Origin of the sequence: Mycobacterium bulgaricum (genome assembly GCF_041287165.2) — a bacterium.
Lineage (GTDB): Bacteria > Actinomycetota > Actinomycetes > Mycobacteriales > Mycobacteriaceae > Mycobacterium > Mycobacterium bulgaricum.
In genome coordinates this window covers 1-53,859 of sequence record NZ_JBGGKV020000014.1, presented here as the reverse complement: position 1 = coordinate 53,859, position 53,859 = coordinate 1, and the positions used below count along the sequence as shown (strand labels likewise).

Here is a 53,859-nt window from a genome sequence, read left to right as displayed (position 1 = left end):
TGGACGGCGGGCAGTGGTCGAGGAACGCCAGCGAAAACAGACCGAAGAACGCGGTGGCCGCGACGAGGACGACCATGAGCAGCAGCGTGACGATCGAGATGGCGACGTCGGCGCCCGACCGTCGCGGCTGCGCGGAGGGAGCCGGGTAGCCCGGATATCCCCTGCCGTCAGTCGTCATATCCGAGGCGCCTCCTGGCCCTGCTCTCGGCGATCTCGGCGTCCTTGCGCACCACGGATTCGGTCATCTGCAACGCGATCAGGATGTCGGCGAAGGTGATGAACAAACCCCACCAGTACATCCAGCGCAGCTCCGGATCGGGCTGGGAGGCGAAGTATCCGATGAGGAAGATGGGCCCGACGATGCCGAAGACGAACATCATCACCTGAATCCGCGCATACACCCACAGAGTCGACATCGGGCCGAAGTGTCCCCCGCAGACACTCGCGCGTCAACGGCGGGACGACCTAACCTGAGGGGAGCCTCCGCAGAGAACAGGATCCACCGACATGCGTCGTATCGCGCGTACCGTCCTCGCCGCCGCCACCCTCACCGCCGCCTGGGGGCCTGCCCTGGCCGTCGGGACGTCCGCGACGGCGACCGCGGTGTCGGAACCCAAAGTCCTGCCGTTCACCCAGATTCTGCGGCGTTGCGACTTCAGCACGTTCCAGTACGTCCACGGCGCGTACTACGGACGTCCGTCCGGAGTCCTCCGCGCCGAGGGCGGTGATCTGGTCGCCGACATCCAGATCGCCACGGGCACGCCGAACAGCCGCTTCGACGTGAAGATGATCCAGGTGCCGCGTTCACCGGCCCTGAGCTGCAACGCCGGCGACCCGGGTGTCGCGGTGGCACCGCTGACCACCGACGGTGCGGGCGCGGGTGCGACCACCGTGCGCGGGCCGATCGCCTCCGACGCCACGGGGGTGTGGCTATCGATCACGAGGCCGGGCCCGTTCTCGCAGATGCCCGAGGAGTTCTACACCACCGACGTGGTCTTCGCGATCTGACCGTCCCGACGGTTCAGGCCGGCACGACGATCGTGAGGTGGTTTCCGCGCCGCTCGACCCGCATGCCGGCGCGTCGCGCGACGGCGGCCACCGCGGCGGCGTCGCCGGGATCCGACCGCGTTCCGGCCAGAGCGCGCGCCAGCCGGCCTTTGTGCGCCTTGTTGAAGTGACTGACGGTGGTGCGCCGCCCGTCAGCGTGCTCGGCCGCCACGTCGACCGTCACGGCACCCGGCACCTTGCCGAGCGCGGCATACGATCCCGACCGCAGATCGACGACCAGCTCCTGCTGGGCCACACCTGCCAGAACCGCCTCGAGGGCGGGTTTCCACCGCGCGGCGAGCGTGGGACGGCCGGGCAGCTTCGAGCCTGCCGAGAGCCGGTAGGCCGGGATCCGATCATCTGCACGGATGAGCCCGAACAATGCTGACACGACGGTCAGCCGCTCCTGCGCGCGTGACACGGCGGCGCCGCGCAGCGATTCGACGTCGAGGGCGTCGTACAGAACGCCGGTATAGCGGTGTATCGCAGGCAGGGTGGGCGCGGTACGCAGGACCGCATTCCGGTCGATCTCGGCATCCTGGGAGGCCGAGATGCCAAGCGCCTTGCGCGCCGCGGGCCGGTCGGCGGCGAGGCCGACAAGGTCGCTGACGAGTTCGTCCCGCGTCGCGTTCAAGGCGGGGGAGCTCATGGTGTCCAGCGACAGGGCCGGGCCGTCGCCGCCCGGGCGCTTCGTCTCCGAGGGCGGCAGCAGCACGATCACGGCACAGACGCTATCGCCCGGTCACCTCAGGCCGGCGGGGCGCCCGGAGGGGGAGGCGGCAGCGGCACACCCGGCGGAGGGGGCGGGATGGGAGCGCCGATCGGCGGCGGAGGCAGCGGGCCGCCCGGAGGCAGGGGGACGTCCTGGCCCGCGAGGACGACGGGAGCTCCCGGCGGCGGAGGAGGTGGCACCGGTCCGGGCGGCAGCGGAGGCGGCGGGAGCTGATTGATGGGCGGGGCAAGCAGCGGATCCGGCATCGGGGGAACGTTGGCCGGCATCGGGAGGAACATGTGGTTGGTGAACTGGTCCTGGTAGGCGCCACCGCCCCCGACCTTGACCCCGCCACCCTCGCCTGAGGACACCGGCGTGCCGTCGGGCAGGGTCACCGCCGTGTGGCCGCCGTTCCAGCCGACGACCAGGGCGCCCGGCGCGGTGCCGTACTGGAAGCCGCGGGCGAGAAGCGCGTTCTCGATGTTTCCGGTGTGGAACCTGTCGCCGTAGACCGGCCTGCCGGTCGCGGCGTTGGTCACCCACGACACGAGACCGGAGCAGTCGGTGCCGGCGGGAGAATCCCCGCCGGCCACGTACGGAGTGCCCGACACCTGGTTGACAAGCGTCAAGAGTGTTGCGATGGCAAACATGCGGCCGGACATTAACAGAGGGTCTCTAAATGGTCCAAAATCTGTGACGGCGGGCACAATTCATGTGTATCGATCAGATGAATCACGAAAACTGTTGCGTAGAGCACACATTGAAATGGCACGTCCACTGCGTGTACCAAATCGCCAAAGATGATGAACGACAAACACTTTGAACAACTTTCGGTGGCGATCGGCAGCATCGCGGGCTCGAAGAGGCCTCCACGAAACGGGTTTGCCCGCAGGAGCCGAGTGCGCCCGGGCAGCCGTTCAGCGGCGGGCGAGCAGGAGCGGGACGCGCTGTTCGGCCGATGTCAGGGAGCCGTGCTGGCCTACCAGCGAAGATTCGACCGGTTCGGCGGTGCGGCGGAGCATGCCCGCTGAGCCCGTCGCAGCGGCCACGACATCCCCGATTCGAAGACGGACATCGTCGGTCACATGTTCGCCGAACCACCCTGCCTGGACCGCTTCGTCGCCGGCCGCCACCCAGGCCCGTTCGCCGAGAATCGCGCGCCAGGCGGCCAGCACGTCCTCCTGCGCGCCGGGGCGAACATAGACATGGCGGGCTCTCACCTCGCCGCCGATGGCCTCCGTACCTGCTGTGAGCTCATCACTGGCGTCCAGGTCGACCACGTTCGCATCGAGGGCGACCATGCCGTGATCAGCGACCACGGCCAGCAGCCCGCCCGCAGGTAAGCCCTCGACGATCGATTCCACGAGCTTGTCGACTTGCCTCAGCTGCAGCCGCCACGCCTCGGAACCGGGGCCGTGCAGGTGCCCCACCAGGTCGAGGTCCGCGTGGTAGCCATAGCAGAACCCCCTGTCACCGACCACGGAGCGGATCGTGGCGGCCAGATCGCCCATCGTGTGCACGCCGACGAAGGTGCCGCCCCGCAGAGCGGCCCTCGTCAGCCCGGAGCCGGCGAACTGCGCGCCGGAAATGACGCTCACGGCGACGCCCGCCGACGCCGCCTTTTCGAACACCGTCGCCCGGGGCTGTACCGCCTCCGGTAGCGCACGGTCCCGCAGATCGTCACCCCACGGGTGGGGGCGCCACCGCAGCGCGTTGATCACCCCGACGTCGGGCAGCCGGAAGGTCATGCCGACCATGCCGTGTTCCCCGGATCGGCACCCGGTACCGACAGCGGCCAGTCCGGCCGCTGTCGTCGCCGGAAATCCGACCTGAAGAGTGGCGCCGCGCATGCCGGCGAGCACCGGGGCGTCGTCGGCGAAGCTGTCCAGCAGTTCCGCGCCCAGTCCGTCGATGAGGAGCACGCACGCGCCGGCGACGTCGTGGTGAAGGGGGATGCGCGTCTCGAAGCCGGCCACGCCCATCGCGGCGAGCACCGACGGCGCCACGTCGGCGAGGTGCGGGACGGCCGGATCGGGGCGGGGCAGCGGCTCCACGTCAGAACTGGGGGAGCCGGACCACCTGCACGAAGAACTCGTCGATCTGGCGCACCGCGTTCATGAACTGATCGAGGTCCACCGGCTTGGTGACGTAGGCGTTGGCGTGCAGCTTGTAGCTGCGCAGAATGTCTTCCTCTGCCGAGGACGTGGTCAGTACGACCACCGGGATGTGGCTGAGCTCAGGGTCGGATTTGATCTGTTCGAGCAGCTGCCGTCCGTCGTATTTCGGCAGATTGAGATCGAGCAGGATCAGATCCGGCCTCGGCGCGTCCTGGTACGGCTCGCGCCGGTAGAGGAAGTCCAGCCCTTCCTCGCCGTCGTGGGCGACATGCAGGGTGTTCTTGATCTTGTTGTGCTCGAACGCTTCGCGCGTGATCAGCTCGTCCCCGGGGTCATCTTCGATGAGCAGGACGTCGATGGCGCGTTCACCCGATGTCATGTAGCCGATCCTTCCAGGAGGGGATCCGCCGTGTCATCCGCCCCCACCGGCAGGGTGAACCGGAAGCGGGTGCCTTCGGTGTAGGTCGTGTCGATCCAGATGTTCCCGCCATGGTGCTCGACGATCTTCTTGCACAGCGCAAGGCCGATACCCGTTCCCGTGTACGCGTCGCGTCCGTGCAGACGCTGGAAGATGATGAAGACCTTCTCGGCGAACTCGGGGGCGATTCCGATCCCGTTGTCGGTCAACGTGAAAGACCATTCCCTGCCATCGCCGGTGCCGGTGCCGTCGACGCTCGGGGCGCACTCGATGACGATCCGTGGTGCGACGCCGTCGCGCCGGAACTTCACGGCGTTGCCGATCAGGTTCTGCCACAGCATCGCCAGCAGTGTCGGATCACCCTTGATTGTCGGCAGGCCGTCGGCGGGCCGCACGATCACCGCCTCCGACTCCTCCACGGCAGTGGACAGGTTGCCCAGCGCGCCGTCCAGTGTGGCGTCGAGATCGACCTCGGTTTCGGTTGCGTTGAGCCTGCCGACGCGGGAGAAGGTCAGCAGATCGTTGATGAGGACCTGCATACGTTTGGCTCCGTCGACGGCGAAACCGATGTATTCGGTGCCGCGCTCGTCGAGCTTTTCGCCGTAGCGCTTCTCCAGGAGCTGGCAGAACGACGCCACCTTCCGAAGCGGCTCCTGGAGATCGTGCGAGGCGACGTAGGCGAACTGCTCGAGCTCTGCGTTGGAGCGTCGCAACTCTTCGGCATGGATGTCGAGCGCCTCGGTGGCGGCTCGTGACGCATCGAGTTCGTCCACGATCCGTTGCCGCATGTACTCCACGTCGTTGGCGATAGCGCGAATGTCCCTGGGCCCCTGCGCGACGATGCGTTCGGCGAAGCTGCCCTCGGCGATACGCCGGCAGGCCGCGGCCAGCGCATCCAGCGGACGCACCAACGCGCGTCGCGTCAGTACGGCCAGGATCACGATCGTCACCGCGAAGGCGATCAGCATCGCGATGAGCACGCCGTTGCGCCAGCTGCGAATCTGGTCGAGCTCGACGATGCCGGCGTTTCGGGCATCCGCCAGATGCTGGTTCTGAGTGTCGAAAAGCGCTCGCAGGCGGTCGAATTCGCGCTTACCGAGGCCCTCGGTGTCGACCGCCTGGGGGGCGCCCTCCCGCACACTGGCGATGAGCGGTTCGGCGTAGTTCACGCGCCACGCCCCCGAGGCCGATTCGATCTGGTCGAGGTCGTCGAGCAGGTCGGGGCGATTCTGCTCCAGCAACCGGATGTCGGCCGAGGCCTGCTGTTCGGTCAGCCGCCCCTGGTCATACGGGTCAAGGAACTGCGGGTCGCCGGTGATGAGGTAGCCGCGCACCGCCGTCTCCTGGTCCCGCAGCGCCGCTTGCAACTGGTATGCCGCCACCCGCGACGGCTGGATGTTCTCGATCAGCTGCGACGAGACCTGGTCGGTGCGGTTCAGCAGGACGGCCACCGCGATCCCGCCGACGAGAACGACGAACCCCATCACCGACAGGACGACGTATTGCCAGCCCTGCACGGTCAGTGCGGCCGCCAGACCACGACGCCGCTGTTGCGGACGAGTCACGGGATCCGTTCTACCCGGACCACGGCGATGTCATCGCTGATGCCGCCGTTCGACGCTGCGCGCTCCTCGACCGCGTTGATGAGCGCGTCGACGAACGCACGGCCCGGCAGATGCGCCAGGGACCGGGCGAGCTCGAGCAGTCCGGCTTCGCCGAGGCGTTCGTTGCCCCTGCCGATGTGCCCTTCGAACAACCCGTCGGTGAGCAGGACCAGCCCACTGCCTTCGGGAAGTTCGACCTGCTGCGGCACCCAGTCGCGGCCGTGTAGTCCCAATGCCGGGCCGCCCGGCGGCTCGACCCACTCCACGGTGCCGCCGCCGTGCAGCAGCATTCCCGGATGCCCAGCGCGCACGGCGGTGATGGTCGAACCCGTCGGGGGGATCCTCAAACTCAGCACTGTCGCGAAGATTCCCCGGCCGGACCGTTCGGCCCTCAGAATTCGCTCCAGCTGATTCATCCGGTCGGAGCCGTGGAGGCCGGCGAAGGTCAGGGCACGCCATGCGATGCGCAGCGCCACTCCGAGCGCGGCCTCGTCGGCTCCATGGCCTGCGACGTCGCCGATCATCACGTGAACGGTGCGGTCCGGCGTCTGGACGACGTCGTAGAAGTCACCGCCCAGCAGCGCGTTCTCCCGGCTGGGACGGTACTGGCTGACGATCTCGACACCCGGATCCCCGAGCAGCAGCGGGGAGGGGAGCAGGCCGCGTTCGAGACGGGCGTTCTCGCGAGCGCGGAGCTGGCTTGCATGCAGATCCACTGCTGTCAGCTCGGCGCGCTTGCGCTCGATCGCGTACAGCACCGCGCGGCGCAGCACCTCGGGGTCGACACGGTCTTTGACGAGGTAGTCCTGCGCGCCGGCCGAGACCGCCAGCACGCCGAAGTGCTCGTCGTTGAGCCCGGTGAGAACGACTACCGGGATGGTCCCGTCCTGCTTGGCGATGCGATTGAGGCCGTCGATTCCGTCGGTGTCGTGCAGATGCAGGTCGAGCAGAATGCAGTCGGGGCGGGCGATCGCGATCTCCTGCTCCGCCCTGGCCATCGATTCGGCCCAGACGACATCGATGCTGACCCCGGCGTCGGCGATCAACTCTTCGACGAGGATCGCGTCGGCACGATCGTCCTCGACGAGGAGCAGCGACAGCGTCTCGGCGTCATTCGGGGCAATCATGTTCCCCGGCATCCTTGCAGGCGCGCGCACCGCGCGGGCCGATATGTTCGATTGACAATTCTGAGGAGAATACCTGGGCCCCATCCCACTTGGACAACACATCGGACGGCGTTGCGCGCCGTCCGCCGGTTGGGGTCGCTGGTAATCTGCGACCGGTCGCCGGTTCCGACAGGTCTCACGACGAGGAGACCGCTCTGACGTAGACGTCGTTTCATCGAGGGACCGGCCTGTCAACTGCCGATGACGATGCCGCCTGGAAGCCGATCGAAATCTTGACGAAATGAGTGGTGTGCGCACCGGGGAGATCCGAGCCCTGTCGGGCCTGCGCATCGTGGCCGCGTTGTGGGTCGTGCTCTTCCACTTCCGTCCGATCGTGGCAGAGGCGGCGCCCGGCTTCAGTGAGGCGCTCGCACCCGTACTCAACGCCGGGGCGCAGGGCGTCGACCTGTTCTTCATCCTGAGCGGCTTCGTCCTGACGTGGAATTACCTCGACCGGATGGGCGGCGCCTGGAACACGGGGGACACGCTGCGTTTCCTGTGGTTGCGGTTGGCGCGGGTGTGGCCGGTGTACCTCGTGACGATGCACCTGGCCGCGGCGTTCGCGATCTTCACCCTGTACGTCGGCGCCTACCCGCTGCCCCCGCCGGTCATCGAATCGCTCAACGCCCTGAACTGGCTGAAGCAGTTCTTCCTCGTGCAGCTGTGGTTCCAGCCGTACTTCGACGGGTCGAGCTGGAACGGGCCCGCGTGGTCGATCAGCGCGGAATGGCTGGCCTACCTGCTGTTCGGCGGACTCGTGCTCATCATCTTCCGGATCGCCGCCGCGACGCGGGCGCGCGGTCTCTTCTGGCTGGCGATCGCCGCGGCGATGGCCCCGACCCTGTTGCTGCTCGCTCACGGCGTCTTCTACACCCCGTGGAGCTGGCTGCCGCGCATCGTCATGCAGTTCACCGCAGGCGCGCTGGCCTGTGCGGCAGTACGCAAGCTCGTGCTGTCCGACCGGGCCAGGAAGTCGGCCGGCGTGATGTCGCTGGTGCTCGCCGCCGCGATTGTCGGCGGGCTCTACCTTCTCGACACGTGGCCACCAGGGGAGATGATCGATGCGGGCGGTCTGGTCGACGTGCTCTTCGTCCCGTTCGTCATCACCCTGTCGGTGGGTGCGGGGACGCTGCCCGCTCTGCTGTCGACGCAGGTGATGGTTTACCTCGGCCACATCTCCTTCGGGCTCTACATGGTCCACGAGATCGTGCACACGGCGTGGAACTGGGCCGTTCTGCAGTTCTCTTTCGATTTGACGCCCAGCTGGTGGTCCAAGCTGGTCGTCGCGGGCCTGATCCTGTTCGCCGGAATCGCGGCGGCGCTGCTGTATCACGGTGTCGAGGAGCCGGCCCGGCGGTGGATGAGGCGAATGATCGAACCGAAGAAACCGCGCGCCTCCGGGCCGGTGGAGCAGCCCGCCGGTAGGCTGCAATCCGTCGCGGCGCGGGCCGGCTAGCGGTACGGGAACGCGGCGAGTCGTCGGGGCAATAAGAGTCCACCAACCCTAGGCTGGTGAAGTGAGTCGCCTTCTGACAGCGGTGCTTTCCCTCGCGGTGCTCTTCAGCGCCGCGTACACACCGGTACCCGACATTCAGCAGCGAGAGGTGCGCTACACCGACTTCGCGCGCAACCGCGTCGCCGTGATCGGCGATTCCTACACCACGGGAAGCGATCAGGGCGGCAATGGTTCGAGGGGCTGGACGCCGCGTGTGTGGGAGGAGCTCACCGAGCACGGGATCGCCGTGTCGCCGACCGTTGCCGCCGAGGGAGGCGCCGGGTACTGCACACGCGGCAATCGCGGCGGCGTGTTCGAGGACCTCACCATTCGTGCCGTCAAACCCGACGACGTGCTCGTGGTGTTCTTCGGGTCGCGCAACGACATGCAGGTGGAGCCCACCAGGCTGTCTGTGGCCATGTACGGCACGTTGCGGCTGGCACGCCAGATCGCGCGCTCGGCCGAGCTTCTCGTCATCGGCCCGCCATGGCCCACCACCGATCCACCGCCGGAGGTCCTGAGGATCCGCGATGTGCTCAGCTATCAGGCGGACCTGGCCGGGGCCACCTTCGTCGATCCGATCGCGGCCCGCTGGTTCGCGGGCAGACCCGAGCTGATCGGCAAGGACGGGGTCCACCCGACCGACGCCGGACACGCGTACATGGCGGAGAAGATCGCGCCGCTGATCAGTTCCAAACTGCACCCCTTCTGAGCCACGCTCCGCATCGGGCGGACATGGAAGAGGGGCGCCCATCCAGGGAATCCTGGTCGGGCGCCCCTCGACTGTTTCTAGTTCAGGTCGAAACGGTCGGCGTCGGCCACCTTGGTCCACGCGGCGACGAAGTCCTTGACGAACTTCTCCTTCGCGTCGTCTTCGGCGTACACCTCGGCGAACGCACGCAACTGTGAGTTCGACCCGAACAGCAGGTCGACCCTGCTCGCCGTGTACTTGTCGGCGCCCGTGGCGCGATCCTTGCCGACGTAGGTGCCGTCGTCGGCCGGGGACGGTCCCCACTTGGTGGACATGTCGAGCAGGTTGACGAAGAAGTCGTTCGTCAGCTGTCCCGGCCGGTCGGTGAGCACGCCGAGCTTGGTGCCACCGTGATTGATATCGAGCACCCGCAGACCGCCGATCAGGACCGTCATCTCGGGAGCGGTCAGGTTCAGCAGGTTGGCACGGTCGATGAGCTCGTACTCGGCGGGCAACGGCAGACCCTTGCCGACGTAGTTGCGGAAGCCGTCGGCCTTGGGTTCCAGGTAGGCGAACGACTCGACGTCGGTCTGCTCCTGGGTGGCATCGCCGCGACCCGAGGTGAATGGCACCTCGATATCGAATCCGGCTGCCTTGATGGCTGTTTCGAGGCCTACGACACCACCGAGGACGACGAGATCGGCGAAGGACACCGCCACTGCGGCCGAGCTCTGGATCTCCTCCAGTTTGGCGATCACCTGCGTCAACTCGTCGGTCTCGTTCGACTCCCAGCCCAGCTGCGGCTGCAGCCGGATCCGGCCGCCGTTGGCCCCACCGCGCATGTCACTGTGGCGGTAGGACGAAGCCGCCTTCCACGCGGTCGAAACCAATTGCGAGACCGTCAGACCCGAGTCGGCGATCGCGCCTTTCAACGTCGCGACGTCGGCATCGCTGAGCGGGGTGCCCGCCGGGATGATGTCCTGCCACAGCCAGGTCTCCTGGGGAACCAGCGGCCCGAGGTAGCGCACCACAGGCCCCATGTCGCGGTGCAGCAGCTTGAACCACGCCTTGGCGAACTCTTCGGCGAGCTCCTCGGGATGATCGAGCCAACGGCGCGTGATCTTCTCGAAGCCCGGATCCATCCGCATCGTCAGGTCGGTGGTCAGCATGCCCGGGTGCGTACGGCCCTTGCCTTGCGCCATCGGCACCGAGTTGGCCCAGCCGCCGTCCTTGGGCTGCCACTGGTGGGCACCCGCAGGGCTCTTGGTGAGCTCCCACTCGTTGCTGTACAGGATCTCCAGGAAGCTGTTGTCCCACTTGGTCGGGGTATGCGTCCAGGTCACCTCGAGGCCGCTGCTGACCGTGTCGTTGCCGACGCCCGAGTTGGCCCATCCCAGGCCCTGCTCCTCCAGCGTCGCACCCTCGGGCTCGGGGCCGTTCTCCACGGTAGTGGCGCCGTGGGTCTTGCCGAAGGTGTGCCCGCCGACGATCAGCGCTGCGGTCTCCACATCGTTCATCGCCATCCGGCCGAACGTTTCGCGGATGTCGGTGGCCGCCGCCAGCGGATCCGGGTTGCCCTCCGGGCCTTCGGGATTGACATAGATGAGGCCCATATGGCTTGCGCCGAGCGGATTCTCCAGCTTGGTCCGGTCACCGCCCGCGCCGGCGTAACGTTCCTGCGACCCCAGCCACTCGTGCTCGGCACCCCAGTAGACGTCCTCTTCGGGCTCCCAGTAGTCGGGCCGACCGAACGCGAAACCTGCCGTCTTGAAGCCCATTTTCTCCAATGCGCGGTTGCCCGCGAACACGAGCAGATCCGACCAGGACAGCTGTTTGCCGTACTTCTTCTTGACCGGCCACAGCAGGCGGCGGGCCTTGTCGAGGCTGACGTTGTCGGGCCAGCTGTTCAGCGGTGCGAATCGCTGCATGCCCTTGCCCCCGCCGCCGCGGCCGTCTGCCACCCGGTAGGTGCCGGCAGCATGCCACGTCATGCGGACGAAGAAGGGGCCGTAGTGGCCGAAATCGGCGGGCCACCAGTCCTGCGAGTCGGTCATGACCGCGTCGACGTCGGCGGCGAGTGCGTCGACATCGAGGGTCTTGACGGCTTCGCGGTAGTCGAAGTCCGGATCCAGCGGATTGATCGCTTCCGGATCTTTCTGCAAAATCTTCAGATTCACCGCGTTGGGCCACCAGTCGCGGTTGCTGCCACCCTCGACGGGAGGCTTGATCAGCATCGGACATTGGGCCGCTGCGGGCTCGGTCTGCGCCTCACCGATGGGGGGGCTTGTCTCGGGCAATGCGATTCCTTCCGTGGATGGTGCGTCGGGCTGCGATCACGGATGTGATCGGGAAACTTCTTCTGTCGAACCCCCGGCCGCCGAACAGCGCGGGCACGTGCCCCAATAGACGATCTCGGCTTCGTCCACGACGAACCCGTCGAGGTCGCCTGCAGGGTCGGCCGGGACGAGGCACGGCGCCTCGCCGACAGCGCAGTCGACGTCGGCGATGACGCCGCAGGACCGGCACACGACATGGTGGTGGTTGTCGCCCACCCGCGATTCGTAGCGAGCGACCGATCCCGAGGGCTGAATCCGGCGCACGAGGCCGACAGTGGTCAGTGCTGCCAGAACGTCGTAGACGGCCTGCCGAGAAACATCAGGGAGGACGTCGCGGACCGTACCGAAGATGGTGTCGGTATCGGCGTGCGCCAGCCCTGCGACCGCCTCCAGCACAGCTACCCTCGGACGGGTCACGCGCAGCGGAGTCCTACGAATCAGCTCCGCGTAGTCCGAGGTCACGAAGATGTTCTACCGCCTTTTCTGGACTCAGTCAAGAATTAATCAGGTCGATTAGAGCCCCCTGTTAAGGTGCCTCCGTGATCCGAAATGTGGTTCTGGCCAAGCTGAAGGCGGGCTACGACGCCGCCGAGATCGAGCGCATCCAGGACGGTCTGCGCCATCTGAACATCCCGGGGATGATCCGGTTCACCGTCGGCACGGACGCGGGCCTACGAGAAGGTAACTGGGATTTCGTCATCGTGGTCGACTTCCGCGACGCCGCCGCCTATCGCGAGTATGACGAGGACGCCGCCCACAACGAGCTCCGCGCACGGCTGGCACCTTTCGTGGATCAGATCGCCCGCGCACAAGTGGAGATCCCCGAGACCTGACCGCATCCTCACCGCGCACGAGGGGCGACGGTGAGGACAAGTTAACGCGTTCGGAAAGCCCGGCGCGGCCGGGCGTTACGGGAGACGGACACTCTCTCGTGATGAGCGTCTTCGACCAGATCGGCGGACCTCCCGCCGTTGCGGCAGCTGTCGACGATTTCTATCGCAGGCTGATCGCCGACCCCGCGCTGACGCCGTATTTCGACGGTGTCGACATGAGGCGCCTCAAAGGACACCAGCGTTCGTTCATCGCCGCCGCAATCGGCGGCCCTGAACCCTATCTCGGCCGATCAATGCGAGAAAGCCACGCGCAGTGGCACATTCAGGCCATACACTTCGACAGGGTGGTGGATCACCTCATCGAAACCCTCAGCGATCTGGGGGTGAGCGGATCCATCATCGAGCAGATCGGCGCGAAGCTCGCTCCGCTCAAAGACGAGGTCGTGTCCTCGGACGCGGCCTCGCAAGCCAGCTGACCCAGCGCTACAGCGGCCTGGAGTAGCGCTGCGCGAACCGGCGCAAAATCTCCATCGGATGAGTTACCTTGCGTTGTCGCGCAGCGTCTTTGAGAGATTCGGCGGTCTCCGGTGCGAAATAGCCGTAATCCTTGTAGACATCGATGCGGGTGCAGATCCCGTCGAGGTCGAGCTCGGGATGAAACTGTGTGGCATACACGTTGGCGCCGACCCGGAACGCCTGCACGGGGCAGTCGGCGGAGGTGGCCAGGCTGACGACGCCGTCGGGCAGTAGAGACGCCGCCTCCTTGTGCCCACCGAACGCGTCGAAAGTGTCCGGCAGGCCGGCGAACAGGGGATCTCGGTGCCCCTCGCGGGTCAGATCGACGGTCACCCCGCCGACCGGCTCACTGTGCGACCGGTCGATGACGGCGCCGACCGCCGCGCCCACCGTGCCGACGCCGTAACAACAACCGAGAAAAGGGAAATCGGCCGCGATGATGTCGCGAAGCAGCGCGGCGAGCTCGGCCTCCACGCGGTGCTGCGTCGTCGACTTGCTTTCGGGATCGTCGCTGACGTTGTAGGGCCCGCCCCCGAGAACAATGCCCGACCACTGCGAGAGGTCGACGTCGCCGAGCTCACGGTCGGTGAGCCGAATCCGCGGCATGCCCGCCTCGTCCAGCCCGGTGAAACGCATCATCGCCCGGTACTCGTCGTCGGCGGCTTCGTCCTCGCCACGGATCGACAACAGCAAAAATGGGGCGTCGGCCACGGGCCCAGAGTAGCGACGGGTTAACTTTGTCCGACAGTGAGAACGCTCATCGAATTCGACTACGCCCCGGTGTTCGCCGTACCGACCGCCGACGGCGTCCGGGAAGGCGTGCTGCTCGACGGTCCGCAGGGCTGGGGTGAGTTCAGTCCGCCCGCTGGGGTCGACGACGCGGTCGCCGCACGTTGGCTGACCGCAGCCATGGAACCGAGCACCGTGGGCTGGCCCGACGCGGTCCGAGGTCGCATTCCGGTGTCCGAGGCCGCGACGCGCCCCGTTGTCGTCGTGCATCACGTCGACGACGCCGTCGCCGAGGTGCGACGGCTCGCGCCGACATCGGAATTCGTCGAGCTGGTCTGCCGGAACGCGTCCGATGCGCAGGCCGTTCGGCAGCGCGTCGACGTGCCGGTCGCGGTCGACGCGCTGCTGCTCGCTGCCGCTCCGGGAAGCGCCGACATCGCCATCCTCAGGTGCGGCGAGCTCGGGGGAGTGCGACGCGCGCTGCGCCGTTTCGAAAGGCTCGGCCTTCCCGCAGTCGTGGACTTCACCGGGGCGACGAGTATCGGCCTGGCCGCTGACGTCGCACTTGCGGCATCACTACCGGAGCTGCCGTTCGCGTGCGGCCCCGTTCCCCGCTGGCTCGGCGAGTCCGACATCGTGTCGTCGCCGCGGTCTCTGTTACCCGCAGACGGATTTTTGCCCGCAGCGCCGATGCCCGCAGCGCCCGATCCGGGGCGGCTCGATCGCTTCCTGGTCACCGACCCCGCCCGGGTGTCGGGTTGGCACGCACTACTGCACCGCGCCGCGGCCCTGATGTAAGCGAAGAAACGCCTTTCCTTAATCGCAGACCCCATGAGGGCGATACCTGTTTCCTTTTTCAACTAATTGGCGCGCGGGGCCGAACGACCCGACGCGAGCGGGGGAGTTTCTGTCAACGAACATCGCTTCGTTGCAGAAGATGTCACGCCGGGTTGGCTGTCCAACGGCACTGCAGATCACCGCGCCTAATGTGACTTATCAAGCAGTCCTCGACATTTCGCTGCTCGGCGTGGCGCCGTCGACTGCCCCCGTGCTGCAAACAATTGCATCACGAAGCCGTGCGCGGCCCCTTCCCCAAAGTTGCGCACCGAAATTCTCGAAGTTTGCCGACATCGCTGATCACTGCCTTCGTTTTGCGGATAATCAGGTTCGGCGAGACCTGCATTGCGATGTCAGGAGGTACGAGTGGACGCGGCTCTGGTGGATAGGCACGACGCGACGAAAGCCGACGAGGTATTCGCTGAGACCTACGCGCTGAGGGTCTCCCCCCTCGACCGCGGACCGTCCGGTTTGAGTGGACGGTTGCAGCGCTCGCACGTCGGGTCGATAACCATCGACGACATCGTCGTCGGCGTCGATTTCCGCTTCCAGCGTCACCCGTCTGACCGAATACTGCTCACACGAATTCACTCCGGAGTGGTGCAGGCCGCCCAGGGTGACCGCTCGCCCGAAGTCTTCACCGAAGGGGACGTCGCGGCCATCGGGGCGGTCAGCGACCGTCCCGTCGCAGGGACCAGTTGCGGTCGCGCACAGCATTACACGGTCGTGCCCATTGACCGGAGGGTTCTCGAAGCCGTGGCGTGCTCATCGTCGGGAGGGTCGCAGCGCGTGGAACTGCTGGGGCAGGCGCCTGTCTCGGTGGAGGCCGGACGGCGCATGGCCAACGCCATCGACTATGCAACCGCATTGGCAGTCACCGATCCGTCGGCGTCCACGGATCCACTCGTGGCCAGCTCTCTTGCGCGTCACCTCGCCGCGGTGATGCTGACGACGTTCCCGCACAGGGCATTACACGCACCCGACGACCACGAGCCGATGCCCGCCCCACTCGCGAAAGCCATCGAGTACATCGAACAGCATGTCGACACCGACGTCACCATCACCTCGGTCGCCAAAGCCGTTCACACGTCGACGCGTTCCTTGCAGCTGATGTTTCGCCGATACCGCGACTGCACCCCTATGCAGCATCTGCGCGACGTACGGATGCTGCGCGCGCACGCCGACCTCATAGCCGCCGACGCTGCGTCCACCTCGGTGGCCGCGGTGGCAACACGATGGGGGTTCGGCCATTCCGGGCGTTTCGCCGGCCGCTACCGCGAGCGCTTCGGAGAAACTCCGTCCGCCACGCTGCACCGATCGCCTGCCGCCGAACGGCGCACAGAAGTCGGGCTCGACTCGATCTTCGTCTAGGTCCACCGAAAACCAGTTGCACTGCCACACCCCCGCGGCGTTGACTGGACCCATGCATCCGCCAGAAGCGACGTGGGATCGGTTGCGGCAGAACGCCATTGGTGGCGCTTTCGGCCGCGACGGAGGCTTGGCGGCTGCGCCGCCTCAGTCCTGCTTGCTGATCAGGCGGGTCAGGGCCTCTCGGTCAGGGGCCAGGAGTTCGTCGATCCGCGGCTGGTTCACATCGGCGACGATGATCTCTCCGACCTCCTGGTAGACGTCGCTGAAGATTCCGTGCGCTTTCATCTTGTCGGTCTGATAGATGTTGTCCTCGGTCGGAGTCACGTAGTAGACGATCTCGGCCTCGAACCGGTGGATCAGCCACAGGTGGATGACGTCCATCAGCCGCTTCTGACGTAAGTGCTCGGCGAATGTGTTCTGGTCGCGGATGGTCAGGATGCTGCGTCCGTGCCGGTCCTTGATCGGATCGACCACGACATTGGCGAGTGGTTCGGTTCCGTCGCCCAGAATCTGGAGATCCAGGATGTCGGAACCCGCACGCCGCGGACGCAACTGCACGTGCAGCTTCTCGGGCAACTCGTAGTGCTCGCTCCACAGGCCGAGCCATTCCTCCAGCAGCTTCTTCGGCACCTCGGTCTGCACGAGGTGCTGATGCTGGGTCGAGCCCTTGCCCATCGACTTCGTCGTCGCCGTCCGGCCCGACGACGCGGCGAGCGCGGCGTCGCTTCGTGGTCCACCGACGAGGGTTTGCGGTGTGCGGTAGGGGGATTCGACGAGGCGCATCTTCCGCTGCAGCCGGGCGAGCGCCAGCATGCCTTCCTGACGGAGCGAGGTCGCGAACTCCTCCGACGCCACACCGTCGACCTGATGCCCGCCATAGGTGATGAAGTTGAAGACGAAGCCCAGCTTGCCGATCTCCTCGGGGAATGCCCGCATCTGCTCATCGGACATTCCGGTGGTGTCCCAGTTGAACGACGGAGACAGGTTGTAGGCCAGCATCTTGTCCGGATATACCGCATGGATCGCGTCGGCGAACTGCTTCGCGTCGGCCAGATCGGCGGTCTTGGTCTCCATCCACAAGATGTCGGCGAACGGCGCCGCGGCCAGCGACTTGGCGATCGCGTACGGGATGCCCCCGCGGACCTGGTAGTAGCCCTCCGGGGTCTTGACCCGCTCGCAGTCCCAGGCGACGTCGGCGCTGAGCTCCTTGGCCTTCGCCCGCGCGGTGTACAGGGGTGCGCGTTCGGCGAACGCGCGCCATTCCGCGACGCTCATCGCCGAAGGCTCACCTTCACGCTCGCGGAACTCCAGCAGTTCGGCGACAGCCTCGCCGTAGGTGTTGAGGCCGGCATCGTCCTGCCACGCGTCGACGAAACGCGACTCGACCTTGTCGAAAGCCGCGTCCACGGAGGTTTCGCGGCCGTCCTGCCACGCCGCCGCGGTCTCGTCGATCACGGCCAGCACGCCCTGCCGCTCCAGCCACGCCTCGGCGACGGCGTATTCGCCGTCCGGCAGGGCATAGAGAAGGTGTCCGTTCAGCTCGGTGACGCCCTTGTCGTAGAACCGACGCACCATCGCCAAAAAGCACGACTTGTACGACGGGATCTTCAGGTTCGTCGCGCCCAACAGGAACGGCTGATCGCGCTCGTCGGCCTTGCTGTCGATCAGGTTGGCCGCCTCGGCGTCGGTCCTCGCGACGATGATGCCGGGCACTCTCATGATGTCGAGCTGGAAGCGGGCGGTGTTGAGGCGCTTGATCTGCTCGTCGGAGGGCACCAGCACCTTCCCGCCCTGGTGCCCGCACTTCTTGGTGCCGGGGCGCTGGTCTTCGATGTGGTAACCCGGCACACCGTTCTCCACAAAACGGCGGATGAGGTTGCGCACGTGAGGATCACCGCCGTGACCGGTGTCGGCGTCGGCGATGATGAACGGCCGGTAATCGTATTCGGGCGCTGCCGCACGTTGTTCGGGGTCCATCTGCAATCGCAGGTACTGCTGATTGCGGTCCGCTGTCAACAGCGCCCGCACGATGCCTGCCGCCTCTTCGGGCACCTGGCTGAGCGGATAGCTCGCGAGGTCCGGGCCGGGGTCCTCGCTGATCGATCCTTTCGCCGATGTCGCCCAGCCGCCGAGGTAGATGCCCTCGATACCCATCCGCTTCATCACCACGGCCTGGCCGGGGGAGTACGGACCGAAGGTGGTGATGCTGCGACCGTTGCCGAACAGCTCGCGCAGGTGCGGGTAGAAGGCGGTCGCCGCCTCACGGGCGATCGGGTAGTCCGCGGGAATGGTGCCCCGCTGCTCTGCGACCTGCCGAGCCGTGTACAGACGGATGATGCCTTCGAAGCGGGGGCTGTCGAAGTAGCGCTGGGTCTCGGCGACATCGCGCTCGAAGGGTGTCTGCGGCTGAAGGTCAGCTTCGATGATGGCCATAACCCACCCTACGACCGTCGGGTGGCCGGCGGGAGCGTTCCGACAGGTCCTGGGTTACTTGGCTGGTAGGGCCGGAATCACTTCGTGCCGAAGATCCGATCGCCGACGTCGCCCAGGCCGGGCAGGATGTAGCCCCGCTCGTCGAGCTCGCGGTCGATGGCCGCGGTGTAGATCGGAACTTCCGGATGCGCCTGCGTCATCGCGGCGATGCCTTCCGGACACGTCAGCAGGCAGACGAACTTGATCGACTTCGGACGGTATTCCCGCAGACGCTCCACTGCCGCGATCGCGGAGTTGCCGGTGGCCAGCAGCGGGTCCACCACGATCAGATCACGCTCATGCAGATCACCGGGCATTTTGAAGTAATACTCCACCGCGATAAGGGTTTTCGGATCGCGGTACAGGCCGATGTGGCCCACCCGCGCCGACGGCACCACCTCGAGCATGCCGTCGAGAATGCCGGTGCCGGCCCGCAGGATCGACACGAAGACCAGCTTCTTGCCGTCCATCGCGGTGCCTGTCGTGACCTCCAGCGGCGTCTCCACCTCTACCTCGTGGACCGCGACGTCGCGCAGCACCTCGTAGGCCATCATCGCCGACACCTCACGCACCAGTCGCCTGAAGCTGTTGGTGGAAGCCTCTTTCCGCCGCATGAGCGTGAGTTTGTGCTGCACCAGCGGATGATCCACGACGTGCACCGCCACTAGAAAACCGTCCCATCACTTGTGACCGACAGCGGAGGCAACCCGCGGCGTAGGCGCTGCGCCGCCGCGCGCCCGGCCGCCCAGGTACCTCCTTCGAGGACGCGCGCCAGCGGCATCCGCTGCGCGTCGACACCGAGGCAGCTGCGAACCAGGGGCGCCAACTCGTCGAGTAGGGCCACCGTCAATGCGCGCCATTCGACGATCAGCTCATGCCCGGGTTCCCACGTCTGACCGGGGCCCGGGGAATGGCGCAGGGCCAGCACCCCACTGTCGAGGAGCAGACCGCCGTTGCGGTACTCGGGCAGTGCTGTCAGGGCATCGATGTCCAGCACATCGATACCCGCCCATTCGAACGGCTCGATCAACGAGTAGGTCAGCCACTGCGTCAGCTTGTGAAACGGCATCCAGCCCGCCGTGAGCCCGGGCCCCGTTACCGCCTCGTGTCGCCAGCAGTCGCCGAGCGGGATGTCTCCGATGGTGTTGTGCGACAGCCAGATCGGTGACAGCGAAGACAGCAGGAGCGTCAGGATGTCGTGGGCGCGCACCTCGCCGCAACTCGCCAGCGCCTCGAACAGGCCGCCCGGCCTGCCGTGCTCACCGAAGTGCTCGGGCTGAGCGGCCAGCCCATCCCCGAGCCTGCGCATCAGCGCCACGCGGCCGCCCAGACCCACCAGCGGATTGTTCGGCGTCACCTGGAAGATCTCGGCCAGCCGCGCCTCCGTCAACGCGCGCAGGCCGTTCGCGTCGACCTGCAGGGGTCGGGCAGGGTCGCTGGAGAACGCGCCCGAGACGAAGCCGTGCCAGGTCGCAACGCCCAGGCCTTCGGAGCGGCTGTAGCGGGAGCTCGACCCGTCCCGCGTCTCGACGTAGGCCCAGTCGGCCCCGGCTCCGGCGTCGAGCAGCACGCTCACCACGGTGAGGTCGACCATCGCCCGCGCCCGTTCCGTGCCGCCGCCGTCGAGTCGCGCGTCCAGCTCGGACTTGCGGTCCACGCCGCCGGCTTCGAAATGCCGCCACCTGCTGTGATAGGGAATATCCAGGTCCGGGAAGCGTTCCCGGGTCAGCGCGGCGACCTCTTCGGCGGCTGCGCCGAGGGCGGCATCGTCGACGGTGAACCAGAGCGATTCACCGCTGCGCGCGCGCTGCAAGAGCTGCACCGACCGCTCCCGTACCGCGTCCGTCGTCCGCAGCAGCGCGGCAGCCTTCCGCTCTTCCCCCGACCTCACAGCCCCCGGCCCTTGGCCTTTTTCAGCTCCTCGACGTCGGGCACCGCCCCCGGCGTGTAGTAACCGGCCGCGGTCTTGGCGTCGATCTCGACCTGGGCGTCGGCGGGAATCAGTTCGTCGGGAATCGAAACCCGTTCGCCCACTTCGATTCCCGATCCGGTGATCGCGTCGTACTTCATATTGCTCATCGACACCAGGCGGTGGATCCGGCGGATGCCGAGCCAGTGCAGCACGTCGGGCATCAGTTCCTGAAACCGCATGTCCTGGACGCCCGCCACACATTCGGTACGGGCGAAGTACTGGTCGGCAGTATCTCCGCCGACCTGGCGCTTTCTCGCGTTGTACACGAGGAATTTCGTCACCTCGCCGAGGGCCCGGCCCTCTTTGCGGGAGTAGGCGACCAGGCCGACGCCGCCACGCTGGGCGCCCCGGATGCACTCCTCGATGGCGTGCGTCAGATATGGCCGGCAGGTGCAGATGTCCGAACCGAACACATCGGAGCCGTTGCACTCGTCGTGCACCCGGGCCGTCAGTTCGACAGCGGGGTCGGCGAGAGCGCGGGGGTCGCCGAAGATGTAGATGGTCTGCCCCCCGATCGGCGGGAGGAAGACGTCCAGATCGGAGCGCGTGACGAGTTCCGGGTACATGCCCCCGGTCTCTTCGAAAAGCACTCGGCGCAAATCGGTCTCGCTGCAGCCGAACCGCTGGGCGACACCGGGGAGATACCACACAGGCTCGATGGCCGCTTTGGTCACCTGCGCCGCCCCCGTCGCCAGCAGTACCCGCCCGTCGGGGATCAGTCGCGCCTTCGCGATCGCGTCGTGGACCTCGGGCAGGATCACCTGCGCCTTGGTGACGGCGATGGTCGGGCGGACGTCCAGACCATCGGCGATGTGACGGGCGAAGACGTCGGCGACCAGGGCGCCCCATGGATCGAGGCTGACGATGGCTTCGGGGTCCGTCCACTGCGGGTACGGGCCGATGACGTCGGTGGGCGAGGTGTTCGTCAGATCGGCCCGGTGCTCACGAGAGAGCTTGCCGGCCGCGACGGCGAGCGCCCGGTACACACCGTAGGCACCGCTGTGGGTGCCGACCACGTTGCGGTGCCCGCGCGTGGTGGTCGTGCCGACGACCGGGCCGCGCTGCTCAGGTGTCGGGGCGCCCCAACACAACCCGGGCGCATCGGTGCCTCCGCTGTGCGATGTCAACCTGATGTGCCCGCCGGGGGAGGACCGGGCAGGTGGTGGTGCGGCGTCGGGAGACATCGACCTCCTCGCAACTGCTCACTCGACGGGAATCCGCAAGCATAGTCAGTAGGGGGCCCAGGCGCCTCGGCTCTGATCTCCCGAGGCGCCGGGGGCCCGCGACCCGCGACTCAATACCACTGTTCGACCGATGTCGACTTGCCGTTCTGGCAGACGACGTTGACGTTCCATTTCTTGAAGAGCGGCACACCGGGGAACACCAGCTCCGCCTTGGCGTTCGGGAAATTCGCCTGCTGGTTCTCGATGCCGAAGCCCTTCAGGAAGAAGTCCCGGCGGATCGAATTGGCGTTGTAGGTGCAGTTGGTGTCCTCCGGCGTGAAACTCTGCACGGTGACGCGCAGCCCACCGGGGAAGGGCGCGAAGAACAGCGTCGGATTGCCGTTGACGACATCGGCCGACGCCGGTGCCGCGGCGCCGAAAAGTATTGCGGGCGCCGCGGCCCCGGCGATAACCGCAGCCATCACCGATTTCGTGGTGATTCTGCTCAACATGACGGACCTCCTTGGTTGTTGCGCACGATTGTTCGTGCGTCACCAAGGCTGCTGACGTGCGAGCCGGCAGACACGCGTAGCGGACTACTTCAATTCGCGACGACGTGTGCACTGCTGTCGCGGGTGGTGCGGCCCACTACTCACACCGGCCAGGACTCGCGACGGTACGCGCCGTCGAAAAACATCCACTCATAGCGTGACGTCGTCACAAAATGCGCGCGGGCGGCCGCTTCCTCGGGAGCGGTGAGGGCAGGTCCGATGCGGTCGGCGAGCGCGAGCACCTCGGTCACGGTGGCGGCGAACTCCTCCCCGCCGTAGCTGTCGATCCAGCGCTGGTAGCGCACATCGGTCGAACCTCGGGTCAGCAGCTCCGCGCCGACCTCGGCATAGATCCAGTAGCAGGGGAGTACCGCGGCGAGCCCGTCGGCGAAGCTACCGCCATAGGCGGTCGCGAGCAGGTAGCTGTTGTACGCCAGGGTCGTCGGCGCCACGGGCGCGGCGTCCACAGCGTCGGCCGACAGACCGAGCGCGGGCAACAGCTCACCGTGCAGCGACAGCTCGACATCGAAAACCTCGGCGGCATGCCGCGAGAACATCGCCGTATCGGCCAGCGTGGGCGCCTTGGCGGCGACGACGGCGAGTGCGCGGGAGTAGGTGCGCAGATAGTGCACATCCTGGGCGACGTAACCGGCGAACACGTCCGCAGGCAGACTGCCGTCGGTCAGGCCCGTGATGAACGGATGATCCAGTATCGCGTCATAGATGGGGGCGATCTCGTTCCAGAGCGACCCGGTCCACGTGCTCGTTCCGTTGCCGGTGTCGTTGCGGCCGATTCGCGGGGCCACGGGCATGTCAGTTTCCTTCCGAGGGCGCAAGCACTGCGATGAATTTCCGGCGGACGGGCGGTCGATAAAGACGACCGACAACGAAAAGCCTGCCGGAGGGTGACTGTAATGACCGATACGACAGCTCTGCCGCCTGTGGTCGACGCGAACACCTGGCGCGCGGCCCTCGACCAACTTCGCGAACGCGAGAAGGCGGCGACCCGCGAACTCGACGCCATCGCGGCGCAGCGCCGACGCCTGCCCATGGTCGAGATGCCGGACTACACGCTCGTCGGCCCCGACGGCCCGGTTCGGCTCGTCGACATCTTCGACGGCCGTTCTCAGCTGGTGGTCTACAACCACATGTGGAACGACGGCGCGGAGTGGCAGTGCGGCGGCTGCACCGGCTACACCTCTCAGTTCGTGCGGCTGGACTTTCTCGACAACTACGACGCCAAGTTCGTGATCGTCACCGCGGGACCCATCGACGAGGCCCTGGCCTACCGCGAGAAGGTGGGCAATGCCATGGAGTGGTACTCGTCGTCGGAAAGTTCGTTCGCCGCCGACGTCGACGCGGCTCCGGGGACCGGCTTCGGCGTCAACGTCTTCCTGCGGGCCGGCGACACGGTCTACCGGACGTGGCACACCAACGGCCGCGGGACCGAACAGCTCAGTTACACGTTTCCGTTGGTCGACGTGCTGCCGTGGGGGCGCCAGGAGCAGTGGCAGGACTCCCCGCAGGGCTGGCCCAAGAGCCCGACGTATTCGAGGTGGCTGGACTCGCCGGACGTCGCGCGCCTGTACGGTCCGTGAACCCCGCCGCGACGGGATCGGTCGCGCTTGGCAGACTGTGGCCATGGCACAGATAACTTTGCGTGGAAATCCGATCAACACCGTCGGTGAGCTGCCCGCCGTCGGATCTGCGGCGCCCGGATTCACCCTCACCGGGACCGATCTCGGCACAGTCACCGACGAGCAGTTCCGCGGCAAGCCTCTGCTGCTCAACATCTTTCCGTCGGTTGACACGCCTGTCTGCTCTGCCAGCGTGCGCAAGTTCAACGAGGCCGCGGCATCCAGTGGGGTCGCGGTGCTCAACGTGTCCAACGACCTGCCTTTTGCACAGAAGCGCTTCTGCGGCGCCGAAGGCATCGACAACGTGACGTCCGGTTCCGGCTTTCGTGACAGCTTCGGCGACGACTTCGGGATCAGGATCGTCGACGGCCCGATGGCCGGCCTGCTCGGCCGCGCAGTGGTTGTCGTCGGGGCCGACGGCAACGTCATCTACACCGAGCTGGTGCCCGAGATCGGGCAGGAGCCCGATTACGACGCGGCCCTGGCCGCGCTCAACGGGTGAGGCGCGACACACCCTAGAGGGCGACGCGCCGAGATAGGTCACCATTCGGTCCCGGTACCGCATCTCCTTGATCCAGCGTCCTGCGACGACGGAATTACACCGCTTCGGGTGGTGTAGAAGTGGTCATAGTGACTGTTGTTAATCAATGAGTCCAGCGTCAAACAACGGCGCTGGCTTGCGGAAAGCGGGAAAGTGCAATGCGACGCGTCTTGGTCTTGGTCATCGGTCTCGCCCTCCTGCTGGCGACGCCTGGCTTGGCGACGGCCCAGCCCGCACGGTCAGCGACCAATCAGAAGGCGGTCGAGGCCGTCGTCGCCCGAGCGCTCTCTCAGCGCGGTGTGCCGTTCGCCTACGGCGGCGGCGGTGCGTCGGGTCCGAGCAAGGGCACCGTGGCGGTACCCGAGGCTGAGTCTGCCGTTCCCGACCAGGCGGAGGTCGACGCCCAGTCGCTGGATCTGGCGCCCGGTCTGAACCTTCCGAGCGTCGCGCCCAACGCCACTGCGCCGTCCCTGCCCTCGGTCCCCGCGCCCGCCCCGCGGATGGAGGTCGTGGGATTCGACGCGTCCGGTCTGATGGTCTACGCGTATGCCGGTGTCGGCGTGAAGCTTCCGCGCTCCTCGGGTGAGATGTACAAGGTCGGACAGAAGGTCGTGCCCTCGCTGGCGCTGCCGGGCGACCTGATCTTCTACGGCCCCGAGGGCACGCAGAGCGTGGCGCTGTTCATTGGCAACGGCCAGATGGTGGAGACGACCGATGCCGGCGTCGCGGTCTCACCGGTGCGCACCAAGGAGATGACGCCCTACCTCGTCCGCATCATTGCATGATGTTCAGGGCCGGACGGCCCCGGGCACCTTGTAGGCGACGACGTTGCGCTACATCGAATCCGACGACCCGATCAGCCTCGACGAACTTCGCAGTGGCCTCAAGTTCGCGTCGAGTGGCCTGCTCGCCGGCGGCGGGCCAGAGTCTGCGGCTACCGCGAAAGCGTCACGGAGACAACAGCTTTGACACCGCTGTCGAATTCAGCATGTGTTGTTAACCTTTTCGACAGCAAACGGAATTCCGCCCGTCACCGGGCGCTGCACCCAATAGTCCCCGGGTTCGCCAGCCAGGCAGGGCGAGCTTGCCTGACCGCGGCGTGACAATGTCACGCGCCCCAGGTGAGGGCGGCGCGGCATCGCGAGTCGACGCGGGCGTTTTCCATGCACGAGCCCCCGATTGACCGGAAATATTGTGGGATTGACGGGCGTCGATTAATGTCGTCTCGCCTGGATCACCCACTTTCCAGCGTTGCTGGAAGTCCCACGTAAGGATTTCACGTGCGCGGAATACTCGCTGCGGCTGGCGCTGCAACAGTTGCTGCAGCAAGCATCGCAGCCCCGACGCCGTACGCGCTGGCAGCAAATGTACTCACCGTGACGGGATACACCTTCGGCGGCAAGATCGACTGGGAGATGGACGAAATCTTCCGTGGGTCGTTCTGTTCGGAGTCTTCGGGTAATTCATGCACGTCGGTCGAATACAACTCCGGGGTCTCCGAGGGGGCTGAGGAAGACGGGTTGCGGGCCCTTCGCGGCGCCCTCGCCACCGCCGCGCCGCCGACGGTGGTTGTGGGCTTCTCGCAAGGAGCGACGATCGCCACGCACTGGCTTCAGGAGACCGCCGGAAGCGCCGGTGCCCCCGATCCCGACGAGCTGTCGTTCGTTCTCGCCGCAAACCCGAAGCGCAAGTACGGCGGCGTGCGGAGCGGTTTCGCCGAGCCCACGCCACATACCGAATACGACGTCGTCGACATCGCCATCGAGTACGACGGCGCTGCAGATTTCCCGACCGACCCGCGCAACCTTCTTGCGCTCGCCAACGCTTTGGCCGGATTTGCCTACTTCCACATCCCGGGTTACAACAACATCGACCTCGAGACCGCCGAAAAGCTGGTGTGGAAAGAGGGGAACACCACCTACGTGCTGATTCGGCGCGAGAACCTTCCGCTGCTGGAGCCGCTGCGCATGCTCGGCCTCGACGAGCTCGCCGACGCTCTCAACGGCCCGCTCAAAAAAGCGATCGACGAAGCCTACGACCGTGACTATCCCGGTCTCATCCACCCCAGATGGCACGACGAGGTTCTGGGGTCACTCTTCGGGACCGCAGACGACACTGACGAATTCAGCCCTACGGCAGCGCGATTCGCCTCCCCGGCGGTTGAGGAAGATGTCCTCGACGAGCCGGAAGCGGAGTTGACCGCGGAACTCGACGCATCGCCGATCGCTGTGGACGGCGACACGGTCGACGAGGACGAGGACGAGGACAGCGACAAGGACGGGGCGCCCGACACGACGACCGAGACCGAGGAGTCCGCGGGCGAAGACGAGGCCGACGACGCGCGCGGAGACGACGCCGACGCCGAAGGCGCCGATTCGACACGGGACGACCGCAAGTCCACGAAATCCTCGGCAGCGCAAGCCGACAACGAGACCCGGGCGGACCAAGATTCCGGCTCAAACGACGACTCCGACTCGTCGTCGGAATAGCGATACGTCAGGCCGCCGGCATGGCGCCCGCGACAGTGAACATCAACACCAGACCCGGCAGCAGATTGGTCACCTGGTGGGCCACGATGCTCGCGGACAGATTGTCGGAGTACAAGCGCGCCAACCCGATCGGGATCGCCACCACCAGGAGCAGCGGGGTCCTGGTCAGTTCGAGATGGGCGACCGAGAACACGACGGTCGTGACCCCGAATGCGACCCACCGTCCCCAGCGTTGGTCCACCGCCTCCCACAGCAGTCCGCGGTAGAGGATTTCCTCGCAGATCGGCGCGACGATCGCGATGAGAACGAACACCGCCACGGCCCAGGCCCACGTCCCGCGCGCGGCCCCGAACACCTCACCCGCGGCGGAGTTGGCATCCGCGCCGACGATCGCGGTCCACAGCAGCGATGCCGGAATCGTCACGAAGAGACCCACTGTTCCGAACAGCAGACCCAGTCCCGCTGCGCGCCAGCACCATTGGAGCCGAAGGTCGATGCGCGGTCCGTTGCCGCGCCACCGGGTGATCATGATCGCCAACACGGCCGCCAGAATGCTCGGGACGCCGACGACCAGCAGAAGGAGGGAAACGTGCGCCAGTTCGGAGCCGGCGAACGGGAGCGCGACAAGCACCGACGTCAGCAGATAGGCGACCTCTACGAAGAGGAATGCGCCCAAACCCCACCGGTGACGGCGTCCAGACTGCGGTTGAGCTTCCACGGCCAAACGTTAGTGCACGCTAGCTGACGGTGATGAACGGGCTGATGACGTCCCTGACGAACTGCGCGACGTTGATCGACGGATTGTTGTCCGGAAAGCTCACCGTCGCCAGGATGTTGCCGCCGGCATCGGCGAAGTTCCCGTCCGCGCGATCCTGATGCGACGACGACGTGACGAGGATGATTCCTGAGGTGTCGGCCTTTTTGGCCAATGGCACCGAGAATGCTGCGTTCTGCTCCGTGCTGTTGGCCCGGTCCTCGACGATGATGCGCTCCTCGGGAATGCCGTAGAGCCGCAGCATCTTGCGCATCTGGCCGGCTTCGGTGTTGCCGTTTCGCGGGTTTCCGCCCGTGACGATGATCGGCGATTGCGGGAACATGTGCCCGACCGCCATCCCGGCGAGCACACGGGTGTGCAGGATCAGCCGCATCGTGCCGTCGGGCTTGAGTCCGTAGCCGAGAATCACGATCGCGGGCTTGGAGAAGTCCTTGGCCACGAGGGGCGGCGCGGCCTGCGCGGCACCCGCCGACGTACCGCCTGCGACCACCGCGAGGGTCATCGCCAACGCCACGATCAGCGCCCTGCTTCGCGCCACCGTTCCGCGCCACGTCGCTGCAGACCTTTGAGTCATCAACCGGTTCATCGCCCCGACAACCGAAGTCATTACGGTCCGGTCTCGAAGCGCCAACGATGCGCGATCATCGCGGGCTGACATTCGCACGATCCGCCGGCACGTGGTCTGGTGGAAGGTGATGTCTTCTCACCGCCCACCCCGTCACCCCCTGGCTCTCGCCGGGGTCGCCGCGCTTGCGTCAATCCCGCTGTTCCTCGTCGCGGCGCCCAGCGCATCGTCGGCGCCACCCTCGGACAGCCAGGGTTATCTCGACTCGACCGCACGGTGCACGGCACCGGACGTGATGGTCGTCTTCGGCAGTACGGAAAGTTCCCGCGTCGCGATCTGCCGCGACACCGACGGCGACTACGAGTACCGCGGCGTCCGGGTCCGGGACGGCGCTCGGTTGGTCGTGCCGGCGTCGCGAACGTCCGACGGAGGCTTCACTGCGACCAACGACGGCATCGACTACCTGGTGACGTCGACCGACCTCGTGGTCAGTGTGGGGGAGAAGGTGATTCGCGACGAACCGATGGTCGACTTCCATGAAGCCGAATCGTCGGGCACCTCCACCGAATCGCCGAGCACGTCGTCGGAGCCCACGCCGACCACACCGTTGCCGCCGCCCCTCCCCGCGGAGGTCGGCGGCGACGAGGGCAATTGACCGTCAGTCGGCAGTCAGGTCCACCTGTGCGCCGATGCTGATGGATCCGGACGTCAGGATCCGGCAGACCGAGCCGCCGCGCTGGCTCATCGCTCTGGCCGCGCCAGGGGCGATCCAATCGTCGAGGAGCCGGCAGGGCGCGGCCTGACGGACCACCTCCAGTTCGACGTCGCCGATCCGCAGCCGGGAGCCGGGGCGCGTCGGGATGAGGCCCGCGTCGACGGTCAGGTTGCGGCGCGTCGCGCCGGGATCGATGGGGTGCCCGAGATCGGCGGCCGCCAAGTTCAGCATCTCCTGCGACTGGATGGTGACGTGCCGGTGCTTGGTGCCGTGATACCGATCACCGACGAGACCCGCGCCCGCTTCGGCGTCGACGGCGACGACCGAACGCGTCGGCACTTTCCGGCCCGGGGCGATGTGGATGGCGATGACCTGCACGGAGCGCCAGTCTAGGTGGGTGCCCCGATGCCGGGATGCCGCCCGGAACGCCGCTGTGACGGCGACCAGCGAGGCGGTCAAGAATGCAGGAAGGCTTCGGAGGCCGATCAGCGCGGCCCTTGCCTGTGTCGCTCAGAGGTAAGGGTCGGCCCAGGCGCTGATGATGCGCGCTGCCCTGGCAGCCTGGTTTTTCTCTGTGAGCAGATGGTCGGCGCCCTCGAGCGAGATGAAATTCCTGGGGTGGCGCGCCGCGCGGAAGATGTCGCTGGCGTTCGCGATGCCGACGGTGTTGTCGGTCGGTGAGTGCATGACGAGCAGTGCGCGGCGCAGCGTCTTGATCCGCTCGCGTAGATCGGCCGACCGCACGTCTTCGATGAAATGCCTGCGCAGCGTCAAAGCCTTGCCGCCGACGCGGAACGGCGCTTCGCCGTCGGCCTCGATGCGGTGCAGCAACGCGTCATAGTTGTGTTCGACGTGGGCGGGCTGAAACGGCGCGCCCACGCTGGCCAGGGCGGTCACCGAGGGGCAGCCGTGCGCGGCCGCTATCGCCGCCGCGCCGCCGAAGGAATGTCCGACGAGCAACCGGACCTCGTGGCCACGGTCGTTCATGAACTCCACAGCGCGAATGGTGTCCTCGACCTTGTGGGAGAAGGAGCCGTCACCCCAATCTCCTTCGGAATGGCCGAGTCCCAGATTGTCGAACCGCAACATGCCGATGCCCTCGCTGGCCAGCTGCTTGCAGATCCGGCTCGCCGCAGCGCAATCCTTGCCGAGGGTGAATCCGTGCGCGAAGACGCCCCACCCGCGGACTTCGCCCTCGGGTGGGTCGATCAGGCCTGCGAGCTTCGGCCCGCTGCTGCTGGGGAAGCTCACGCGTTCTGCCACGCGCTCATCCTGTCATCGCATCGCTGGCGTCACGCGGGGTGTCGCAACAAACTGCCCGGCGCCGGCCGGCCGACGTTGCCTAGCCTGAGACGAGTGCCGACGCAGGAGGACATGTCGATGAAGATCCGGTTCGGGGTCGGACTCGGCCCCGATGTCGCCCCCGACCGGTTGCCCGTCGTCGTCGACCGGCTCGAGTCCTCGGGCGTGGACTCGTTGTGGCTCTCGGAACTCGTCTACTCGCCGGCTGTCGAACCCTTCGTCGGTATGACCTACGCGCTGGCTCGCACGACCCGCCTGAAAGTGGGCACGTCGGTGGCCGTGCTGCCGGGGCGTCATCCTGTTCTGGTCGCCAAACAGCTTGCGTCGCTGGCAGCGCTGGCGCCGAAACGGGTGCTGCCTGTGTTCGGCCTGCGGTCAGCGCTGCCGGCCGAGCGGGATGCGTTCGTAGTGCCCGACGGTCAGCGCGCAGCTGTCTTCGACGAGTCGCTACGTCTGCTACGCGCCGCACTCGACGAGGACGCGGTGACGTTCCGCGGTGACTTCTTTTCCGTTCGCGACGTCACGGTTCTTCCCAAACCTCAGTCGCGCGTTGACATCTGGCTCGGCGGCGCATCCAAGCCGGGTTTCGAACGCATCGGACGGTACGGCGACGGCTGGTTGGGGAGTTTCGTGACGCCTCGCGAGGCCGGCCACGCGGTGACCGCGATCCGTGCCGCCGCCGCCTCGGCCGGACGCGCGGTTCCAGACGACCATTACGGCATCAACCTGGCCGTGGGCGACGGCGAGCTTCCGGCACCCGTCCTCGCCGCGATCCGCAGGCGGCGTCCCGATCTCGATCCAGCGGAGCTGGTGGCGCAGGATTGGCCGGCGTTGCACCGGCAAATCGATGCGTATCTCGCCGCGGGGTTGACGAAGTTCGTGATCCGGCCGGCGGGCGGTATCGACCTGGAGCGGTTCCTCGAGACCTTCGTCACCGAACTTCTGCCTCGCGAGAACTGATCCAGGCGCGCAACGCTTTTCGGTTGAGTTTGCCACTCGCCAGGGTGGGGATCTGGTCGCTGGACACGGTGACCCATCGCGTCGGCACCTTGTATGTCGACAGGACTTCACGGGTCCGCAGTGCCACCGAGTCGACGTCGACTCCGTCGGCGGCGGGCACCAGCACCGCGCACACCTCCTCGCCGCGCTCGACGTGATCGAGACCGACCACCACGCATTGCGCGATGTCGTCGAAACTTTCGATGACCGCTTCGACCTCCAGCGGCGAGACGTTCGCCCCCGACGTCTTGATCATCTCGCTGGTGCGGCCGACGTAGAACAGGCGCGGGTCGTCGGCTCTGCGGTAGACGCGGTCGCCGGTGTGGTACCAGCCGTCGGCATCGAATGTCTCGCCGCGCTCGCGCTTGTTGTAGCCCGCCATCACACCGACGCCGCGCACGAGAAGTTCCCCGACCGTGCCATCGGTCACCGCCATGCCGGCGCTGTCCACGATCTTCATTTCTGTGTAGGCGAACCCGCCCGCTGTCTCAGACATGGTGCGGTGCACCGGGAATCCGTCGGGAACATCGGTCATGGCGATATCGAGCGGGCCGTCGCGCAGCATCGGCGCTGACGTCAGGTCACGTTCGCCGAAGCTGGGGTGTTCGCGCATCCGCAGGGTGAACGCGGGCCACCCCACGATGCCGGTGGCCCTCTCGGCCTCGACGAGGTCGAGCGCGATACCGGCGTCCAGTCGTGCCATCACGAGCAAGGTGATCGGCGCGTGCAGAGCGCCCATCGCCGCGAGCACTCCGCCGATCCAGAAGAACGGCATCGCGGACAGAATGACCGGATCGGCCGGGGATCCGGTGACGGCGCGGATCGCAGCCGGCCACGTCGACGTTTGGCGGACCAGGGTGCCATGTGTGTGCAGGACCCCCTTAGGGTCTGCAGTGGACCCCGATGTGTGCACCATGATGGCAATGTCGGCGGGGGAGACCTCGGCCTCGGCGGCGGATTGGATGTCGGACGAGACGGAATCCCCGTCGAGCCGCGTGGCCCACCGGCGGGTCTCGTCTCCCGTGAGCACGATCGTCCTCAAAAACGGTGCCGCGGCGATCTCCAGGCGTGTGTTCTGCTGCCGGTTCAGTTCCGGGAACGCTGCTTCCAGCGTGTCGGCGACACCGATGGTGAGCACCCGCGCCGGTGCGACGAGCACCGTGATGTCGGCCAACCGCGCCACCTTCGCGATCTCGGCCGCGCGGTACAGGGTGCTCAGCGGCACAGCGATCGCGCCGATGCGGGAGACAGCCAGCCACCAGGTCACCCATTCCGCGCCGTTGGGGAAGAACAGCCCTATCCTCGAACCCTTGCCCGCGCCGCGGGCGAGCAGCCAACGGGCCAGCTCCGCGGAACGCCGATCGGCCGCGGCGTAGGTGAGCCGCTCGGTCGGGGTGATGACATAGGTCCGGTCTCCGTGTTCGCGCACGGCGCGAGACAGCAGGGCCGGGACGGTCAGGGGTTCGAGGTCCACCCGCCGATCTTCTCCAATATCGCGGCGTCGGTGTCGGATTCCGGTGGCAGGATCGTCAGCCGTGACTGCACGCGAACGCACGACGCCTCCGATGAACAGCGACGAGCGCACGACGCTGACGGCATGGCTGGATTTCCACCGGGACACGCTGTTGCTCAAGTGCGCAGGCCTCGACGACGAACAGGTGCGCGAGGCATCGGTGCCGCCCTCCGCGCTGACTCTCCAGGGTCTCGTCCAGCACCTCGCCGAAGTGGAACGGAACTGGTTTCGCCGCGTCCTCGACCGTGAGGCCGCGCCCGCGATCTTCGATCCGTCGGCTCACACCGGAGGCCACGACGGCGGTTTCGAACTCGCGGATGCAGTCCGGTTCGCCGACGCGGTGGCCATCTGGCAGCGCGAAGTCGACAAAGCGCGAGCGATCTGCATTCGACACGAACTCGACGACGTGAGCCCGTTCATGGGCACCGAGGTGTCGCTGCGGTGGATCTACGTCCACATGGTCGGCGAGTACGCCCGCCACAACGGCCACGCCGATCTGATCCGCGAACGCATCGACGCAGCCACGGGCGTCTGAGTTCATAAAATCGCTACCGCCGGTGTCGGTATTGCGTAGGGTTCGCGCCATGGCCGTGGATCGCGCAGCCCTGGTTGTCGGCGGCATTCGCCTGGCATCGGGGGTCCAGTTTCTCGTCGACCCGCTGCGGGCCAACAGGCTCTGGGGCGATCCGAACGAACCGCCTCCGACCGCACGCCTGCTCCTGCGATCGATGGGTTACCGGGATGCCTTGATCGGAGGGATGCTGGTCGCCACCGCCGTGCGCGGGCGCGATACCCGCGGCTGGTTCCTGGCGTCCGGCGGCGCCGACGCGTCCGACCTCCTGGGCGGCATGAGCGTGCACGACAAGTTGGGGCAGTCCCAGAGGCTGATCGGTCTCGGTGGTGCGATCGTGGGAATCGGGGTCGGCCTCTGGGGCGCCGCGAGGCGCCCTCAGAAGGCACCGTCACCGTCGTCGGCCGAGTAGCCACGCCTCGCCGTCGGCTTCGTCGGCGGCAATCACCTCCAGGGCCCCGAACGCCTGCAGCAGTTCGCCTGGCCGGGCCCGAAAAGGTCCCGGGGAGGCGCCGACCTCGCTGAGCACGCTGATTGCGAGTATGCCTTGCGGTGCGAGCCGGCCGACCATCGCATCGTCGAGACGTCGGTCACGAAACTTGTTGCACAGCATTACATTCGCGGGATCGCCGGGCGGGAGTCCGTCATCGAGGTCGAGGACGGAGAACGTACATCGCTCGCCCAGCCGGCATCGCACGGCGAGCTCTGTCGCCTCAGCGATCGCCACCGGTGACACATCGCACGCCCAGACGTGGAGACCCCTGCGCGCGAGCCAGACCGCCGCCGCACCGGCGCCACACGCGAGTTCGACGGCGTGGCCCTCGGTGGGGAAGAGGCTTGTGTAAGGCCTGAACACAGGCGGCAGAGCGACGTCGCCGGCCGGCACCGACCCGCGCTCGCGGTGGCGCCGATCCCAGCGCGTCCTGTCCTCGGCGACCATGGAGGAAGCTTAAGCAGCCGCGAAAGCGCTGACCGTTGCCGACCGTAACAGGGGCGGCGATGTAAGGCTCACCCGTGCTTGCGGATTCGAATGGGGCCCCGCCACTGCCCCTCAGGGTCGACGGCTTTCCCGCCCTGGGTGATCTCGACGGCACCTGAGGCGGCAAGCTCGCGTGCGAGTTCCCGGGCGTCGTCCATCAATTCGCGCCAACCCGCACCGCCGACGGCCCGAGCGGCATCCGAGGGGCATGTGCTGCTGTCGCGCCCGCGGTGCTCGGCGAGCGCACAGATCGCCGCCTTCAGCCGGTGCCGCTGCGGTCCGTTGCCGAGCGCCGTGCGTGCCGCGGCGGCGCCGGGGCCGTCACCGCCGGCGATTGTTGTTAACTCCGTGTGCAGCCGCTCAACCATCCCTCCAGTGTGGAATAGCCCACAAAAGACCCCCTGACCAGCGAATCGGCAGCACCTGGGACGGCGGGCGGCAGCGCGAGGGGTTTACCCACGCATCGATGTGGATAGTTTTCAACCGTTCTCGTCAACTGCGGGTCAACACCCGGAATGGAGTACTCACGATGATGTTGAGCAAAGTTCTTGCCAGTGCAGCCGTCCTCGGCGGGCTCGCCGCAGGCGCGATGGGAGTCGCTTCCACCGCTGCCGCCCAGCCCGGTTGGACGCCGCCGCCTGTTCCCCCCGCGGGCCCGAATGCCGGTACCGCACCGGCAGGTGCGCCGCCGAAGCCTGTCGACCCGATCTGGGCCAACGGCCAGCCGCAGGTGTGGGACGAAGGTTGGCAGCACTGGGGCGTCTGGCTGAACGGCGTGTTCATCCCGACGTACTGATCCCGACTACACAGAAGGCCACCGCAGATCCATAGATCCGCGGTGGCCTTCCGCTGTGTCAGGCGCCCAGCACTCGCTGGATGTCGGGCTTCATGGCGCCCAGTTGGCCGCCCCAGTAGCCCCAGCCGTGAGTTCCGTTGGACGGGAAGTTGAACACGCCGTTGCCGCCACCGGCCGACTGGTATGCGCGCTGAAAATTCTTGTTGCTGTCCAGCGTGATCGCCTCGAGCACCTGTCCGGGGACGTCGCCGCCGCCGCCGAGTTCACCCGGGCGCCCCGTGCCGCAGTACACCCAGATGCGCGTGCCGTTGGCGACCAGCCGGCCCACGTTGACGGTCGGGTCGTTGCGTCGCCAGGCTTGGCTGCCGCCCAGGCCCCACATCGACACCGAGTTGAAGCCGCCCGCATCGCGCATCGCGATGCTGACCAGCAGGGGCCACACCCCGTCGGACAGATTCAGATATCCCGACAGCGACCCGGCGTAGCTGAACTGCCCGGGGTGGTAGGCGGCCAGAATCAGCGCCGCGCTGCCGGACATCGACAGGCCGACCACGGCGTTGCCGCTCGGAGAGATGCCCTTGTTGGCGGCCAGGTAGGCCGGCAGCTCGGAAGTCAGGAAAGTTTCCCACTGATAGTTGTACGTGGTGCCGTTGCCGACGGCTGGGCCCTGCCAATTGGTGTAAAAACTCGACATTCCGCCGACCGGCATGACCACCGAGACCCCCGATTCGAAGAAGGTCTCGAATGCCGCGGTCTCGATGTCCCAACCGCTGTTGTCGTCACGAGCGCGTAGACCGTCGAGCAGGTAGACCGCGCGCGGGCCGCCGCCCTGAAACTTGACGGGTATGTCGCGGCCCATGGCCGCCGAGGGCACCATCAGGGTCTCGACCGGCAAGCCCGGCCGGGAATACGCCCCGGCGGTCGCTGATCCGCCCGCTACGGCGATGAGCCCGGAGAGCAACAGCGCCACCACAGCGCCAACAGAGAGTCGTCGGAACACGCCTCGCATCAGATTCATGTGAACAGCCTGTCTTCTTGAGCGCGCCCGAAGACGCGCGTGCCTGGTCGCTGCACATCAACCCCCCGCAGCCGTTGTGCCGCATGGATTACTTCGTCATGTGACGATTCGCCGTTACGCCCGACGAGCTTCGAGACGCGATCGCACCGCCGGCCATCTGTTCCAGCCGTCGTTGTATCAGGGCGCGACGGGGACCCTGAGCATGGCGCACATCAGTCGGTCGTTGCGCCCGGCGTCGAGGCGGTGCCCTTCGCCAGGCACCTTGCCGAGGTGGTGGGGGCCGAGACCGACCGGGCGGGCCGCATCGCGGTGGCTCCGGATCTGTCCGTCCCCGGCCATCCGGAGGTATTCGTCATCGGGGACCTCGGGCTGAGTGACCGTCAGCGCGGGGACCATGGCTGCTCGTTGCGCTCGCGACGCGCCCGCTCGTCGGTGCGGTCTTTGGCCCAGAAGTCCTCGAACCGTTCACCGGGATGCACATTCGGCATCCGGTTCATCGCGCGACTCAACCATGCCGGAGGCTGAGCCGGTTCCCATTGCGGCAGAACAAAACTCAGCGATGCCATGCTCTTCAGCACCACGAACACACCGAACAGCGCATTCGATGCGCCCGTCATCGCCACACCGAGCAGGCCGAAGATCAACGTGAGGTGGACGACGACGATACGGCTCATTCCGCGTTGCGCCGTCTGTTCGATCTGCCAGAAGGACCACCTTCTCAGGGTGAGCAGGTCGAAGGCGAAATCGGCGCTCAGGAATCCGAGGACGGCAATGCACGCGTACCCCACACTGCGCCAATTGATCTCGGCGAGTTCAGGTTCCGCGTTGCGGCCGATCAGGAAGATGATGACGGCGAGGAACAGCCCGTGGGCGGCGGTGAAAATCAGACTCGTCATCAGAAAGCCGGCGACGAAGGGCGAACTCGACGGGCTGTGGCGATTCGTCGTCGATGCCTCGTAACGGAAGTGCCCGCGCTTCGGTACCCATCGGCGGTGGACCATGATCCGGGCCGCGGTGATCAGCGAACCCGCGAGCGTCTCGAACCAGTACACCAGCAGCGTGGTCGCGCCTGACCAGCCTTCGACGAACCAGCCGAGAGCCGGGATGGCGATGATGGCCAACACGGCCAGCACGTGAGCGAGTCGAATCACGGAGTGGCGGTCAGTTCTGGCTTGCGCGCCACTTGTCGAGCATTCGCCGGTCCCGTTTTGTCGGACGGCCTGCGCCGCGGTCTCGGACCGCGACGGGCACCGACACCGTGGGCGGTGGCGGAGGCGTCCGGTCGAGATAGCACGTCACGGCATCGGCGGCTCCCACCCGCTTCTGGATGATCCGCGACACCTGGACGATCCTGGTGGTGTCACCCACCCGGGCGCGTACCTCATCACCGGGGGACACCATGGTCGACGGCTTGGCCTGTCGGCCGTTGACCTTCACCTGCCCGCCACGGCATGCCGAAGCCGCGTCGGGGCGCGTCTTCGTCAAGCGGACCGCCCAGAGCCATCGATCGACGCGGGTGGACTCCATGCCCCCATCATCACCGATCACAGCCCTCAGGCGCGCAGGTGTGTGTCGAGAAAGGACAGCAGCGCGTCGAAAGTGGGTGCGGGGTCCGATCCTGTGCTGATCCTTCCGTCCCGGGTGTGTTTGACCACCCGCCCCGGCGAGTAGTTCGGGGCATAGAGGAAGGCGTCGGTGTGTCCGACATCGGGCAGTAGAGCCAGTGTCGCTGTCGCCCCCGCGGAGGCGTAGGCGTCGAACAGGATCTCGGATTGGTTGGCGGGCACCAACGGGTCGGCGGTTCCATGCGCGATGAAGACGGGCGGACTGCCGGCGGTCACATACGTTGCCGGATTAGCTTTTTCAACGGCGGCCCGGTCGGTCTGAATGGGAAATCCCATCAATTCCGATTCGGGCGAATCGGGTTCGTCGTGAATCTGACCTTCGGGCAGCCGGTGGGCGTCCATGGCCAGGAAGTCGGTCGGGCCGAAGAGGTTGATCGCAGCCCGGACAGAACTGGATTGCTCGGGATTGCCCAGATCCCCTTCCAATTCCGCGATTCCCGATGTCACTGCCGCCATCATGGCGATCCACCCACCGCTGCTGTTGCCCATCGTGGCGAAACGGTGCGGGTCCAATCCGTACGCAGCCGCCCGGGCTCGCAGGAATCGGATGGCCGCCTTGACGTCGTGCACTTGCGCGGGAAAGGTGGCCTGGCTACTGCTTCGCACGTTGAGCCCGACGATCGCGTAGCCGCGCGGCACCCAGAGCGTCGCCAACTGGGGAGCGCCCAGCATGCTGCCGGGGTCCGGCAGGACGTTGACATCGGCGCCGTTCCCGTCGGCGAGCGCTTTGCCTTTGGTGTCCTCACCTCGGAACGCGGAGCCCATCTGAAAGATCACGACCGGAACCGGCCCCTCGGCGGCGCGGGGGAGGTAGAGATCGAGGAGGTGACTGCGCTCGGCGGGCGCCGCGTAGCTGAGGTTGGTATGGACGAGGTAGTGCTCGGCGATGTGCGGTTCACGCTCGGGCGGGCGGGCCGTGAGATCGGGTGCTGCGCACGCGGCGCCGCCCGCGAGCCCGGCGAGAACGCCCAAGCTGGTCCTCAAGAATGCCCGCCGGTGCGGTGGCCCCGTCATCGCCCCTTCCTCCCCATCGACGGAATCCTAAGCCGCACGGGCCACCGCCCCGTGTTTACTACGTTTCGTAGTATCCAGTGCGGCGTTCAACCGGGCTGAGGGCACAGGTGACGTGGGATTTCGGGCAGGGTCGTTGATTCGCGGACGCAACCCCGGTGCCTGCAGAGCGTCGCGCCGAAGTCGACGCGGTCATCGCCGAACTCGAGAAGGCACGCGAGCGCGCGACGTCCTAGGCGCGGTTCTTGGGATCGGTAGCCGGCGCCGACGGGTGTGCTGGCGGCGAGAACATCGCCTGCAGAGAGGATTCACCATGAACCGGACTGTGCGGTTCGCCGCCTCCGTGGCGTTCGCCGCGGGTGTCGCGCTCACCGGCGCGGCGCTACCGTCGGCGTCGGCCCAGGGGCCGAGTTACCAGGGCGGCAACTGTCCGCAGGGGATGACATGTACGCACTGGTGCCCCGGTGACCCGGCTCCTCCTGGCGGGCAGGTGCTTTCGTGGGACTGGAACGTCTGCCACGACTGGTACTGGGACTCGTTCGGCATCACCGACGTCACGACCAACACCATGTATCCGTGGTCGGGTGCGCCCCGGCCGGCCACCCCGCCGCCGCCGGTGGCGCCTGCCCCGCCGCCGCCTCCGCCTCCGCCGATGCCGTTCTGCAGTCCGCGCGGGGCGTTGATCATCATCCCGCCGATCTGTGATGAGATCGGGATCGACTGGCCGCCGGGCTCACTTCGCTGAGGTCAGCCGACTTCTAGAGGCACAGCCATTTCCCGGCCGCCGGCTCGCGATGCTCCGACGCCGGCGGCCACGACCGCAGCAATGCCGAAAAGGCCGGCCCACCCCGGGTTCTGGCCGAGAAGCAGGAAGCCGACGAGTACCGCGAACGCGGGCTCCAAGCTCATCAGGATGCCGAATGTCGCTGTCGTCAAACGACGCAACGCCAGCAGCTCAAGAACGTAGGGGATCACCGGCAGCAACATCGCCATGATCAGACCGATCACGATGACCTGTGGCGTGAGCAGTGAAAAGGCTTTAGCATCAACGAAGAACGAGGCCACCAGCCCGGCAATGGGCATCGACACGGCGAGCCCGTTGACACCGGCGACCTCGTCGCCGACGCGTTGGGTGAGAAGGATGTAGATCGCCCAACACACACCCGCCATGACGGCGAGGAGCGCACCCTTGGGGTCGATGCCACCGCCGAAGGGCTGACTGAGCAACACGACACCGATCGCGGCCAGAGCGGGCCACAGGAACCGGTGACGCCCACTCCCGGAAATCACAGCGATCATCAGCGGACCGAGGAACTCGAGTGCGGTGGCGGTGCCCAGCGCAAGACGATCCAGTGACGCCATGAAGAACAGCGAGATGGCCGCCGTGACGCCACCGAGCACGACACACATACCGAATGTGCGAAACGTGAATGCCGACGGCCGGGGACGCACCGCCACCAGAAGCACGAAGCCCGCCAACGACAGTCTCAGCCAAGCGGTCCCGTCCGATCCGATCGTGTCGATCAGTCCGACGGCGACCACCAGGCCCAGTTGGATGCAGATCTGGGCCGCGATGGCCATCAGGACCCCGGCGCGGGCCTCATCTGTCTTCATTCGCGTCTTCGAGTAGGGGCCGAAGTTCGCTCAGCAGTACTGGTATTCGATGTCCCAGTAGCTTCCCGCCCATCTCGCCACGAACGGGCCGCCGAGCGCCGGGGCGGCGTCGTAGATCATCCCCTCGCCTCCCGCCGGGGTGAACCCGGGCGGATTCCAGGTAATCGACTCGAAGACGGGTGAGAGGCCGGGGATCGCCGTCAAACGGCTGATTCCGCGGCGAGTCGAACCTGTCATCGCGAATCCCATGCGATTCCCATCGTTTGCTCTTGGCAGGCGTACGCGCCGAACATTAGCCGTTGCCAGCATCGGAACGAGGCACTTCGGCCGATGAGTTCCGTCCGTCGCGGCGGTCCAACCGATATGGGAACAACACCTTCGCGCAGTGGCCACTTCCCGATCAACGGCCTGGACCTCCACTACGAGATCCAGGGTGAGCTCAGCGCTTCGCAACCGCCGTTGTTGCTCATCCCTGGAGCATTCATGTCTGCGGATTCCATGCCGGCATGGGTCACCGGTTTCGCCCAACGGCGCACCGTGATCACGTTCGACCAGCAGGGGCACGGCCAAACGCCGGACACCGCCCGAGCCATGTCGTATGAGCAGTTCGCCGACGATGCCGCGGACCTGTTGCGCGCGTTGGGCATCGAGCGCGCAGACGTCATGGGGTACTCACAGGGTGGCGGCGTCGCGCTGCAACTCGCGATCCGGCACGCATCGCTTGTCGGAAAGCTCGTGTTGATGTCGGCCACCTTCCACCGCGACGGCTGGCACCCGTCGCTGGCCGAGTCGATGGCACAACTCAGCGCGGCGGCTTTCGTCGGCACCACGGTAGAAACGGCGTTCAAGGCGCACACCCCGGACGCCGCGGCATTCGATGCGTATCTGGAGAAGATGAAGGTTCTCAACGCCGAAGATCAGGAGATCCCCGAGGCGCAGGTGCGCAACATCCGGTCCAAGACGATGGTCATCGTCGGCGATGCGGACTCGGTGAACCTGGACCACGCGGTGACGTTGTTCCGGTTGCGTGGCGGAACCGATGACGAGGCGGCGCGGACCGGACTGTTGGAGAGAGCTCCCGACGCACGCTTGGTGGTGCTGCCCGCGATGTCGCACATCGGCCTCAGCGGTGAGGCAGCGGTGCTCGTGCCGATGGTGACTGCGTTCCTCGACGATGCGCCGCCCCCGACACCGGAGCTCTTCTAGCCTGTGGCGTCGAGGATCTTTATTGCGAAGACGAGTGAGTCGCCGGGCAGAATTCCGGCGCCGGGCTGGCCCTGGGGGTAACCATCGGCCGAGGTCATGGCGACAGCGACAGTGGATCCGACGGTCTGTCCGGCAATGGCCTTCTGGAATCCGGCCACGACGCCGTCGAGCGGGAAGTCGACGGGGGCACCGCGCTGGTAGCTGCTGTCGAACACCGATCCGTCCCGCCCGTTGATGCCCATGTAGCAGACCGAGACGGTGGCGGCGGGGGACACCACCGGGCCGGCCCCCGCCTGCAACGTATGCACCTGGGTCTCGGAGACGCTGAACGGCGGCGTGACCGTCACCAGCGGTGCCGCCGTGTCCGTCGATCCGGTCACCGCAACGCTGCCGGTCGCTCCGGGCAGCGTCCACTCCGCCGCGGCATCGCCCGCCGGCGCTGCGGTTGGGCACCCCGTGATCGGGGCCGGCGCCTGCGCGGCCGACGACGGAACCGACCCGGAACCGCAGGCGGTCAGAGAAAGCGCGAACGCGGCGAGGGCAACAGGGGCAACCAGACGGGAGGATTTCACCGCCGCCACGGTACTAGACGGGAGCTGTCGGCCGATCACCACGCGGACGCGTCCTGGCTCCATGCAGGATCACGTCGAGGAGCCCGATTCGTAATCATTCCGGCAATAGTCCCTGAACGATCAGTCGTGTTTCGCCTCATAGCGCAGCAGAATCGTCCCACCGGGGAAGGTGCGATTCTCCAGCAGCCGCAACGACATCCACGACGGTAGCGTCGGGAAGAACGGGGTGCCACCCCCGACGACGGTAGGTGCCAGCACAATCCGGTACTCGTCCACCAGTCCGGCCTGGACAACGGGCGCGGCCAGGGTCGCACCGGCGATTTCCAGCTGCCCCTCGGTCTCGGATTTCAGCTTTCGTACCACCTCGACCGGGTCACCGCGTTCCAACCGGGAGTTCCAGTCGACCGACTCGAGGGTCGAGGAGAACACCACCTTGGGCATGTCGCGCCACACGCGCGCAAAGTCGATGATCAATGGGCTGGCGTCCGGATCCTGGTCAGCAGTCGGCCAGTACGCCGACATCAGTTCGTAGAGCCGCCGACCGTAAAAGGACAGAGCTGTCTCGCGCTCGAAGTCGTTCCAGTAGTGGTGCAGCTCCTCGCTCGGGTCGCTCCAGTCGATGCTGCCCTGCGCATCGGCGATGTACCCGTCCAGCGACACGGTGAAGCCATAGATGAGTGTGCCCATGCCGTACAGACTGCCCGGTAGGACTGAACTCATCGCGTCATCGATGAGCCACGTGCCGTTTGGGCCCCTGTTGGGTACAGGGGGGTCATGAGCGAAAACGAGAAGGTAACTGTCGAACGAACGATCGCGGCGCCCGTCGACGCGGTGTTCGACGTTTTGTCGAATCCGGCGCGGCACCAGGCGCTCGACGGCTCAGGCTTCATCCGCGGCGTGGACCACGCCGATCGGATCACCAAGGTCGGCGAGGTGTTCACGATGAACATGCAGGGCGATCACATGGGTGGCGAATACAAGACCGACAACCACGTGTCCGGCTACGCCAAGGACAAACTGCTGGCGTGGAAGACCGCACCCGCGGGCACGGAGCCACCTGGCTGGGAATGGTTGTGGGAGTTGGAAGCTGAGGGGCCTGACAGCACGCTGGTCCGCCACACCTATGACTGGTCCAAGGTCACCGACAAGAAGCTGCTCGAGAAGGTGAAGTTCCCACTGGTGACGGAGGATCAGCTCTCCGACACGCTTGCGCGCCTCGCGGCCGAGGTGTCGCCCTAGGCTCACATCACCCGTTGTCCCGCCAGGTGAGCACCTCCTTGAGCGACGTCAGATCGTAACCGTTGTCGGCGGTGAGTTCGGTCTGGAACAGCGTCACGCCCACCTCGCGGAACGCATCGGCACTCTCGGCGTTCTCCCACAGCGTCGAACGTTCGATATCGGCACCGTTGCGGCCGAAGGTCGCGGCCAGCTCGTCGACACGGTCGCTGGATCTGCGGAACGCGTCGAGCCCTTGGAACGCGTGCCAGATATCTGCATGCCGGGCAATGGCGGGAAGCGAACGCTTGGGCCCGGTACCGCCGATGAGGATCGGCAGTTTGCGCATGGGCGGTGGGATCAACGCGGCGAGTCGCTTTTCGATGCGAATAAGGCTTTCGTCGAACAGATCGAAGCGAGAGCCGAAGGTGCCGAACTCGTAACCGTATGTGGTGTAGTCCTTTTCGTACCACCCTGCCCCGAGGCCCAGGATCAATCGGCCCCCGCTGATGTGGTCGACGGTGCGTGCCATGTCAGCGAGCAGATCCGGGTTGCGGTAGCCGACGCCTGTGACGAGGAGCCCGATCTCGGCGTGTGAGGTGATCTCGCCCCACGATGCGAGGGCGGTCCATCCTTCGAAGTTGGCGACGTCGGGTTGCTCTTCGGTCAGGATGGGCTTGCCGTCGACGATGCCCTCCATCGCGGGACGGTGAAAGTGGTCGTAGCCGAAGATGACGTCGACGCCCAGGTCGTCGGCGGCAAGGACAGCATCGCGCCAGGTGGCGTAATCGGGTGTGCCGCCTGGCTGGATCTGTACGGCGACGCGGACGGGACGGGTCATGGAAGCTCCTGAGTCGGTGAAGGGGCGACTCTGAAGCCAAGTTCGTCCAGTGTGAGGTTTATTCCGGATCGTCATGGCTCGATGTCGGTTCATCGGCACGCAGACCGGGCACCCTTGCACGGATCAACCCGCCTACGAAGACTCGTTCACCAAGAACGGAAGGACCTTGACATGACGATGCCCAGTGACGCTGCGGACGCGGTCGAATCGGAAGGCTCCAACGAGGGACCGCGCGACCATGAGGGTGTCGACACCGAGCACTCCGCCTACGTGGACGAAGACAACGTTCCCCATCCCGGTGACGCCAACGAGCAACGCTGAGCCGGAGGCGTGAAGCCCCGCTACGGTGGTCGGAGAACATAACCGTGTCGGGAGCGAGGACCTTCAATGACCATCACGCTGATCACGGGCGGCAACAAGGGCCTCGGATACGAAGCGGCGCGCCGGCTCATCGAACTGGGCCACACCGTCTACATCGGGGCTCGAGACGTAGAGCGTGGCAGAAGCGCCGCGGAATCTCTTGGTGCGCAATTCGTTCAGTTGGACGTCAGTGACGATGGGTCGGCGGCCGCCGCGGCGGCCGAGGTCGAGCAGCGTGAAGGTCGTCTCGATGTCCTGATCAACAACGCAGGCGTCGCGGATGCGATGCTTCCGCCCGAGGACGTCACCGCGTCCGCCATGCAAGCCGTCTATGACGTCAACGTCTTCGGCATCGTTCGGACGACGCATGCCTTCCTGCCGCTGCTGCGCGCCGCACCGTCTCCTGTCATTGTCAATGTGAGCAGCGGTCTGGGTTCCTTCGGTGTGGTCACTAACCCCGACCGTTTCGAATCCAGCTTCGCCACCGTGGTTTACGGTTCGTCCAAGTCCGCGGTCGGCATGCTCACGCTCCAGTACGCCAAGGCGCTACCCGATATCCGGATCAACGTTGTCGACCCCGGTTACACCGCCACCGACATCAACGGGAACAGCGGTCATCAGACCGTCACCGAGGGCACGGATGCCATCATCCGACTCGCAACGATCGGGCCGGACGGGCCCACAGGGACCTTTTCCGATCGTCATGGCCCGCTTCCGTGGTGATGGGACACGAACGGCGTTGTGATGGTCGGGGATTCAGCGCAGGATAGCCCGAGCTGCGCGCTCAGCGATGAGCATGACCGGCGCGTTGGTGTTGCCGGAGGTGATGGTGGGCATCGCCGACGCATCGACCACCCGAAGGCCCGCGACGCGATATACGCGACAGTCGGCGTCGAGCACTGTTGCGGTCGAGCGCGGCAGGCCGCGCCCGTCGAAGGCCCCCATGGCGGCGGTGCCCACCGGATGGAAGATGGTGGTGCCGAGTTCACCTGCTGCCTGTTGCAGGTCGTCGTCGCTGACGATATTCGGGCCCGGAAGCATTTCCTCCGGTCGATAGCGGGCCATGGACGGCGCCGCCATGATCTGCCGGGTCATCCGCAAGCCGCGTACGGCGATCCGCCGATCGGTGTCCGTCGACAGATAATTGCATGCGATCGTCGGGTAGATCAGCGGGTCAGCACTGGCGATACGCACGTGACCGCGCGAGGTTGGTCGCAGATTGCACACTGACGGCGTGATCGCCCCGAACCGGTGCAGAGGTTCACCGAACTTCTTCAAAGACAAGGGCTGTACGTGCCATTCCAGGTCCGCACTGGCCAGGGCGGGGTCGCTCTTGGCGAACGCGCCCAGCGTGGACGGCGGCATGGTCATGGGGCCAGACCTCAGCAGCAGGTACTGAAGTCCCATGCCTGCCCGTGTGATCCAGTTGCGGTACAACGTGTTGACCGTCCGGGCGCCCCGCACCCGGTAGACCGTGCGCAGCTGCAAGTGGTCCTGGAGATTCTCGCCGACTCCGGGCAGATCCACGGCCACCGGCACCTGATGTTGGGTGAGTAGTGCGGCGGGTCCGAGTCCGGAGGCCTGCATCAGATGCGGCGAGCCGATGGCCCCAGCGCTCAGGATCACTTCTCGGCGGGCCCGAGCCTCGATGGCCTGTCCGTCCCTGAGCATCCGCACACCCGTCGCGCGGTGTTGGGCCGTCGTCCAGGCACCGCGACGTTGATCTTCGCGTACCTGATCATCCATCAGCAGCTTCACGGCCTGCGTCTGTGCCCAGACGGTGAGGTTGGGCCGGTGGGCAACGGGGTGCAGGAATGCGTCGGCCATCGACCAGCGCCGACCGCGCCGCTGGTTGACGTGGAAGTACGCGCTGCCTGCGTTGTCTCCTCGATTGAATTCCTCGATCGGGGCGATACCCATCTCGGCAGCAGCGGCCTGCCAGGCGTCCAGAATTTTCCAGCGCACGCGCGGGCGCTCGACGGGGATCTCACCCTCGGCGCCATGCCAGTCGTCGGCGCCGCCGAAGTAGTCCTCAAGCTGCTTGTAGATCGACAGTGTCTCGCCAGGACCGTCCCCACCACCCCAGAGCCAGCGCTCGTCCTCGGTGGCCTGCGCCCAGAGTTCGTAGTCGGAGGCTTGGCCGCGCATGTGGATCATGGCGTTGATCGAGGAGCTGCCGCCGATGACGCGGCCCCGCGCATAGTGGATGCTGCGGCCGACCAGGCCCGGGTCCGGTTCGGTCGTGAAACACCAGTCGGTGCGAGGGTTCGCGATGGTGTACAGGTAGCCCACCGGAACCTTGATCCAGAACCAGTTGTCCGTACCACCCGCTTCGATCAGCAGCACGCGGTGATCCGGGTTGGCGCTGAGCCGATTGGCCAGCAGGCAGCCCGCGCTGCCCGCTCCCACGATGATGAAGTCGAATTCGGCGACGGGGCTCATGTCCGGCATCGATCCTTCATGGGGATAGCGTGCCGCACTGGATTCGGCGTGCTCAATCGGGGGAGCGGTCCTCTTCCTCGTTCCGACGGCGCGCGGCCTCGATCACCTCGGGCGGGGCCGGCTTCTGCAACCAGGCGCGTATTCGCCACAATCCGCTGGCGATGAGGCCGACGGCAAATATCGCAACGAGGATCCAGAGCGCAGTGGACATCCAGTAATTGTCCGCCTGCGGCGCGTCGTTCGGGTTGATATGTCACAGCAAGGGAGACGCGGGTGACCGCACGAGGGTCGCGGCCGGGCGACCGCGTGGTGATGCGGGGGCTCAGTCCGGGGGATGGGCGGGCCAGTGCGTTGTCAGGACCTCGGGCACCCATTGCGGCCAGGAGGGGGCGCCGACGCTGAAGCCGGCGACCGTGCGAGCGACAATCTGGGGCCCCCGGGTGGTGCTGTTGTCGTAAAACGTTGCCGAATCGGCGCGTTCGGCAGCGAGTACGACGAGGCCCCAAAGCCGTTGGTAGCGTTCGCGAATTTTCCGTTCAGGGACGTCGTGCCCGCCGGCGGCGACGCGGTGGCGGACACGGTGCACGGCGAGGTCTTCCGGGATGAGCACAGCATGCAGGATCACGGTGTAGCCGGCGGCCTGCGCCGTATCGATGAGCTCCAGCTTCGAGGGATGGGAGAAGACGGTTTCGGCGATGAAAGACTCACCGAATTCGATGAGCCGGGCGCGGGTTTGTGCGGCCACGCGCGCGGCGTCGTAGGCGTGCTCTGCGGGCGCCTCGGGCCAGCGACGCTTGGCGATCTCGTCGGCGTTGACGAAGGCGCTGTCGGGCAGCAGGGGAGCGAGAGTCAGCTCGATGAACGTGGACTTGCCTGCGCCGTTGGATCCGATGACAAGGTCGAGACGTTTCACGCGTGACGCCAGGTCACCGGGCCTTCTTCAGGTGGAGGGGTCACTGGCGTTCCAGGATCACCGAGCTGCCGTCCGGGCGGTACTGCACGATGTCACCGTTGTCGTCGAGCGCGACCGTCGTGATTCCGCGGGCAGCCAGGGTCGCGCCGTAGTCGGCACTGGCCAGGTTTTCCTCCACGGATGCAGCGATCTCGGCGTTGAACACCACGCCTTCCTCGGCCGAGAGAAGGCTTAACGGTGCATCGCCCGCCAGAGCGGCCTCGATCTTGCGGCGGGCTGCGCTGTGTTGGCTGGACACTGCGCGCCCGACGCGAGCCCAGTGGTCCAGCTGCTGCTTGGCCGACCGGCTTTGACGCGAGCCCTCGGCTGCGGCGCTTTCCATCAGGTCCGCGGCGACGCGGGTCACCCGATCTGCGGTATCCGTCATGACGCCTCCAGCTATGTAGCAGTCTGCTACCAATGTAGCAGTCTGCTACAACTCCGGCCGTAAGCCACTGCGATATCGCGCGCACGCTGGGTGACACAGCGGCGCCGGCCCGGTGCATGAGGATCCCGCGCTGCCCGCGGACCCGGTCGACGATGGATTCACGGCACCCGGAGTGAAAGCCCCTGCGTCAGAGCGGAACGCAGGGGCCTTCGGCCGGATTCACTCGGCGCCCTCGCTCTCGTGTGACGATTCGTTCCCGGCCTCAGGTGTGCTCACGTCGGAGTCGTTCGTCTCGTTGCTTTCTGCCGACGCCGCATCCTCGGATTCGGCCTCCGTGTCGGCAATCTCATTGATTTCGACGTCGGCGTCTTCCTTCGTTTCGTCCTCGATCTCTGGGTCGACCAATGCGTCTTGCGCGTCCTCTTTCTGGCGATGCTTTCCCACGTAGTCCTCATCGCTGAAGGTTTTGCGCTGAACGGCCTTTGAAAGCTCTTCGTTTAAAGAGCTCTCGCCTTCGGCCGACGCGCTCGGCTTGTTCGGAGGGACTGGCATGGGCGCGATTCCGTAAGTCCAGTCATCCTGCTGCGACGGCCAGTGACGCTTGTAAGCGCTGTCGATGACGGGCCGCAGAGCTTTCTCCAGCCAAGCAACCGCGCCGGGCGACCAGGCATCGCTTTCGTACAAGTCGTTGAGCAAAGGCAATCGCTCAGACGGAATGACGACGTAAGTCACCTCAGCGCCAGAGGAATTGGTCACCGTCTTGTAGTAGACCGGGTTGCTCGTCACGTCGTAGAACGCCGCGTCCACATGTCGACTTTGGGCGCCCTCAAGCGCGTTGAGCAACGCCAAGACATTGAAAGGATTATCCGGAAAGTCGGCGATGCCGTCGTACTCGCCCGACACCAGCAGGGTGTCCCACGGCGTATCAGGAATCGGCTGATGTTTGACACTGAGGAAGAACACCTTCCCCGGCGCCCCGTAGATGGCAACGTTCATCGAGTCCTTCGACGGCGGCGTCACCGCGTCGTTGGAGTCCTCGTAGTCCTCGAGTAGGCGGTAAAGCACGTCAACCACAGAGGCAGCGCCCTTCGAGACACCACCGATGGTGAGAGGACCGCCATCGGATGCTTGATGGGCATAGATGGCGTTGTAGAGGTTGTCGGATCCCACGGGGACGGACACCTCGAACGGGGCGTCACCGGGAAAAGGCACGCTGATGCGGTTCTTGTAGTTCTTGAAGTATCCGCCGAACGCAGTGGTCATCTGCTCTTCGGTGAGCGTGGCGTAGCTACCTTCACCGCCGACGAGTAAAGCCGTGGTGGTGACGCCGCACGTTCCCGGCGCGCACGCCGTCGGAGGTGCGGCAAATGCTGCCGGAGCAATAAGGAATGAGCTCGCCGCGAGCGCTGTTCCGACGAGTTTGTGCGTGTGTTGAATCATTTGGTTATCTCCCCCGAGAATGGGAGGACCCCCCACAAGCCTCCCTAGGTGCTGAGACTAACAGCAGCTTTTTTCTCTCACAATCGCAAATCTAGCAAAACTGCGTAGACGTAAGATTTTCACGACCGCCCACATACGGAACACCAGCTTGGCTGGGACTGGTGCCTACGTGCCGATCAGCTCCCGGTTCAGACGTCACAAATTTCCGAGACTCGAAACGACGGCGCGGGGTACCGCACCACTGTTCGACAACACTCAGACCAAGGAGGCGGAACGTGGCATCAGGCGTAGCGACAGTGTGGTTACCGGTGAAGGATATGAAGCGGGCGTTGGGCTTTTACGGCGATACCCTCGGGCTTGAGGTCAAGAAAGAATCGGACGACTGGTCGGAATTGGACGCCAACGGACTGATGGTCGGGTTGAATGCGCGCGAATCGTCCGGGGCTGACGGCAGTGGTGGCGCGCTGCTCACTTTTCAACCAGACAGCGGAATCGAGGACGAGGTTTCTCGGCTGAAGGGCGAAGGTGTGTCGTTCGTCGGCGATATCAGTGATCACTCCTGGGGCCGCATCGCGTCCTTCAAGGACTCGGAAGGCAACGACCTCCAACTGTACGAGCCGCCGTCGGAATGACGCGTCCGCCGACCCGCGGCAGAGCGCAACCGGCGAGATCCTGGCTCTGCCATACGTTTCCAGGGAACTAGACGGTTGCCGTCTGCCGCGGGGGCCGGGACAGTGGAGGGATGCCTGAATCCCAACCCCACAAGACGGACACCACTGCGGGCCTCGCACCCTTGGCCGACCAACTCGACACGATCGCCGCGCGGCTCGGTGTGAAGTCGGTTCTGGTCATGCGTTCCGAAAGTGATTCGATGGTCGTCGCGGCGACCGCCGGCGAGGCCACCCGGCACTACACGGTTGGTGCGGCCGGACAGAAGGCTCTGGACCACGAGTCAAGGGTGCCGCTCTACTGCGAGCGGATGGTCGACAGCGATAGTCCGTTGTTCGTCCGTGATTCGCGGGACGACGCCACCTTCGCCGGTAACGAGGATGAGGTGGAGTTCGGTCTGCGCAACTACCTCGGTGTGCCGGTACACGACGGCGCGGGCAAAGTCGTCGGAACGGTCTGTGTGCTTGACGACCGAGCGCGCGATTACACCGACGAGGAACGCGAGCAGCTCGCGCAGTTCGCAGGCGAGGTCGAGCGGATTGTCGAGGAGGATGGCGACGCCTTGAGTTGAGGCATCGCGCTGACGCATCGTGCGTGCGGTGCAGGGGGCGCACAACCGAACGGCACCTGGCCATCTCGCGCCCTCACAGCAGCCGCCGTAGGTGAAGATGACTAGTCAGTCCGCGGGGTTGGCGGCCTATAAGCCGAGTTCAGACAGTCCGGGGTGGCCATCCGGGCGCGGGCCACTGCGGTCCCAGAAGAACTTTCGGTCGCCTTCTCGAATCGACACGTCGTTGATGCTTGCGTGGCGGTGGGTCATCAATCCGGAGGCGTTGAACAACCAGTTCTCGTTGCCGTACGCACGGAACCACTCGCCGGTGTCGGTGTGATACTCGTACGCGAAGCGGACCGCGATGCGATTGTCGCTGTGAGCCCACAGTTCCTTGATCAACCTGTACTCGTGCTCGCGCCTCCACTTCTCAGAGAGGAACTGCACGATGGCTTCGCGGCCAGAGACGAAGTGCGAGCGGTTGCGCCACTGGCTGTCGATGGAGTAACCCATGGACACGACCTCGGGATCGCAGGTGTTCCATGCGTCTTCTGCCCGCCGTGCCTTGAGGGCTGCAGACTCGTCGGAGAAAGGTGGAACGGGCAGTTTCACTTCGGTGGCGGTAGGAGCATTCATTGTCGTCTCACTTCCCAGGATGACTGTGCCTGTGTAGACAGATCTGTCTACACAGGCGAATCTAGCCGATGTAGACAGACTTGTCTACAATGACGTCGTGACCGTCTCCGACATCCTCGATCCGCAGGTCGACCTGGACACCCTTCCTGCGCGCGAGCGAATACTGAGCACCGCCTACCGACTGTTCTATCGGGACGGGATCCGCGCGACCGGGATCGACAGGGTCATCGCCGAGGCGCGTATCACCAAGGTGACCTTCTACCGCCACTTTGCGAGCAAGGACGCGCTGATCGTCGCGTTCCTGGAACTGCGCCATGACCGCTGGATGCAGTGGTTTCGCGACGCTCTCGACCGGCATGCGACCTCCGGGCGGCGCGGCCGCCTGCCAGTCGTTTCCGCAGTCGAAGAGTGGATGTCGGCAGACTCGTTTCGCGGATGCGCTTTCATCAACAGCGTCAACGAACTTGGAGATGAGCTGCCTCAGGTGCACGACATTGCGGCGAGGCACAAGGCCGACATGGTCGCCACCATCAAGGACACCTTGCCACCGGGGCCACATCGCGCGCGCACTGCGCAAGCTCTCGGTATTGCGGTGGACGGCGCTGCCGTGCACGCCCAGTACAGCCGAGGCGCCGCGGCCGCGGTGAAGGCCTTGGCGACGATCGCGACCGCCCTCTTGGCTGAGACAGAATAGGCAACCTCGTGCGGACCGACAGTTGGACGGTGTCTCCGCGAAAAAGTCTGGGGCAGAGGAGTTCGGGATGTCCCCGGCCAAGTTCGACGCGCTGAGCGCGGGGGAGAAGCGGTCCCTCGTGGCAACACACGACAGCGCCCTATGAAGCGCCGCTGGGCGACAAGGCACGATGGGGCCTGTGGACGTTCTTGTCATCGGAGGCGGGCCGTCGGGGTCAGCGTTGGCCTCGGCGTGCAGCAGTCGCGGATTGGACACCGCGTTGCTCGATCCTGCGCCGGACCGACCGTGGAAGGCGACCTACGGGATGTGGAGCCGAGAGCTTCCGGCCGACCTGCCGGCGTCCGTAGTCGCAGCCCGTGCCGCCGGCCGCGCCATCGCGCTGACCGAACACCAACTGGGCTGGGACTACGCCGTCCTCGATGTGCCTGCCCTGCAGGCCCACCTCGCCGACGGGCTGACCGGGGTGCGAATCCTGAAGGGACGTGCGGTGGGGTCGCCGGCGCGCGGAGTGATCGAGTTGGCCGACGGAACATTGCTGCGGTCCGCGGTGATCGTCGACGCCGGCGGCCGGTGGCGTCCTCTGGGTTCGAGCCCGTCGCGTAGGACACCCGCTGAACAGACGGCATACGGCATGGTCCTCGACGCCGATGCCGCAGCACCGCTGTTGACGGCGGGCGATGCGCTGTTCATGGACTGGCGCGCGGATCACGGGGAGACAGGCTGGCCGACGTTCCTCTACGCGATCCCACTGGGTGGTGGTCAGGTGCTGGTGGAAGAAACCTCACTGGCGCGGCGACCGGGATTTCCGATGTCCGCGCTGCGTCATCGGCTTCACGCCCGGCTGAGCCACCACGGCATCCGAGCGCCGGAAAACGTTGCGACGGAGAAAGTTTGGTTCCCGGTCGATCAGACCCGCCACCGCGGAACCGGTTCAGTCGGCTTCGGGGCGGCCGCCCCTCTCATCCATCCGGCGACCGGGTACAGCCTGGCCGCATCGCTGCGTCTCGCGCCCGTGGTTGCCGAGACGCTGGCCACCCATCTGCCCGCTGGAGCCGATGCGGCGCTGGCCGCGGCGAGGAAAGCCGTCTGGCCGCGTCAGGCACAGGTGGTGCACGGCTTCCGGCGTATCGGCCTTGAGGCCCTTCTGAGGATGTCTCCGGAAGACGTGCCCGGGTTTTTCGAGCAGTTCTTCGCCATGCCGGATGTTCACCGCTGGACCTATCTGACCGCCCGTGACGACCTCGCCGGCATCATGAGCGCAATGAACTGTCTGTTCCGGCAGTCGAGGGGTCCGTTGCGCCGCCACCTGGTCACCTCGGCGCTGCGCCGCCCGCTGACGAGCAACGACACCCTGGCCCGGACCTAGATACCCACAAGAGGTGGCTCTCCCGCGCGTTGTGGGATGCGCCTTTGATGCGCATTCGGATAGCCCGCGGAGCAGGCCTGTTGTCCGGACTTGACCACGACAGTGATGTGATGATCGACAAGCTCACCACCGTGAAAATCGAACGTCCATGCCCGTGTCGGCCGTCTGACTGCCGAACAAGTGGTCGAGGTCGAGCGAGCCTTGATGGCGTTCCTCGGCCTTGCGCGATGACCGAGAGCAGTTGGGCCGCAGCGCAATACGGCGAACTCCACTGGATAACGGCATTATCAGGTTTAGTCGAAATCGCCTGCAGTTTCGGGCGTACGACGCCCCGTTTGCGCGGCTTTA

The 53,859-nt window shown here is 66.1% G+C and carries 64 protein-coding genes and 1 pseudogene (1 of these 65 only partly in view); 26 read left to right on the top strand and 39 right to left on the bottom strand.

The features are described from left to right. Positions 1–178, bottom strand: partial view of a hypothetical protein gene (locus ACAG24_RS25865; protein ID WP_370475260.1) — the 5' end (the start) only. 200 nt of this gene lie to the left of the window's left edge; only the first 178 of its 378 coding nucleotides appear in the window; it begins with the start codon at positions 176–178; its stop codon lies off the left edge, out of view. After that, positions 168–416 (bottom strand): hypothetical protein, encoded by a 249-nt coding sequence (locus ACAG24_RS25860; RefSeq protein WP_370475259.1) that lies wholly within the window; start codon positions 414–416, stop codon positions 168–170. Before ACAG24_RS25860 ends, ACAG24_RS25865 begins: the two co-directional genes overlap by 11 nt. Positions 417–507: 91 nt before the next feature. Between ACAG24_RS25860 and ACAG24_RS25855 the strand changes: the two genes are divergently transcribed. Continuing rightward, positions 508–1,008, top strand: coding sequence for a hypothetical protein (locus tag ACAG24_RS25855; RefSeq protein WP_370475258.1), 501 nt, complete (start codon positions 508–510; stop codon positions 1,006–1,008). Between the two features lie 13 nt (positions 1,009–1,021). On the opposite strand, the gene yaaA is transcribed toward ACAG24_RS25855, so the two are convergent. From yaaA to ACAG24_RS25825, 6 genes are all read right to left on the bottom strand, one after another. After that, on the bottom strand, positions 1,022–1,768 hold the full coding sequence (yaaA, locus tag ACAG24_RS25850) for a peroxide stress protein YaaA (protein ID WP_370475257.1): 747 nt from the start codon (positions 1,766–1,768) through the stop codon (positions 1,022–1,024). Positions 1,769–1,794: 26 nt separating this feature from the next. Beyond that, positions 1,795–2,409 (bottom strand): NlpC/P60 family protein, encoded by a 615-nt coding sequence (locus ACAG24_RS25845; protein WP_370475256.1) that lies wholly within the window; start codon positions 2,407–2,409, stop codon positions 1,795–1,797. 267 nt (positions 2,410–2,676) lie between these two features. Further along, the gene (locus ACAG24_RS25840) at positions 2,677–3,813 is read right to left on the bottom strand and encodes an alkaline phosphatase family protein (RefSeq protein ID WP_370475255.1); all 1,137 of its coding nucleotides are present in this window, start codon (positions 3,811–3,813) and stop codon (positions 2,677–2,679) included. A gap of 1 nt (position 3,814) precedes the next feature. Then, positions 3,815–4,255, bottom strand: a complete 441-nt coding sequence (locus tag ACAG24_RS25835) for a response regulator (protein WP_370475254.1) — start codon at positions 4,253–4,255, stop codon at positions 3,815–3,817. Next, positions 4,252–5,778 carry a sensor histidine kinase gene (locus ACAG24_RS25830; protein ID WP_370475313.1) on the bottom strand — a complete coding sequence of 509 codons (1,527 nt, stop codon included), beginning with the start codon at positions 5,776–5,778 and terminating at the stop codon, positions 4,252–4,254. Before ACAG24_RS25830 ends, ACAG24_RS25835 begins: the two co-directional genes overlap by 4 nt. A gap of 77 nt (positions 5,779–5,855) precedes the next feature. Further along, complete coding sequence (locus ACAG24_RS25825; RefSeq protein WP_370475253.1) at positions 5,856–7,025, bottom strand: PP2C family protein-serine/threonine phosphatase; 1,170 nt, start codon at positions 7,023–7,025, stop codon at positions 5,856–5,858. A 280-nt stretch (positions 7,026–7,305) separates the two neighbouring features. On the opposite strand from ACAG24_RS25825, the gene ACAG24_RS25820 reads away from it, so the two are divergent. Further along, complete coding sequence (locus ACAG24_RS25820) at positions 7,306–8,520, top strand: acyltransferase family protein (protein WP_370475252.1); 1,215 nt, start codon at positions 7,306–7,308, stop codon at positions 8,518–8,520. Between the two features lie 61 nt (positions 8,521–8,581). Then, on the top strand, positions 8,582–9,271 hold the full coding sequence (locus ACAG24_RS25815) for an Rv0518 family GDSL lipase (protein WP_370475251.1): 690 nt from the start codon (positions 8,582–8,584) through the stop codon (positions 9,269–9,271). A gap of 77 nt (positions 9,272–9,348) precedes the next feature. Here the strand turns inward: ACAG24_RS25815 and katG are convergent, their stop codons facing one another. Further along, positions 9,349–11,547, bottom strand: a complete 2,199-nt coding sequence (gene katG, locus ACAG24_RS25810) for a catalase/peroxidase HPI (RefSeq protein ID WP_370475250.1) — start codon at positions 11,545–11,547, stop codon at positions 9,349–9,351. A gap of 36 nt (positions 11,548–11,583) precedes the next feature. Next, positions 11,584–12,054, bottom strand: a complete 471-nt coding sequence (locus tag ACAG24_RS25805) for a Fur family transcriptional regulator (RefSeq protein WP_370475312.1) — start codon at positions 12,052–12,054, stop codon at positions 11,584–11,586. A 71-nt stretch (positions 12,055–12,125) separates the two neighbouring features. Between ACAG24_RS25805 and ACAG24_RS25800 the strand changes: the two genes are divergently transcribed. Together ACAG24_RS25800 and ACAG24_RS25795 are read left to right on the top strand one after the other, a co-directional pair. After that, entirely contained in the window at positions 12,126–12,419 is a 294-nt protein-coding gene (locus ACAG24_RS25800) for a Dabb family protein (RefSeq protein ID WP_370475249.1), read from the top strand. Between the two features lie 101 nt (positions 12,420–12,520). Further along, on the top strand, positions 12,521–12,895 hold the full coding sequence (locus ACAG24_RS25795) for a group I truncated hemoglobin (protein WP_370475248.1): 375 nt from the start codon (positions 12,521–12,523) through the stop codon (positions 12,893–12,895). 7 nt (positions 12,896–12,902) lie between these two features. Here the strand turns inward: ACAG24_RS25795 and ACAG24_RS25790 are convergent, their stop codons facing one another. Next, complete coding sequence (locus ACAG24_RS25790) at positions 12,903–13,646, bottom strand: glutamine amidotransferase (RefSeq protein WP_370475247.1); 744 nt, start codon at positions 13,644–13,646, stop codon at positions 12,903–12,905. 36 nt (positions 13,647–13,682) lie between these two features. Between ACAG24_RS25790 and ACAG24_RS25785 the strand changes: the two genes are divergently transcribed. Both ACAG24_RS25785 and ACAG24_RS25780 read left to right on the top strand, forming a co-directional pair. Continuing rightward, positions 13,683–14,462 carry an O-succinylbenzoate-CoA synthase gene (locus tag ACAG24_RS25785; protein WP_370475246.1) on the top strand — a complete coding sequence of 260 codons (780 nt, stop codon included), beginning with the start codon at positions 13,683–13,685 and terminating at the stop codon, positions 14,460–14,462. A gap of 405 nt (positions 14,463–14,867) precedes the next feature. Then, the gene (locus tag ACAG24_RS25780; protein WP_370475245.1) at positions 14,868–15,872 is read left to right on the top strand and encodes a helix-turn-helix transcriptional regulator; all 1,005 of its coding nucleotides are present in this window, start codon (positions 14,868–14,870) and stop codon (positions 15,870–15,872) included. A gap of 144 nt (positions 15,873–16,016) precedes the next feature. On the opposite strand, the gene aceA is transcribed toward ACAG24_RS25780, so the two are convergent. From aceA to tenA, 6 genes are all read right to left on the bottom strand, one after another. Further along, a complete protein-coding gene (gene aceA, locus ACAG24_RS25775; RefSeq protein ID WP_370475244.1) occupies positions 16,017–18,305 on the bottom strand; it encodes an isocitrate lyase ICL2 in 2,289 nt (762 codons plus the stop codon). 77 nt (positions 18,306–18,382) lie between these two features. Continuing rightward, complete coding sequence (gene upp / locus ACAG24_RS25770; RefSeq protein WP_370475243.1) at positions 18,383–19,009, bottom strand: uracil phosphoribosyltransferase; 627 nt, start codon at positions 19,007–19,009, stop codon at positions 18,383–18,385. Further along, the gene (locus tag ACAG24_RS25765; RefSeq protein WP_370475242.1) at positions 19,009–20,235 is read right to left on the bottom strand and encodes a URC4/urg3 family protein; all 1,227 of its coding nucleotides are present in this window, start codon (positions 20,233–20,235) and stop codon (positions 19,009–19,011) included. Before ACAG24_RS25765 ends, upp begins: the two co-directional genes overlap by 1 nt. Next, positions 20,232–21,500: a GTP cyclohydrolase II gene (locus ACAG24_RS25760; RefSeq protein ID WP_370475241.1), complete on the bottom strand. Its 1,269-nt coding sequence runs from the start codon at positions 21,498–21,500 to the stop codon at positions 20,232–20,234. The genes ACAG24_RS25765 and ACAG24_RS25760 overlap by 4 nt, the downstream gene beginning before the upstream one ends. A gap of 110 nt (positions 21,501–21,610) precedes the next feature. Beyond that, entirely contained in the window at positions 21,611–21,991 is a 381-nt protein-coding gene (locus ACAG24_RS25755) for a hypothetical protein (RefSeq protein WP_370475239.1), read from the bottom strand. A gap of 140 nt (positions 21,992–22,131) precedes the next feature. Continuing rightward, positions 22,132–22,842 carry a thiaminase II gene (gene tenA / locus ACAG24_RS25750; protein WP_370475238.1) on the bottom strand — a complete coding sequence of 237 codons (711 nt, stop codon included), beginning with the start codon at positions 22,840–22,842 and terminating at the stop codon, positions 22,132–22,134. Between the two features lie 102 nt (positions 22,843–22,944). Between tenA and ACAG24_RS25745 the strand changes: the two genes are divergently transcribed. The 4 genes from ACAG24_RS25745 (at position 22,945) to ACAG24_RS25730 (ending at position 26,697) form a co-directional block, all read left to right on the top strand. After that, positions 22,945–23,628, top strand: a complete 684-nt coding sequence (locus ACAG24_RS25745) for a DUF899 domain-containing protein (RefSeq protein ID WP_370475237.1) — start codon at positions 22,945–22,947, stop codon at positions 23,626–23,628. 43 nt (positions 23,629–23,671) lie between these two features. Continuing rightward, positions 23,672–24,169 carry a thiol peroxidase gene (gene tpx, locus ACAG24_RS25740; RefSeq protein WP_370475236.1) on the top strand — a complete coding sequence of 166 codons (498 nt, stop codon included), beginning with the start codon at positions 23,672–23,674 and terminating at the stop codon, positions 24,167–24,169. 197 nt (positions 24,170–24,366) lie between these two features. Continuing rightward, positions 24,367–24,993, top strand: coding sequence for an NlpC/P60 family peptidoglycan-binding protein RipD (gene ripD / locus ACAG24_RS25735; RefSeq protein WP_370475235.1), 627 nt, complete (start codon positions 24,367–24,369; stop codon positions 24,991–24,993). Between the two features lie 591 nt (positions 24,994–25,584). Beyond that, entirely contained in the window at positions 25,585–26,697 is a 1,113-nt protein-coding gene (locus ACAG24_RS25730) for a PE-PPE domain-containing protein (RefSeq protein ID WP_370475234.1), read from the top strand. Positions 26,698–26,704: 7 nt separating this feature from the next. On the opposite strand, the gene ACAG24_RS25725 is transcribed toward ACAG24_RS25730, so the two are convergent. Together ACAG24_RS25725 and ACAG24_RS25720 are read right to left on the bottom strand one after the other, a co-directional pair. Continuing rightward, complete coding sequence (locus ACAG24_RS25725) at positions 26,705–27,415, bottom strand: CPBP family intramembrane glutamic endopeptidase (protein ID WP_370475233.1); 711 nt, start codon at positions 27,413–27,415, stop codon at positions 26,705–26,707. A gap of 19 nt (positions 27,416–27,434) precedes the next feature. Continuing rightward, complete coding sequence (locus ACAG24_RS25720; protein ID WP_370475232.1) at positions 27,435–28,046, bottom strand: YdcF family protein; 612 nt, start codon at positions 28,044–28,046, stop codon at positions 27,435–27,437. 121 nt (positions 28,047–28,167) lie between these two features. Between ACAG24_RS25720 and ACAG24_RS25715 the strand changes: the two genes are divergently transcribed. Then, positions 28,168–28,692, top strand: a complete 525-nt coding sequence (locus ACAG24_RS25715) for a hypothetical protein (RefSeq protein ID WP_370475231.1) — start codon at positions 28,168–28,170, stop codon at positions 28,690–28,692. Positions 28,693–28,695: 3 nt separating this feature from the next. On the opposite strand, the gene ACAG24_RS25710 is transcribed toward ACAG24_RS25715, so the two are convergent. Continuing rightward, positions 28,696–29,130, bottom strand: a complete 435-nt coding sequence (locus ACAG24_RS25710; protein ID WP_370475230.1) for an MOSC domain-containing protein — start codon at positions 29,128–29,130, stop codon at positions 28,696–28,698. A gap of 132 nt (positions 29,131–29,262) precedes the next feature. Then, positions 29,263–30,015 (bottom strand): alpha/beta hydrolase family protein, encoded by a 753-nt coding sequence (locus ACAG24_RS25705; protein ID WP_370475228.1) that lies wholly within the window; start codon positions 30,013–30,015, stop codon positions 29,263–29,265. Between the two features lie 117 nt (positions 30,016–30,132). On the opposite strand from ACAG24_RS25705, the gene ACAG24_RS25700 reads away from it, so the two are divergent. Next, positions 30,133–31,014 carry a TIGR03854 family LLM class F420-dependent oxidoreductase gene (locus tag ACAG24_RS25700; protein ID WP_370475311.1) on the top strand — a complete coding sequence of 294 codons (882 nt, stop codon included), beginning with the start codon at positions 30,133–30,135 and terminating at the stop codon, positions 31,012–31,014. Here the strand turns inward: ACAG24_RS25700 and ACAG24_RS25695 are convergent. After that, positions 30,986–32,527: a class I adenylate-forming enzyme family protein gene (locus tag ACAG24_RS25695; protein ID WP_370475227.1), complete on the bottom strand. Its 1,542-nt coding sequence runs from the start codon at positions 32,525–32,527 to the stop codon at positions 30,986–30,988. The two genes, ACAG24_RS25700 and ACAG24_RS25695, sit on opposite strands and share 29 nt — an antisense overlap. A gap of 61 nt (positions 32,528–32,588) precedes the next feature. Between ACAG24_RS25695 and ACAG24_RS25690 the strand changes: the two genes are divergently transcribed. Then, positions 32,589–33,101, top strand: coding sequence for a DinB family protein (locus ACAG24_RS25690; RefSeq protein WP_370475226.1), 513 nt, complete (start codon positions 32,589–32,591; stop codon positions 33,099–33,101). 49 nt (positions 33,102–33,150) lie between these two features. Next, positions 33,151–33,549: a DUF4267 domain-containing protein gene (locus tag ACAG24_RS25685; RefSeq protein ID WP_370475225.1), complete on the top strand. Its 399-nt coding sequence runs from the start codon at positions 33,151–33,153 to the stop codon at positions 33,547–33,549. On the opposite strand, the gene ACAG24_RS25680 is transcribed toward ACAG24_RS25685, so the two are convergent. After that, a complete protein-coding gene (locus ACAG24_RS25680; protein ID WP_370475223.1) occupies positions 33,529–34,077 on the bottom strand; it encodes a class I SAM-dependent methyltransferase in 549 nt (182 codons plus the stop codon). The two genes, ACAG24_RS25685 and ACAG24_RS25680, sit on opposite strands and share 21 nt — an antisense overlap. Positions 34,078–34,145: 68 nt before the next feature. Beyond that, positions 34,146–34,484, bottom strand: a complete 339-nt coding sequence (locus ACAG24_RS25675) for a DUF3253 domain-containing protein (protein ID WP_370475222.1) — start codon at positions 34,482–34,484, stop codon at positions 34,146–34,148. Positions 34,485–34,645: 161 nt separating this feature from the next. On the opposite strand from ACAG24_RS25675, the gene ACAG24_RS25670 reads away from it, so the two are divergent. After that, positions 34,646–34,912, top strand: coding sequence for a hypothetical protein (locus tag ACAG24_RS25670; RefSeq protein WP_370475221.1), 267 nt, complete (start codon positions 34,646–34,648; stop codon positions 34,910–34,912). 58 nt (positions 34,913–34,970) lie between these two features. Here the strand turns inward: ACAG24_RS25670 and ACAG24_RS25665 are convergent, their stop codons facing one another. After that, on the bottom strand, positions 34,971–35,930 hold the full coding sequence (locus ACAG24_RS25665; RefSeq protein WP_370475220.1) for an alpha/beta hydrolase: 960 nt from the start codon (positions 35,928–35,930) through the stop codon (positions 34,971–34,973). A 228-nt stretch (positions 35,931–36,158) separates the two neighbouring features. Between ACAG24_RS25665 and ACAG24_RS25660 the strand changes: the two are divergent. Next, positions 36,159–36,296: pseudogene (locus ACAG24_RS25660) on the top strand (NAD(P)/FAD-dependent oxidoreductase); the annotation flags it as partial. Positions 36,297–36,310: 14 nt separating this feature from the next. Here ACAG24_RS25660 and ACAG24_RS25655 read toward each other — a convergent pair. From ACAG24_RS25655 to ACAG24_RS25645, 3 genes are read right to left on the bottom strand one after another with little or no spacing between them, the layout of a single operon-like run. After that, positions 36,311–37,081: a DUF6498-containing protein gene (locus tag ACAG24_RS25655; RefSeq protein WP_370475219.1), complete on the bottom strand. Its 771-nt coding sequence runs from the start codon at positions 37,079–37,081 to the stop codon at positions 36,311–36,313. Between the two features lie 10 nt (positions 37,082–37,091). Further along, positions 37,092–37,457 (bottom strand): Hsp15 family ribosome-associated heat shock protein, encoded by a 366-nt coding sequence (locus ACAG24_RS25650; protein WP_370475218.1) that lies wholly within the window; start codon positions 37,455–37,457, stop codon positions 37,092–37,094. Positions 37,458–37,483: 26 nt separating this feature from the next. Next, positions 37,484–38,569, bottom strand: coding sequence for an alpha/beta fold hydrolase (locus ACAG24_RS25645; RefSeq protein WP_370475216.1), 1,086 nt, complete (start codon positions 38,567–38,569; stop codon positions 37,484–37,486). A 310-nt stretch (positions 38,570–38,879) separates the two neighbouring features. On the opposite strand from ACAG24_RS25645, the gene ACAG24_RS25640 reads away from it, so the two are divergent. Beyond that, positions 38,880–39,311, top strand: a complete 432-nt coding sequence (locus tag ACAG24_RS25640; protein WP_370475215.1) for a hypothetical protein — start codon at positions 38,880–38,882, stop codon at positions 39,309–39,311. A gap of 2 nt (positions 39,312–39,313) precedes the next feature. Here ACAG24_RS25640 and ACAG24_RS25635 read toward each other — a convergent pair whose 3' ends face one another. Together ACAG24_RS25635 and ACAG24_RS25630 are read right to left on the bottom strand one after the other, a co-directional pair. Then, on the bottom strand, positions 39,314–40,180 hold the full coding sequence (locus ACAG24_RS25635) for an EamA family transporter (protein WP_370475213.1): 867 nt from the start codon (positions 40,178–40,180) through the stop codon (positions 39,314–39,316). A gap of 30 nt (positions 40,181–40,210) precedes the next feature. Then, on the bottom strand, positions 40,211–40,417 hold the full coding sequence (locus ACAG24_RS25630) for a hypothetical protein (protein ID WP_370475212.1): 207 nt from the start codon (positions 40,415–40,417) through the stop codon (positions 40,211–40,213). A gap of 126 nt (positions 40,418–40,543) precedes the next feature. On the opposite strand from ACAG24_RS25630, the gene ACAG24_RS25625 reads away from it, so the two are divergent. Further along, positions 40,544–41,386, top strand: a complete 843-nt coding sequence (locus tag ACAG24_RS25625) for an alpha/beta fold hydrolase (RefSeq protein ID WP_370475211.1) — start codon at positions 40,544–40,546, stop codon at positions 41,384–41,386. Here the strand turns inward: ACAG24_RS25625 and ACAG24_RS25620 are convergent. Next, the gene (locus tag ACAG24_RS25620; protein ID WP_370475310.1) at positions 41,383–42,000 is read right to left on the bottom strand and encodes an FKBP-type peptidyl-prolyl cis-trans isomerase; all 618 of its coding nucleotides are present in this window, start codon (positions 41,998–42,000) and stop codon (positions 41,383–41,385) included. The two genes, ACAG24_RS25625 and ACAG24_RS25620, sit on opposite strands and share 4 nt — an antisense overlap. Before the next feature lie 78 nt (positions 42,001–42,078). Then, a complete protein-coding gene (locus ACAG24_RS25615) occupies positions 42,079–42,645 on the bottom strand; it encodes a dihydrofolate reductase family protein (protein WP_370475210.1) in 567 nt (188 codons plus the stop codon). An 87-nt stretch (positions 42,646–42,732) separates the two neighbouring features. On the opposite strand from ACAG24_RS25615, the gene ACAG24_RS25610 reads away from it, so the two are divergent. Then, positions 42,733–43,197 carry an SRPBCC family protein gene (locus ACAG24_RS25610; protein WP_370475209.1) on the top strand — a complete coding sequence of 155 codons (465 nt, stop codon included), beginning with the start codon at positions 42,733–42,735 and terminating at the stop codon, positions 43,195–43,197. A 7-nt stretch (positions 43,198–43,204) separates the two neighbouring features. On the opposite strand, the gene ACAG24_RS25605 is transcribed toward ACAG24_RS25610, so the two are convergent. Further along, a complete protein-coding gene (locus tag ACAG24_RS25605) occupies positions 43,205–44,014 on the bottom strand; it encodes an LLM class F420-dependent oxidoreductase (RefSeq protein WP_370475208.1) in 810 nt (269 codons plus the stop codon). Between the two features lie 171 nt (positions 44,015–44,185). Between ACAG24_RS25605 and ACAG24_RS25600 the strand changes: the two genes are divergently transcribed. Next, positions 44,186–44,335, top strand: coding sequence for a hypothetical protein (locus tag ACAG24_RS25600; RefSeq protein WP_370475207.1), 150 nt, complete (start codon positions 44,186–44,188; stop codon positions 44,333–44,335). Between the two features lie 66 nt (positions 44,336–44,401). Continuing rightward, positions 44,402–45,097 (top strand): SDR family NAD(P)-dependent oxidoreductase, encoded by a 696-nt coding sequence (locus ACAG24_RS25595; protein WP_370475206.1) that lies wholly within the window; start codon positions 44,402–44,404, stop codon positions 45,095–45,097. A 33-nt stretch (positions 45,098–45,130) separates the two neighbouring features. Here the strand turns inward: ACAG24_RS25595 and ACAG24_RS25590 are convergent, their stop codons facing one another. From ACAG24_RS25590 to ACAG24_RS25570, 5 genes are all read right to left on the bottom strand, one after another. Then, positions 45,131–46,816: a GMC family oxidoreductase gene (locus tag ACAG24_RS25590; RefSeq protein WP_370475205.1), complete on the bottom strand. Its 1,686-nt coding sequence runs from the start codon at positions 46,814–46,816 to the stop codon at positions 45,131–45,133. A 52-nt stretch (positions 46,817–46,868) separates the two neighbouring features. Beyond that, complete coding sequence (locus tag ACAG24_RS25585) at positions 46,869–47,027, bottom strand: hypothetical protein (RefSeq protein ID WP_370475204.1); 159 nt, start codon at positions 47,025–47,027, stop codon at positions 46,869–46,871. 111 nt (positions 47,028–47,138) lie between these two features. Then, positions 47,139–47,729 carry an ATPase gene (locus ACAG24_RS25580; protein ID WP_370475203.1) on the bottom strand — a complete coding sequence of 197 codons (591 nt, stop codon included), beginning with the start codon at positions 47,727–47,729 and terminating at the stop codon, positions 47,139–47,141. A 40-nt stretch (positions 47,730–47,769) separates the two neighbouring features. Then, positions 47,770–48,156 carry a TA system antitoxin ParD family protein gene (locus ACAG24_RS25575; protein ID WP_370475202.1) on the bottom strand — a complete coding sequence of 129 codons (387 nt, stop codon included), beginning with the start codon at positions 48,154–48,156 and terminating at the stop codon, positions 47,770–47,772. A 219-nt stretch (positions 48,157–48,375) separates the two neighbouring features. Continuing rightward, on the bottom strand, positions 48,376–49,596 hold the full coding sequence (locus ACAG24_RS25570) for a PE-PPE domain-containing protein (protein ID WP_370475201.1): 1,221 nt from the start codon (positions 49,594–49,596) through the stop codon (positions 48,376–48,378). A 275-nt stretch (positions 49,597–49,871) separates the two neighbouring features. On the opposite strand from ACAG24_RS25570, the gene ACAG24_RS25565 reads away from it, so the two are divergent. Then, positions 49,872–50,228 carry a VOC family protein gene (locus ACAG24_RS25565; protein ID WP_370475200.1) on the top strand — a complete coding sequence of 119 codons (357 nt, stop codon included), beginning with the start codon at positions 49,872–49,874 and terminating at the stop codon, positions 50,226–50,228. Between the two features lie 110 nt (positions 50,229–50,338). Continuing rightward, entirely contained in the window at positions 50,339–50,836 is a 498-nt protein-coding gene (locus tag ACAG24_RS25560; protein WP_370475199.1) for a GAF domain-containing protein, read from the top strand. Between the two features lie 126 nt (positions 50,837–50,962). Here ACAG24_RS25560 and ACAG24_RS25555 read toward each other — a convergent pair whose 3' ends face one another. Further along, positions 50,963–51,451: a nuclear transport factor 2 family protein gene (locus ACAG24_RS25555; protein ID WP_370475198.1), complete on the bottom strand. Its 489-nt coding sequence runs from the start codon at positions 51,449–51,451 to the stop codon at positions 50,963–50,965. A gap of 97 nt (positions 51,452–51,548) precedes the next feature. On the opposite strand from ACAG24_RS25555, the gene ACAG24_RS25550 reads away from it, so the two are divergent. Both ACAG24_RS25550 and ACAG24_RS25545 read left to right on the top strand, forming a co-directional pair. Continuing rightward, on the top strand, positions 51,549–52,145 hold the full coding sequence (locus tag ACAG24_RS25550; RefSeq protein WP_370475197.1) for a TetR/AcrR family transcriptional regulator: 597 nt from the start codon (positions 51,549–51,551) through the stop codon (positions 52,143–52,145). 169 nt (positions 52,146–52,314) lie between these two features. Then, positions 52,315–53,511 carry a lycopene cyclase family protein gene (locus ACAG24_RS25545; RefSeq protein ID WP_370475196.1) on the top strand — a complete coding sequence of 399 codons (1,197 nt, stop codon included), beginning with the start codon at positions 52,315–52,317 and terminating at the stop codon, positions 53,509–53,511. The last annotated feature ends 348 nt before the right edge of the window (positions 53,512–53,859 follow it).

Bases quoted from the DNA above. Each gene is read 5' to 3' on its own strand.
- ACAG24_RS25860 (WP_370475259.1), bottom strand. From the start codon at position 416: ATGTCGACTCTGTGGGTGTATGCGCGGATTCAGGTGATGATGTTCGTC.
- ACAG24_RS25855 (WP_370475258.1), top strand. From the start codon at position 508: ATGCGTCGTATCGCGCGTACCGTCCTCGCCGCCGCCACCCTCACCGCC.
- ACAG24_RS25845 (WP_370475256.1), bottom strand. From the start codon at position 2,409: ATGTTTGCCATCGCAACACTCTTGACGCTTGTCAACCAGGTGTCGGGC.
- ACAG24_RS25835 (WP_370475254.1), bottom strand. From the start codon at position 4,255: ATGACATCGGGTGAACGCGCCATCGACGTCCTGCTCATCGAAGATGAC.
- ACAG24_RS25830 (WP_370475313.1), bottom strand. From the start codon at position 5,778: ATGGGGTTCGTCGTTCTCGTCGGCGGGATCGCGGTGGCCGTCCTGCTG.
- ACAG24_RS25825 (WP_370475253.1), bottom strand. From the start codon at position 7,025: ATGATTGCCCCGAATGACGCCGAGACGCTGTCGCTGCTCCTCGTCGAG.
- ACAG24_RS25820 (WP_370475252.1), top strand. From the start codon at position 7,306: ATGAGTGGTGTGCGCACCGGGGAGATCCGAGCCCTGTCGGGCCTGCGC.
- ACAG24_RS25795 (WP_370475248.1), top strand. From the start codon at position 12,521: ATGAGCGTCTTCGACCAGATCGGCGGACCTCCCGCCGTTGCGGCAGCT.
- aceA (WP_370475244.1), bottom strand. From the start codon at position 18,305: ATGGCCATCATCGAAGCTGACCTTCAGCCGCAGACACCCTTCGAGCGC.
- ACAG24_RS25760 (WP_370475241.1), bottom strand. From the start codon at position 21,500: ATGTCTCCCGACGCCGCACCACCACCTGCCCGGTCCTCCCCCGGCGGG.
- ACAG24_RS25755 (WP_370475239.1), bottom strand. From the start codon at position 21,991: ATGTTGAGCAGAATCACCACGAAATCGGTGATGGCTGCGGTTATCGCC.
- tenA (WP_370475238.1), bottom strand. From the start codon at position 22,842: ATGCCCGTGGCCCCGCGAATCGGCCGCAACGACACCGGCAACGGAACG.
- ACAG24_RS25745 (WP_370475237.1), top strand. From the start codon at position 22,945: ATGACCGATACGACAGCTCTGCCGCCTGTGGTCGACGCGAACACCTGG.
- tpx (WP_370475236.1), top strand. From the start codon at position 23,672: ATGGCACAGATAACTTTGCGTGGAAATCCGATCAACACCGTCGGTGAG.
- ripD (WP_370475235.1), top strand. From the start codon at position 24,367: ATGCGACGCGTCTTGGTCTTGGTCATCGGTCTCGCCCTCCTGCTGGCG.
- ACAG24_RS25720 (WP_370475232.1), bottom strand. From the start codon at position 28,046: ATGACTCAAAGGTCTGCAGCGACGTGGCGCGGAACGGTGGCGCGAAGC.
- ACAG24_RS25715 (WP_370475231.1), top strand. From the start codon at position 28,168: ATGTCTTCTCACCGCCCACCCCGTCACCCCCTGGCTCTCGCCGGGGTC.
- ACAG24_RS25700 (WP_370475311.1), top strand. From the start codon at position 30,133: ATGAAGATCCGGTTCGGGGTCGGACTCGGCCCCGATGTCGCCCCCGAC.
- ACAG24_RS25685 (WP_370475225.1), top strand. From the start codon at position 33,151: ATGGCCGTGGATCGCGCAGCCCTGGTTGTCGGCGGCATTCGCCTGGCA.
- ACAG24_RS25680 (WP_370475223.1), bottom strand. From the start codon at position 34,077: ATGGTCGCCGAGGACAGGACGCGCTGGGATCGGCGCCACCGCGAGCGC.
- ACAG24_RS25675 (WP_370475222.1), bottom strand. From the start codon at position 34,484: ATGGTTGAGCGGCTGCACACGGAGTTAACAACAATCGCCGGCGGTGAC.
- ACAG24_RS25670 (WP_370475221.1), top strand. From the start codon at position 34,646: ATGATGTTGAGCAAAGTTCTTGCCAGTGCAGCCGTCCTCGGCGGGCTC.
- ACAG24_RS25665 (WP_370475220.1), bottom strand. From the start codon at position 35,930: ATGAATCTGATGCGAGGCGTGTTCCGACGACTCTCTGTTGGCGCTGTG.
- ACAG24_RS25650 (WP_370475218.1), bottom strand. From the start codon at position 37,457: ATGGAGTCCACCCGCGTCGATCGATGGCTCTGGGCGGTCCGCTTGACG.
- ACAG24_RS25645 (WP_370475216.1), bottom strand. From the start codon at position 38,569: ATGACGGGGCCACCGCACCGGCGGGCATTCTTGAGGACCAGCTTGGGC.
- ACAG24_RS25640 (WP_370475215.1), top strand. From the start codon at position 38,880: ATGAACCGGACTGTGCGGTTCGCCGCCTCCGTGGCGTTCGCCGCGGGT.
- ACAG24_RS25635 (WP_370475213.1), bottom strand. From the start codon at position 40,180: ATGAAGACAGATGAGGCCCGCGCCGGGGTCCTGATGGCCATCGCGGCC.
- ACAG24_RS25630 (WP_370475212.1), bottom strand. From the start codon at position 40,417: ATGACAGGTTCGACTCGCCGCGGAATCAGCCGTTTGACGGCGATCCCC.
- ACAG24_RS25625 (WP_370475211.1), top strand. From the start codon at position 40,544: ATGGGAACAACACCTTCGCGCAGTGGCCACTTCCCGATCAACGGCCTG.
- ACAG24_RS25615 (WP_370475210.1), bottom strand. From the start codon at position 42,645: ATGGGCACACTCATCTATGGCTTCACCGTGTCGCTGGACGGGTACATC.
- ACAG24_RS25610 (WP_370475209.1), top strand. From the start codon at position 42,733: ATGAGCGAAAACGAGAAGGTAACTGTCGAACGAACGATCGCGGCGCCC.
- ACAG24_RS25605 (WP_370475208.1), bottom strand. From the start codon at position 44,014: ATGACCCGTCCCGTCCGCGTCGCCGTACAGATCCAGCCAGGCGGCACA.
- ACAG24_RS25600 (WP_370475207.1), top strand. From the start codon at position 44,186: ATGACGATGCCCAGTGACGCTGCGGACGCGGTCGAATCGGAAGGCTCC.
- ACAG24_RS25595 (WP_370475206.1), top strand. From the start codon at position 44,402: ATGACCATCACGCTGATCACGGGCGGCAACAAGGGCCTCGGATACGAA.
- ACAG24_RS25590 (WP_370475205.1), bottom strand. From the start codon at position 46,816: ATGAGCCCCGTCGCCGAATTCGACTTCATCATCGTGGGAGCGGGCAGC.
- ACAG24_RS25585 (WP_370475204.1), bottom strand. From the start codon at position 47,027: ATGTCCACTGCGCTCTGGATCCTCGTTGCGATATTTGCCGTCGGCCTC.
- ACAG24_RS25575 (WP_370475202.1), bottom strand. From the start codon at position 48,156: ATGACGGATACCGCAGATCGGGTGACCCGCGTCGCCGCGGACCTGATG.
- ACAG24_RS25570 (WP_370475201.1), bottom strand. From the start codon at position 49,596: ATGATTCAACACACGCACAAACTCGTCGGAACAGCGCTCGCGGCGAGC.
- ACAG24_RS25560 (WP_370475199.1), top strand. From the start codon at position 50,339: ATGCCTGAATCCCAACCCCACAAGACGGACACCACTGCGGGCCTCGCA.
- ACAG24_RS25555 (WP_370475198.1), bottom strand. From the start codon at position 51,451: ATGAATGCTCCTACCGCCACCGAAGTGAAACTGCCCGTTCCACCTTTC.
- ACAG24_RS25545 (WP_370475196.1), top strand. From the start codon at position 52,315: ATGGGGCCTGTGGACGTTCTTGTCATCGGAGGCGGGCCGTCGGGGTCA.